Raw genomic sequence first — 57671 nt, forward strand, 5'->3', positions numbered from 1 at the left:
AGATAATTTATAAATTTGTACTTGAAAACTTTCTTCAATATCTTCATCTTCACTATATTTTTTTATCAAATCATTTAAGTCTTTTTCAAATGATTCATAGGATTTGCCAGAAATTTTAAAAGAAAATACCTTCTCTTCTAAATTTTTATTAAATATTTCACTATTAGGAATAAAAGCCTTGGCTACTGGCAAAAAATATTTTTGAGTGATGCCATTTATAAGTTCCGTATCAACAACTTCTATAATTTTATTTTGTTCAAGAATTTTTAAGTGGTAGTGAATTTTTGACCTGCTAACCCCAAGAGCATCTGATAAATCTTGAGCATTTTTTGGACTAGTTCCCAAAGTCATAATTATTTTAAGCCTTATAGGATCGCTTACAATATTAATTTCTTCCAGTGAATTTAAAATATGAACCTCTTTCAAAATACACCTCCATATCTTATTTTCTTTATTGTAACTTAAATTTACTATACCGTCAAATAATTTTGAACGTTAAATATTTATAATCAAAAAACTCTCAAAATTTAAAAATCCTGAGAGTGTATAATTAAAATCAAAGTGAATTTTTATTATTCTTTTTCTTTATATGTTTTTAAATTCATCAACACTTCTGTATGAGGTAAATATTTTATGGAAGCTGATACATTATCATAATCATTCCACTTCTCTTCTTCCTTGTCATAAGTTTTGGAATCTATTTCAAAAATTTTAATCTCGTTTTTATCATTATATCCAGAAATTCTATAAAATATTGAGTATTCATAATTCATATCTTCTTCAAAACTTACATAATTAATTTTTAAGGATTTAGGCGACTTTAAATATTTAAAATCTAAAATTGGAGCTTTCAATAAATAAAAAAATCCAATCCCAGATAGTATCGCACAAATCCACCATATAATAATATATTTTTTTCCTTCCTTAAAATAAAAAGCAAATGCTAAGATAAGAGTTATTACAATAACAATAAATAAACGAAAAACACAATCACAAATAAAACCCATAATTCCCTCTTGATAATACCCAAAAGCATGGCTTAGAATCAGATAGAAGGAAGTTATTGAAATTAGTGCAAAAACTAAAAGAACAAAATCAATAAAAACTTTCCATTTAAAAGAAATTTCAGCCCTATTTTCCATTTTCTCCTCCTATAGAATATAATTTCAAAATATTTTCAAATTTATATTAAAATTTTATTAATATTTTGTTAATTTTTTATTTTAATAAGAAAGTCAAGTCCATAATATTGTGCTAATAAATTTTACACAACATTATGGACTTGACATAAACTTAGACCTCTAAAAAAATATGTATATATTTATCTAAGTTAATTAATACTTACTAAAGTATTTTTTCTGCAAGTAAAATTGTTCCGCCTAATATTTCTACTTCTTTGATAAGCTTAAAGCCATTCTTTTTCCAAAAAGCTTTTGACTGAGGATTTCCCTTGTCAATACCTAGGCGAACTTTTGCTTTCCCTATTTTTTTAACATAAACTAGAACACTTTCATTAATTTCAGAGCCGATACCTTGACCTTGGTATAAAATATTTACCATAAAAAATCCAATAAAACAGGTTTCTTCGTCTGGATAGTCATCTAATATATCTAAAATAGCAACTAAAACTTCATCTTCGAAAAATCCTAAATAATATTTATTATCTTCATTTACTCCTTCAGGTTTTAGGTAAAGGTCGCTTAGAATTTGTTCTCTACTTATCTTTGCTTGACGTAATGATAATATAGCTTATTGCCTTGGCACAAACTGTATATGGTTTCAATATCATTTTCTGTAAGTTTTTCAACTTTATAAGTTTTACTCAAGTTTTTTATGGTTAACATTTTTGTCACCTTGAATTCTTCCTCTTTAAATATCAATTATCTTATTTTCTATTCCAACAAACTTTCCAAGTGGTTTGAGTGATCAGTATTGATAAATTTTAATATTTTAAGTAAGCGTCGTATGTGGGAATATATCCATAAGTATATTTCTTATGTTTTAAATTATCTCTAAATCTAAATTTACTTATAATATATAATTATCATTTGTATAAACAAAATAGCACAAATATAGTAGACGAAATTTATTTATTATTTTTGGTTTTGCTAATACATAGTCTTTTGAGTGTTCTTCAAATAAAACTTCTTTTTTCTTATTCAGTTTTTCTATTCGCATAATTTACCTCATATATAACAGGCAAGAAAATAACACTTATTTTCAACATCATACACAATTCTTGCTTCTCACATTTCTTGGGACAGATAAGATAATTTTAAGTAAACAAAAAAGACCTACTAAAGATTTCCTTTAATAGGTCTGAAATATAAAAATAGACTATTAACTTGTAATTAGGGATATGAAATAATTAATCGTTCCATTTTCAGTTAATATATATAGACCGAGTCCAATAAACACGACTGGTACAATTATTTTTTCGTACTTTTCTACAATCTCTCCGATAGCAGAGATTGAGGCGAGATTTTGAGATAATTTGCATAGAATCAAAATTCCTAACGCAAATATTACTAAACTTATACTAATCTCAATCAAACTCTTCCCTGTAAAATAGGGGATATAAATTCCTAAATTATCTCCACCCATTGCCACTGTTAAACTTGTAAATGCTAAGATTTTTGATCCATTTCCGGTAATTTTTCCCTTGATATCTTCTTCATCAATATCTTCATCCACAAAAATTGACCTTATACCAAGACCTAGTGGAATTAGACCAAGGAGTCCGATAATCCAATCTTGTGGAATAAAATTTAAAAAGTAAGCGGCAATAAGACTAACCAGTACAAGCAGTCCTGTACCTATATACTGTCCTGCATAAATTGATTTCAAACCTTTCTTGCCTTGAATGGCGAATAAAATAGTCAAAACAACTAAGTAGTCAATTGATGTAGAGACAAAAACTAATAAAGCGGATACTATTGTTTCCATTATTTCTCCTTTCAAAATGTTTAATTTTTTAGACAATCAAAAATTGACTGCAAATACATTGTGCCTTGGCAGTTGCCAATGGAGACATTTGAAGAAATAACTTCACAATTTTCCCACCTTTCCTTTTAATATTAGTTAAAGTATACTAAAATAGTCGGATTTTGTCAATTATGCTGATAGATATCAACACAAATTATGAAGACTAATAATTAACTTTCTATATGTTCGCATTCCTTACTTATAAAATCCGAATGCTTTAGTCACTAGGCACTATGCCATCAAATATAAGTTTTATAAATAATAATTAATTGAACTCACGTATATAAGTGAAATAGAAAATCGATAGATTTTTTAATTTCTATCGACAACTTTGTATTTCTTTTATATTTTTGAGAAACTCATTTTCCTGACTCTTTCATCTACACTCTCCTATCTAGGTATAATTAAAATATTTCCAATTTTTTAGTCAAATTAAATCTATTTATTAATTTGTAAAATCTATAATTTATTTTTCCCTATATGTTTGTAAAGTTTGAAAAAATTATCTCCATTTTTCAATTGATCCCAAGAAAATTGAATTATATTATCAGAATAATCATCGGTTATCGTTGTTAACCAAATTCCTTCTCTAGAGGCAACCATTGAATATTTGGTATTTAATATTTTCGCATATCCTCTTGCCTGGGTTTTAGATTTTTCTAATAACTTCTTTGTATATATCGAATATTTAGCTTCGACTATTAAATCTGCCTTTTGATGTCCCAATGATATTTCAGGATTTACTACAAAATCAGGTATTAATAAATGATTATTATTTCCAACTCTTATATACAATTGTTTTATATAATCTTCTTCTGTATACCCCAATTTTTTTAATAATGGAATTATAAGCTTCTTTTCTACATCCTTTTCGTTTGCAATTTCAGCATAATTATTATTTATTTCAAATTGAAATCTTTTCAGTGTAGAATTACTCAAATCAAGTATTCTATTATATGATGATGGACTTAGCTCTACCCCATTAATTCCTTGCATATTTTTTCTGACGATTGGAAGTTTAGAAAATATATCATCCTCCTTTAATTTTTTTAAAGGAATCCTATCTAGGTTTATTGGTCTAGATATATAAGTACACCTATAATAATAGAAGAACGGATCATTAAATCCTACTGAAACACTTCTCCATATCGAATCAATAGCGCTTACCGGCGATGTTAAATACATAACTATAGCGTCCCCTACCTCTGTATCAGGATTACATTGCCATGGTATTATAATGTCGTCTTCTTTTGATAAAAATATATCATCTTTAGAGCTTCCAATAAAATAGGCACTGTTCGTATCTGGTATATCATTAACAATAAATGAATTAATACCACCAATATATTTGGGAGCAAAGTCATATATAAATACATAGAGTTCGTATGGATTCATATTATAATTTATCCTAAAATCTTGGAATGTTTCGCAAATTGACATATAGTAAGCAAGTCTACCTATATAATCTTTTTTTGCAGGAATTTTAGGTAATTTTATGTCAAATTCATTAGATATAGTCTCTAGTACATTAAAATTACATTTAAAATAATAAGGGATAAATAACTCAGGTAGTTCTATTGAAAAATATGTAGTGTAGTATTCCATCCAATATGAAAAATGCTCAAAGGCTTCTTTTCCATTATTATTAAAATCTCTCAGAAAGGTTTGCTGAATATAATTTGATACTTCTTTAAAATCATAGCTTTCTGACATAAAAAATCTTATATATTCATTTAAATCTATGAAAAGTTTATCTAGCTGAAATTGTATATCTTTACTAATTACTTCACTTGGACAGTATTCTTTATGAAGTTTATATATAAAATCTTTGTAATTATCTGTATAGGTATTCTGTAGATTTTCCTTGAAAATTTTTATAGCTTCCTTGCCTGGTCCATTCAAATAAAGTTGCCATATATAGTTGTTAAACATTTTTATTACCTGTTAAAATTATTACTAATTTACTTTTTTTATATTTAATGAGACTGTTATATTAAAAACTAGTCTGTCATCCTATTATCTGTTGTTTAGAATTTTTTCTAAAATTGATTATAAATCAATTGTTCTTGCTGCCGTTTTTTTAACATACCCTCATACCATTTTGCCATAGGTCCAAAATTTGAATAAGTTAAATATCTAAACTTGAGCATGTCTTACCTCCTTTAGTATAGATATTGTTAATTTAATTATATCGATAGTCGATACTTGTCAATATAAATTATAATAGTTAATTTAAAACCACCTGCCTTCATCTATAAAGATAAGTTCCAGATGGTTTAACAAATTTAAAAACTAGATTTAATTACTTAGTATCTTTTCTCGTAATAATGGCTTACGAAAAATGTTATAACAGGATATGAAAAGACTCCAAAAGCTAAGATAATTGCTGGTAAAACTGCATTTATAGAAAAACAAATAACAGAAACTATACCCATGATAAGGATAAAAACAGGTGTGACTGCAGCATTCACCTTATCTCTAATTTTTTCATTTCTTTCATCATTAATACTTATCCTATACGAAGGATCTTTCTCCATCTTTTTGTTGTGCATTGTCATAACAAATGATATAGATATACTAACGCTAAAAATAAAAGGAAGTACTTTTTCTAAAATCTTATTATCTTTAACAATAAATAAGGCCAGCAAACTAATAAATGCAATCACATAACCCAAATACCATATTTTTTTATTTTTCATTATCATTTTCCTCCTCATAGATAAAAATATCCTCGATTGCCATTTCAAAATACCTTGCTATCTTAAAGGCTAAAATAATCGAAGGATTATACCTACCATTTTCTAGAGAACCTACTGTTTGCCTTGATACTTCAAGGATCTTTGCAAGTTCTTCCTGAGTAATCCCTCTTTCTTTACGAATTTCTTCCAACTTATTTTTCACATTTACCAACCTCCAACGACAAGCTAGCTTTACATTTATTATAATCACTTTTGTATTTTATGTCAAGTTCACTTTCCATTTTCCTGTAAAATAAAATCCGATGCCACACTGGTGGTCACATCGAATTTATAAAACTTATCTATTGCTTTCATCTCCATTTTAGTCATATCATCAATTATGAGTTTAGTCTTATATTTTTTATGGTACTAAAAAGACGATGGAGGTATAAACTCCTCGCCTTTAATATCCCTAAATTATAAGATGAGATTAAAATATAAATTTTAAACTTATATTCTTGGATTGCCACTGAATAGTAACTAAAATTTATCTTCTACTAGCTATCTTTAAATATCGATTCTAGATTCTTTTTTACAAGATTAATAAGTTGGTCAGTTAGTTTTTCTATATCTTCTCCTAATATTAGCCCATGGGAATATTTAAAATTGTCATTCCAAATGTAGTTAAAGGTTTTTGTATCTATTTTGCCAATTTTACCAATTTGAATTGCATATATTTCTACATCTGCTTGTATAAGTTTTTTTAAAATGTCTTTAGTCGCTCCAGGAAAAGTTGAAGCTCCATCTGTTATTATAAATATTATTTTATAGTTTTTCTTATTTTTGATTTGGAATTTTTGCTTAGGGCTTATATTATTATATATTTCTCTAAGACATGATGCATCGTCTGTTGTGCCGTAAGTTCCATCAATCTTAGTTATAGAAGATATGATTTTACTTGCTCCCAGGTTCTTAGTATCTTCAAAACTTTTTACTTTAAAGTGGTCTTTTCCAAAAAACCAAGTTTCTGTTAGTAGATCTATTTTTTGATTAGTTTTTTGAGCTTGTATTTGCAGGTACTCATTAAATTCATTTAAAGATAAGAGGGTTACTGCTAGAGTTTTTCTTGTAGCTTCTATTTTTTCTTTATTCATAGAGCCAGAATTATCTATTAAAAACGATATTTCTATATGCTCAGGCAGTAATTTATCTTGGGATTCTAAAAAATTTTTATCAAAGATTTTAAGATTTTTGTAATTTCCTTTTTTCTCAGCTTCAACAAATTCAGGATAGCTGTAGATAAGGTCATTAACATTTAGATTTCCTTTAGCTTGTCTATTTTTTTCTACACTTACTTCTTTTTTTGCTGAGCCGATTAGTTTTTTCCAGAAATCTTTCATTTCTTCTCTATGAGCTTTAGTTTTATTTGCATAATAATTAAATAAGTCTACTTCTTCTCTGTTTAGCCCATAATTTTCTACTATTAAATTTTTAGAGTCTTTTTTTGAAGAAGCTTTGCTACTTTCTTGATCTAATATTTCTTCTAGAGTCTTTTCTGCATCTTTTCTCGTAGATTCTAATTTATCCTTTACTTCTTCTTTTTGACTTTCTTTAAATAATTTTTCCCCATCATTACCGCTTTCTTTTGTTTGAATGGAGTCTATTTCTTCTAGCCAATATTTTTTAAAAGTTGGATAGATAAAAGCTTTGATTAGGGGGTCTCTGCTTCTTATTCCTTCTTCTATATCTATTTCTTTTAGTAATTCTCTTTTTAAAAATACATAAATAGGTTCAGAGAATATTTTTATATTAAAATTTCCATCAAGTAGATTAGTTTTACTTTTGTCATCCTTATATAAATCCCTCATTAAAAAACTTTTGGAAAATCTATGGTGAGATAAAGAAGAGGTTATTTTATCCCTATCATTTCTTGTCTTGATATATTCAATAATTTTTTTCTTTTCTTCTTGATCTCTATATATAGGACAGGTTTCTAGAACTCGGATATAAGCATAGTATTTATCCATTTGAAATAAGAAATCCAAGATTTCATTTTTTGCATATCTTCTGATAAAGTTTATTTTTATATTATTATCAGGTGAAATTTGATTTATTTTTTTATAGATATAATAACTTACTTCATCTATTTCTGCCTTCCAAGTTTTACTCCTAGCTAAGTAATAGGAGGAATTTTTCTTCCAATCCGGATAAAGAGCTAATTCATAATATATGTGCCATAAAATCTCATTGTTATCTAAGTTTAATTCTAAGAAAGTCGACAAGGGCAAGTATAAAATATTTTCTTTAGGTTTTAATACAAATTTTTCTAAGCTAGGAGAGGCAAGATATCTAAGACTTGGTTCTCTAGTAAATGTAGTTAGGGTCTTTTTATACCTTTCTAAAAATTTCTTAAGATTTTCTTCAGCTTCCTTTTTTAATTCTTCTTCATTTAGAGTATTTTCATCTATTCTAAACATAGGACCCCCTATTTTCATCAAGATTTATATTTCGGAGTTTTTCTATACAATCCAGTCTATCTACTTCTAAATTATAAAAATTGCCATCTATATCTATTAGCAAATAACTTGAAGGACTTAGACATATTATATTTACATAAACATTATTAGTTGGTCTAATCCCTTTACTTAAAATCCATTTTCCCATATTTTCTTCTAGTAAATAACAAGTAAAATCATCTGTTAATAAAATAGCACTTCCCCCTATGCTTGCTAGGTCATATATACTCGATAAAGAGCCTTGATTTTCCAAGCTAAAGCTGCTACTACTGTTATAATCATATAAAGAAAAAATCCCACTAGCACCTAGACAGGCGCAAATATTTTTCTCCTTATTTTCATTTTCTAGCATGCCTATATACCTAATTGGTTCATTTAAAAGATTTACTTTTTGATCTACAAGTAACAAATTATTTTCATAGTTTGCTATAATAAGATCTCCCTTAGTGCTTCCTAGGGCAAATTTATCGTTTGAAATTTTGGTCATCGAATTAATTTCGTACGCATAGCTTGATAAGTCTATATATTTTTTTACTTCTAAACTTAGCTTATTTGCATCAAATTCTAATACTACAAATTCACTCCTATTTATTTGGCACAAAAATTTATTTTCATCAATACTATGGATGTTTTCAAACCCAACTAGATCATTTTCAAGTTTAATAATTTCTAAATTATTGAGATTTTCAAAAACATCAGAATAATTCTTAGACCTAAGTACATAAATATCTCCTGTAACCGAAAAAACTATAATATTTCCTTTTTTTAGGCTAGCCATATAGGTTATTAATTTATTAATCTTATTAAGCGGCTTACTTAATTCTATCTTTTTCTTACCTTCTTCTAAAATTCTCATTAAATAAACTTTTTGATCAGCGCTTGCTACTATATATGTATTTTCTTCTATACACAAGTAGCTTTTGAGGTATGTATTAAGTTTATAGCCTCCTATAGTTTTAATAGGACTTTCTTCAAACTTTGTTTGATAAAGATAAGGTGCATATAGTCTGTAGTAGGGTAGTAGTTCTTTGAGCATTCTACTTTCTACTTCTTCTGATTCTATCAATTTTTCCTCAAAATTTTCATCAAGCTGACCTTCTTTAAGAGTTTGGTTTAAATCTTTCCTTAATTTTATTAAATTTTCCTCATATTTATCTGTATTTACTGAAAATTTCATTTTCTATTATTTTCCATATCCACCAAGTAATCTAAAAGGTATTTTGAGTGCTCTAGCTGATTTAATCTTTCATCAAGCTGCTGATATTCTTCTAGGGAAATTTTATTTTCTAGACTATTAGCTCTATCTAAAAAATCAGGTAATACTTTTCTTTCTGGTTGCGGTCCAAATATTATCTTGATTAGGTCTAAGTAGCTTAGAGTTTCAATCTCTCCTCGCCTATATTGGTAAGGTCTTGTCCTTATATCGTCATATTCTTGGGTTACTTTCCCCAGATTTTTATTTTTTATAGTCCAACCCTCAGATTCTTTGAAAAATCCAAATCTAATCGCTTGAGATAAAATATAGGCCTGATCTTTTGGGTTAGTTATAGAACTAATAAATCCATCCCATATGGCCATGGATAGATCTTTTTCTTCACCTAAATTCCAATTTTCTAGGATTCTCAAAATATTTCTTAGTGACAAGACTGATTCTTTAAGTTCAGGGGTGTCCTCAGATGAATTTTCTTCTCCATTTCTAAACCACTTACCCAAAAAAACTTCTTGGCTTAGCTTAGATAATTGGGCTAGCCTAAATATTTCTTCAAGACTTCTTGTTGGAGTCGGGAGGTGTAAATTACCATATTTATCAGCAAGTCTTACCAACATTATCCTAAAAAGTTCATTTTTATCTGGGTTTGTCTGATTTTTTAAGGATCCAATTGTATTTTGATTGACATAATTATATTCTAAGGTTAAAAAACGAGATTTAAAGGCAGGGTTCAATTCGTTTGTTCCTTCATAGCTGACATTGTCAGTTGACAAGTTACCTGTACCTATAAGTCCAAAACCTCTTTTTATTTTAACAGGGCCAACCCCTGTAATATAGGCATTAGTTCCAAATTTACTTTGTAAAATATCATTAAGTCCTACTAGATTTTGCATAGCAATTGTATTAAGCTCATCTATTATAACAGGCCTACCATTTTTTACAGCTAATAATATTTCTCTTTCAATTTTCTTAACTACTGTCCCATAGATAGTATTTCTAGCTATAAAGATTTCTGAAACACTATCCCATACCTTACTTTTTATTAATTCTTGTTTCTCTAAGGGTATATTTTCAAACTCTTGCTCGTGGGATTTTACCCAAGAAAAATACTGGTCTACAACTTCGTCTATTAATTCTAGATTACTTTCGTTTGCAGATGCCTTTTCTAAAGACAAAGTTTTTTCTACAAACATATCCTCGTAAGTTAAATTATATGAACCAGATATAAAATAGGGATATATTTTCTCAAGCTGGTTTTCATTGCCTTCCTTTAGTAAGTTTTTATAATAGCTTCTTTTATTTGTATTTAATTGCCTAAATTTTTCTATGGCTTCTTCTTCACTAGAATCTTGATTTTTTATAAACCATCTTTCCATCTCTACTTCTAGTTCTTCTTGGATAATATTTTCTAGTGTAAATTCAATAGCTGCTTCTCTTGCTATTTGAGTTTTACCACTACCCAGGTGACCAATAATATACACAGGGGTAGATTTTTTTAGTGATTCTATTATTCTCTTCTTAGCTTCAAGAACATAGGGTACTGCTACAAGTTTTTCGTTAGATCCAGTTTGGATATCCTCAATTAGCTGTCTATGGTAATAGTATTGCCAAGCATCTGGAGAATCTTTGATTATTTCTCCTAGTTTTTTGGTATAGGATTCTATCTTATCTACCCTATATCTTGTAGCTTCGTTACTTCCATATAAGTTAGAATTATAATTTTTTTGATTATTTTTTCTCTCTAGTTCTAAAAAAAACTTTTCATAACTTATTAAATTTTCTATATCATCTATTAGCTTTTTATATTTATCTTGCTCACTTTTTAAATAATTTTTGTATTTTTTTATTAGTTCGTTTTCTAGAATTAGATTTTTTTCTTGAGCCTCAACTTTTCGAAATCTTTTAAAAAATTCACCTTGCCCTTTTGACGTAGAACCTTTTCTACTCGCCTCATACCTTAAAACATCTTCATATATAGCTTGAATCTCTTCTAAGGTAGGTACACTTTCTTTATTCAAGTTGGCCATAATTGTTTGTCTCCTTATTAAAAATATTGGGACGATTATTATCGCCCCAAATTTTTATCTTAATAAATTATTAAATTATATTAAATTCTTTTAACATTTCTTCTATATCAGTTCCCTTGATAAGTTTTGCAACTTTCATTTTTTGTAGTGGACTAAGTGGAAGCTTAGGTTTTTTACCATCTGATAAGGCAACCATACCGTTTAGTAGGTATCTTAAATCATATCTTGAAGCATACACTTCTGGGACAGCTTTTTCTACACCACAAAGTACATAAACAGCTTCCATTGCAGTTCTACCTGAATATTCTGTAGTAAATACGGTATCTCTTCCTGGATCATCTAGTGTTTCTGCAAATTGTCCTAAAAAGGCAAAGTTAACTCCACCCTTTGGAACCACATAAGGTCTATCACCAGATTTTCTAGGCATAAATTGAGATGTTATATAAGGCATCATAACTGGTACCGCTGTACAAGTCTCAGCAAGGGCGTCAATTTCATTAACAGGAACACCAATATGGTATAACCATTCTTTTGTGATCTCCTTACCTGTACAATCCCTCATTTTCTTGTTGATGTAGTCACCTTCAACATCTGAGAATAATCCATAAACCCAAACACAAACATCATTTTCAGGTTGCTCTGGATATTGACCTTGTCTATTAATTGTCCAAGACATTAGCCAGCTTGAATCAACACAAGTTACAATACCACCTGTTACAGTTTTTCCACCATAAGGACTTCTTTTTGTGATTTTTTCAATATATTTTGGAACTGATTCATCGTGACAAGTTACTGTACAAGACTCCCAGTTACTTTTTTCTACATCTGAGCAAAATACTTCAGGGTTACCAAAATCATCTGATTTTTTGGCTATATTTTTCCACATTTCCCAGCAACCAGTTTGATCATCGCTAAGTTCTGCTGGTTTATTATCATCACCATAGCTTGAGTTTTCTGTCATAGAACCATTGGTTATAAATACAAGGTCATTTTCTGTAAGATCAATTGACTTATCATTTCCAATTTTATCTTCAGCGATAATTTTTGTTGCTACTTTTTTATTTTCTGAAATATCAAAGTCAACATCAACTACCTTGGTGTTATATTGGAATTTACATCCATGATCTTCAAGGTATCTAACCATAGGTTTTACAATTGAATTGTATTGGTCATATCTTGTAAACCTAAGAGCTGATAGGTTTATAAGACCTCCTACGTGGTGGATGAATCTGTTTAAGTATAGTTTCATTTCTAGGGCAGAATGCCAGTTTTCGAAGGCAAACATTGTTCTCCAAAGTGTCCAAAAGTCTGAATTTAAAAGTCCATCTGAGAAAATATCTTCGATAGCCTTATCTTCAAGCAATTCATCCTTGGTCATACAAAGTTCAGCAATTTCTTTAACTTCATCTTGAGTTAAATTAAATTTACCATCATCATAACGTTCACCTTGTTTATGGGTGATACGACAGTTGCTGTAATTTGGATCATCGTAGTTTGTATAGAAATAATCGTCTAAAACACTCATTTCTGGATTTTCTAGACTTGGAATTGAGCTCCAAATATCCCATAGACATTCAAAATGTGCACCAGTTTCTCTACCACCACGAGCAACATATCCTCTTGTATCCATGTATTCACCATCTAGAGATCCACCAGCTATGTCTAGTTGTTCTAAGAAAGTAATCTTATTACCTTCCATATGAGCATCTCTAATTAGAAAGCAAGCAGCAGTAAGTGAAGCAATACCTGTTCCTATTAAGTAAGCTGATTTTTCTTCGATTCCTTTAGGCTTTCTAGCCTTAACTAATCTTTGAAAATCTCCATTAGTAAGTTTTAATCTTTTATCATGAGTTTTAATTTCCATAACTTCTCCTTTAATAACTTAACATTATCATCTTATATGTCTATTAAATCATGAAAAGAGAAAGAATTCATCTACCAAAACTAGTTTTTTGTCCAAAGTTTACTCAATCTCTATACTTTGGGTAACCTTTTCTAGGTTTTCACTCCTTTTTAATGACAACAAAATATTTCCATCCATTAATTTCCCTATCCTATTAGTGACTAAAACAGGGTCGGTTTGCATATCAGTCGCTATCCATTGTATAAGTGAAGTACTTAGAGCACACTGATAAAAATAAGATATTAGATTAATATCAATTTCTTTTGCTCTAGTATCCTTAGATATGTGTTTGACATATTTCGTAATAACTTCACCTGCCATAGAATATACATATTTTTCTACATTCGCCTTATAGTCAGAAAAGTAAATATGTCTTATAGATCTTTTATTTTCCAGGATAAAGGTTGCTGCCGAGATAAAACTATCTTCCCATGATAGATTCTCATTAAATTCCTCAATCACTACATCAAGCTCTGACTCAAATATTTCTTTTATTAATTGTTCTAAATTTTCATAGTGGTAGTAAAAAGTTTTCCTTTCAATATCACACTTCTTGGCTAATTCAGTAACAGTTATCTTATTTAATGTTTTTTTATCTAAAAGATTCATAAATTCTTTTTTTATTAAATCTTCAGTATAGTTTTTGCTCATATAATTGCACCTTCTTAGTGGTTAGTTTTTCCTTAAAAGTAGGATTATAAATTCTATATTTTAAATTTTGGCGTCTAATCAATCTTTACTAGAAATTTTTAATTGTAAAGGCTAAAACTTAATCCTTTAATTGCTAGGAATATTGCTGATAATCTTGCTTATATCTATAAATTGATTCAAACTTCTAAAAACTTGAAAAATTGATGATCGTATGATAAAATCTTCGTGAGTTTCAGGAAGTTCCATCATATGAAAATGTTCTTGTAAAAATTCTATCCTTTTTTTGACCTTAACCATATCTCCATTATCGCTAAGGTTATTTGCAGTATCAATCATTAGATCAGATATCAATTTCCCATCGGCATATTCTTTAGGTATTGATTTTAAATCATCATGCATCTCCATCAAAAGATCCTTCTCTCTTTCCCTATGGCTAAGGCCTATCAGTAGATTCTTGCTATTTTCTATACGATTATCATTTTCAATAATGGCAAGATTAAGGGCTTTATTTATATCATCTTCAAGCTTTTTGATCTTTCCATCATAGATTTTAACATCTAAATTATTTACAAGAGTATCTCCAAAAAATATCAAGATATCCTTGATATCTCCATCAATATCCTCTATCCATTTTTTCAACTCATCCTGACTTTCTGGTGCATATAAGTTGGTTAACATGGCAAAGCCTGTTCCTATTAGGATAAGACCGAGTTCATTAAAGATAATTGATGAATTAATTTCTCCATAGCTTAAAAGATGAGTAACTACCACGCTTGAAGGACCCAGGCCTAGTTCAATTTTTAATAAGAAAGAAATAGGCACAAATAGGAGTAAGTATATGCTAAAAGCCCAAGTTTTGTAGGCAAAAATTTCAAATACGAAAATCCCTAAAACAAGGGCTATTGTAGCAGATAAGGTTCTTTTAAGTCCACCCTTTAATGTAGCTTTCCTAGTCTCAAATATATCAAGGATGGTAATAATTGCTGCTGAAGATGAGAATTTAAGTCCTAAGGCTTGGGCTACAAGTTAGGACAAAGTAGCTGCTATGGATGTTTTTATAGTTGTGCTAAGTAATGTTTTGTTCATACTGATTCCTAATTGTAAAACTTATTTTTACATCTTTATATATTTTAATTTATTCTTTGATTTACTGATCGTGGGTATTTCATATAATACTCAAATCTCAACCTAAGCAAAATATTTAAAGCATTAGTTTTTTTATAACAAGCTTGCGACCATATCGCCGTGCCTTTTTTCATCCTTCCTAACGCTTTCGATTTCTGGAAACTTTTTTGCTACTGGAGCATAGTTGTCAGCTGCCTTATACTCCCCCTTTACAATTTTTGGATACAATCTTTTTTTACCAATTAGCTTATAAAAGATCGGCATAAAGAAAGCCAAGGTTTTCTTTGGTTTTAAATTTTTCCTTGTAAGTTTATGAAAAACCGCAGCATGATGACCTTCCTCTGCTGCAAGCTTTCTAAAAGTAGCCGCATCATTTTTATCCTTAACTACATCAGCAAGGGCTTGGTACATCAAAACTACATCTAATTCTCCTTGTTGAGATTTTATTAATATTTTCATATCTTCTTTACTTATAGTCATATTCTCTCCCCTAGTTTTTTATTTTCATTTTATATTGTTAAAAAATTTGATTTATCTTCGCTCTATTTATTATATGAATTTTTAGATAAAATGACAATAAAAAACCCGACTTAAATACTTTATAACGTATGTCGGGTAATTTTACTAGTTACTGTTTTTTATTAAATGGGTAACTGATTCTACATGCATAGTCTCAGAAAACATATCGCACGCTTTTATTTTTTCTAATTTATATCCTTTATTTTGAAATCTATTTATATCTCTTGCGAGTGTTTGGGGATTACAGGATATGTAGACTATTTTTTTTATTTTTGTTTTTGCTATGGTTTTTATTATTTCTTTATCTAGTCCTGCCCTTGGTGGGTCTAGAACTATGGCATCTATTTTTTCTTTTTTTATGAAATTATCGTCTATGTAGTTCGCGTTTTTTGCTATAAATTTATAATCTTTTAGGCCATTTTCTTTTGCATTTTCTTTTGCATCTTTTATGGCATTTTTGTTTATTTCTATTCCTACAACATTGTCCCCATTTATAGCAATTGAGCTTGTTGCTGAGCCACAAAATAAATCCAATACTTTTTGATCTTCTCCTAAAAATTCTTTGGCTGTTTTGTATAATTTTTCTGTCATATAATCATTTACTTGGTAGAAATCGTTCATGGTAATTTTAAATTTTTTTCCTAAAAGATTGTAAATGAGATAATTTTTACCTGAAATATTTATTTTTTCTTTTTTATTTATTAGATTAATATTATAAGATGAATTTTTATAATTATTTTTTATATATGGGATTATTTTTTCGTCTTTTATTTTTATATTTAAAAGTATTTCTTGTTCATTTGCCCTTATTGTTATTTCTTCAAGGCTGTCTGGAAAATTTTTTGATATTTCTTTTGTTATATTTTCAATTTGTCCTAAATTTTCTCTAATTAAATCTTTTGCCAAAAGACAATCTTTTATTTCTACAAGATCATTTGAATATTTCTTGTTATAGGCAAGTTTTCCGTCTTTTGTTATTTGAAGTCTTATTTTATTTCTATAAGAAAATTCTTTACTTTCTAAAATTTCTAGATCTTCTAATTTTATTTTTGCAGATTTAAGTAAAGCATTTTTTATTAAATTTTTCTTTAATTCAATTTGACTTTTATAATTTATATCCATAATAGAACAACCACCACATTCATAAAAATATGGACATGGTGGTTTTCTGTAGTAGGGAGATTTCTTTAAAGTTTTTATTTTTTCTGCTTCAAAGAAATTCTTTTTTTCTTTATTTACTTTTATATTACAAATTTCTCCGTAGACTGCTTTTTCTACAAAGGCAGTTTTACTTTCTGTTCTTGCAACTCCCCTACCGTCTTGTAGGATATCAATTATTTTGATATCTTTTATTTCCATTATAATACCTTTGCTTCTCCCTTGTAGATTATTCCTCCAAGTGGATCAATTGTTATTATATCTCCATCTTCCAATAGGTTTGTAATATTTTTTACTCCGAGTATTGCAGGGATTCCAAAGTGAATTGCTACAACTGCAGTGTGACTTGTTAGTCCTCCGTTTTCTGCAATCACTCCTGAAGATCTTTCCATAAATTCGTTAATATCTTTGTCAGTGTATTTTGCAACAATTATATCTCCGTCTTCAAATTTTTCTTCAAGTTCTTCTTTTGTAGATCCAACAACAACTTTTCCTGATACAGATTTATTGCCAACACCTGTTCCGTTTGCAATTATATCTCCAATTACGTGAACTTTTATTAGGTTTGATGTTCCTGAAACTCCTAGTGGAATTCCTGCAGTTAAAACTGTAAGGTCACCTTCTTGAACATAATTTTCTTTTAAAGCACCAACTATCGCTCTTTCGATTAATTCGTCTGTTTCGTGAGCTGTTTCTACTATTATTGGATAAACTCCCCAAGTTACTGATAATCTTCTTGCAACTTTTTCATCAATTGTACAAGCAATTATATTTGTTCTTGGTCTAAATTTGGAAACTGCTTTTGCTGTATTTCCAGAAGCTGTACATGTTATTATTGCTTTTGCATTTAATTGGCTTGCAATTGTACATGTAGATTTTGAAATAGCATTTGTTGTTGTAATTTCTCTATCAATTTCAGTTTGATAAATATTTTCTTCAAAGTCATCAGAAAGTTCTGTAGTTATACAAATATCTCTCATAGTTTTTACTGCTTCTACTGGATATTTTCCTGCTGCAGTTTCTCCAGAAAGCATTACACAGTCTGTTCCGTCAATGATTGCATTTGCAACATCAGTTGTTTCTGCCCTTGTTGGTCTTGGATTTCTTTGCATTGAATCAAGCATTTGTGTAGCAGTAATTACTGGTTTTGCAGCTTTATTACACTTTCTTATTGCTTCTTTTTGTACAAGAGGAATAAGCTCAGTTCTAATTTCAACTCCCAAATCTCCTCTGGCTACCATAATTCCATCACTTGCTTCAATTATTTCATCAAGATTATCTACACCTTCTTGAGATTCGATTTTTGATAGAATTAAAATATCTTCTCCACCGTGATCTTCAAGAACTTTTCTTATATCATAGATATCTTCTTTTTTTCTAATAAATGATGCAGCAATCATATCGATGCCGTTTTCTATACCAAATTTTATATCATCAACATCTTTTGGAGTGATTGCTGGTAGGTTTGTAACTCTTCCTGGAAGATTTACTCCCTTGTGATCTGAGATAACACCATTGTTTTGCACTCTACAAACAATATCTGTTCCATCTTTGATTTCTACAACTTCAAGTTGAATTAAACCATCATCAACAGAAATAATTGATCCTTTTTCTACATCATTTGGCAAACCTGGATAAGATACAGATACAATATTTTTATTTCCAACTACATCTCTTGTAGTAATTGTAAAAATATCATCTGGTTTTAAGAAATATTCTTTTTCTTCAAATGTACCAATTCTTATTTCTGGTCCTTTTGTATCAAGCATTAATCCCAAAGGAACATTTAATTTTCTTCTTAATTTTTTGATTGTTTTGATTTTTTCAAGATGTTCTTCATGAGATCCATGAGAGAAATTTAATCTTGCAACATTCATTCCATTTTTTATTAATTGTTCCAAAACTTCTGGTGATTCAGAAGCTGGTCCTATTGTACATACAATTTTAGTTTTCTTTAAAATATCTGGTTTCATAACTTATCCATACCTTTCTTATTTAGACAATTTATTAGCTAATTCGTAAAATTCTTCGTTAAAATCGCCTTTTACTGAAACTGCTTCATCAATACTTACTTGGGTAATTTTTCCGTCTACATAACCCAAGGCTATATTTGTTTTTCCTTCATTCAATAATTCTGCGGCTTTTGCTCCCATAATTGAACCAAGTAGTCTATCAACTGCAGATGGAGATCCACCTCTTTGAACGTGGCCAAGAACTGTAACTTTTGTTTCAACACCACTTCTTTCTTCAACTTCTTTTGCCACAGTATATGGATTGCCAACACCTTCAGCCAAAACTATAAGGTGGTGTAACTTTCCTCTTTTTCTTCCGTGGTTTACTTTTTCTACAATTTCATCAATTGAAAATTTATGTTCTGGAACTATGATTGATTCTGCTCCTCCAGCAATTCCTGAATATAAAGCTAAATCTCCACAATTACGGCCCATAACTTCAATTACTACAGCTCTTCCGTGAGATGATGAAGTGTCTCTTAATTTTCCAATTGCATCTGTTACTGTTTCAATTGCTGTAAAAAATCCAATTGTAAAATCAGTATAGCCCATATCATTGTCTATTGTTCCTGGAATTCCTATAGTTTTGATTCCCAAATCACTAAGGGCTTTTGCTCCCTTGTATGATCCATCTCCACCAATTACTATAAGACCTTCAATTCCGTAGTCTTTAAGAATTTGAGCTCCTCTTTTTTGACCTTCTGGATTTTTAAATTCAGTAGATCTTGCAGTACCAAGAATGGTACCACCCTTGTGGATAATATCAGCAACAGATGAAACATTCATTTCATAAATATCACCTTTCATCAGGCCGTCATATCCATTTCTTATCCCTTTTACTCTCATTCCATTATTTAGGGCTGTTCTAACTGCAGCTCTAATCGCCGAATTCATTCCAGGTGCATCGCCACCACTAGTAAGTATACCTATTGTTTTCATAGTTGCTCCTTTAATTTAATTTAACATTATCTTTTCCAAGCTTCAACTTCAAGTAATTTATTATATCTGAATTTTGGTCAATCCACAAGTTTTTATCAAGCTTAACTGTCTTTTTTTTATCAGAAAAATAAATTACCACTGGTGTGCTACCGTGATTTTCTAATAAATCTTTTCGTATTTCATTATACCTTATATAATCCATTTTTATATATAAATTTTTAAAAGAATTTTCATCTATTTCTTTTATATTTGATACAATCAATTTCAATTCGTCGTCGCTAGACTGTAGATTTCCACTAACCATAACCAGTGTATCATTTTCCAAAAAATTTCTAAAATCATTGTAAATATTTGGAAAAATTATCATTTCTATTGATCCTGACATATCTTCCAATGAACAAAAAGCCATCAGAGTATTTTTTTTGGTCATGGTTTCAGATTTATTGGTAATAATTCCTGCCATTGTAACTTTTTTATTATCATACCTATCAAAATCAATTGGCCTTAATTCATTTAAAATTTCTGTAGTAAAATTCACATAATTTTTCAAATTACTTCCTATAGAATTTAGGGGGTGATCAGAAATATAAAAACCCAAAACTTCCTTTTCAAGTTTTAATTTTTGCTTATTTTTATATTCATTTACTGGAGGAAATTTTATATCATCTGAGTTTTCTTCTTTCTTTTGATCAAAGTCAAGCAAATTCATTTGACCCTTAAGATTAACTTTTTCATTTTCGTGAATTGCTTGTAGGGCTGTTTCATGAACTGCCATAAGTTCTGATCTTTTGTAGCCCATAGAATCAAAAACTCCAGCTTTGATTAATGATTCTAAAGCTTTTTTATTTAAGGCAGATGGATCATTTTCTTCAAGTCTTTGAAGAAAATCTTTGAAAGTTTTAAATTTCTTTTCTTTTCTTAAATTTACTATCAAATCTATTAAATTATCACCAACATTTTTAATGGCTGAAAGACCAAAAATTATTTTGTTTTTTTCTGATACAAATCTTCTTTCAGATTTATTTATATCTGGTGGGAGAATTTCTATTCCGAGTCTTCTTGCCTCTGAAATATAAAGATAAACTTTTGAAGAATCCCCCATAATTGATGTCAAAAGATTTGCCATATATTCTTCTTTAAAATAATATTTTAAAAATCCAGTTTGAATTGCAACCAAAGAATAAGCTGCTGAGTGGGATTTATTAAAGGCGTATTTGGCAAAAGAAATCATTTCATCATAGATTTTATTGGCATTTTTTTCTGAAATCCCATTGTTTACACAACCTAAAACTTCATAATTTCCATTTTCATCCTTTTTACCGTGAACAAAAATTTCCCTATTTGCCTCCATTACACTCATTTTCTTTTTGCTCATAGCGCGTCTTAAATTATCAGCTTCCCCAAGGGAAAATCCTGCTAATTGTTGAACTATTTGCATAACCTGCTCTTGGTAGACAATAATTCCATATGTTACTTCAAGAATTGGTTTTAAGGCCTCATCTATGTATTTAATATTTTCTGGATTTGTTTTATTTTTTATATAATTTGGAATTTGATCCATTGGTCCTGGCCTAAAAAGCGAGTTTGCTGCAACCAAATCATCGAATCGTGTAGGTTTTAAATTTTTGAGAAAATTTCTCATACCAGCAGATTCAAATTGAAATATCCCAACTGTTTCAGCCTTAGTAAATTGCCTTATTACTTTTGGATCATTTTCATCAATTTCTCCCAAATTAATTTCTATATTTTTATTATTTTTTACATCTCTTATGGTATCTTGAATCACTGTGAGGTTTCTTAGTCCCAAAAAATCCATTTTCAAAAGACCTAGCTCTTCAATTTCTATCATATTAAATTGGGTAACTATTTGGTCATTTGAAAGAGCAAGAGGAACAATGTCGGTTAAAATTTCCTTACTTATTACAACTCCTGCTGCATGAATTGATGTGTGTCTTGGCATATTTTCAATATTTCTTGCCGTATCAATCATTCTTTTTGTCTCTACATCATTTTGATATTCGTAGGCTAATTTTTCTGTTGATTCGAGTGCCTTATCGATTGTCATTCCAATTGCTTGGGGGATTAGTTTGGCAATTTTATCTACTTTTTTAAAAGAAATATCCATAACTCTTCCAACATCTCTTATGGCATTTCTTGCCTTCATTCTACCAAAAGTTACAATTTGTGAAACGTGGTCTTTTCCGTACAAATCATATACATATTCAACAACCCTGTCCCTGTTTTCATAGCAAAAATCTATATCAATATCGGGCATTGAAACTCTTTCAGGATTTAAAAATCTTTCGAAAAGTAGGTTATATTTTATGGGATCAATTTGTGTAATATCAAGGGCGTAAGAAATTATTGATCCTGCAGCAGAACCCCTTCCTGGTCCAACTGCTATGTCGTGATCTTTTGCGTACCTTACAAAATCCCAAACAATTAGGAAATAATCAACATAGTCCATATTATTTATTACAGAAATTTCCTTTTCTGCTCTTTTTTTTATATTTTCATCAAGATTTTTATATTTTTTTACAAGTCCTTCATTAACTAATTTTTTTAAATAATCTAAATTAGTCATATTTTTTGGAACTTTTGTAAAATATGGTAGGTGAAGCTTATGAAATTCCAATTTCACATTGCACATATCCGCAATTTTTTTGGTATTTTGGTAGGCTCTTGGAAAGTCTCTAAAAATTTCTTCCATAGTTTGTGGATCTTTTAGGTAAAATTCATCCCCTGGCATTTTCATCCTATTTTCATCTTCAAGCAATGATCCTGTTTGAATACATGATAAGACATCTTGGTAAAAGGCATCATTTTTTTCTACATAATGAACATCATTTGTACAAACGAGTTCTATATCCAAATCCTTGTGAATTTGTAATAAGGATTGGTTTACTTTTTTTTGCTCTTTTAGTCCATGATTTTGAACTTCTAAATAAAAATTTTCTTTGCCAAAAACAGCTAAATATTTTTTAGCTGCTTCATAGGCTTTTTCATTTTCATTTTCCAAAATTCTTTGGCTAATTTCTCCATTTAAACAAGCTGAAAGAGCAATTATATCGTCCTTGTATTTTTTTAATGTTTCAAAATCTATTCGAGGTTTATAATAATATCCTTCTATGTAGGCCTTTGAAACAATTTTTACAAGATTTTTATAGCCATTGTTATTTTTTGCCAAAAGTATTAAATGGTAATATCTTTTGTTTTGGGGAGTTTTTATTTTATGGTCATTTTCTGCAAGATAGATTTCACAACCTATAATTGGTTTTATATCATTATCGACACACTTTTTGTAAAATTCTATAACCCCATACATATTTCCGTGATCTGTAATGGCACAGGAATTCATGCCAAATTCTTTTAATTTCCCAATTAATTTGTCGATTTTTGTAAAACCGTCCAAAAGGGAATATTCTGTATGCAGGTGAAGGTGGGTAAAATTGCTTGTCATTTTTCCTCACTTTCTGAAAGCTTTATAAGTTTTTGAAGCCTATAATTAACTTTTGCTTTTGAAAGGACTGGCACCATCATTTTTCCCAATTCTTCAAGGGAAATATAGGGATAGGCAAGCCTGTTTTCTGCAATTTTTTGTAAGTCTTCAGGTAAATTGTCGAGTATTTTTTTCTCTTTTAATTTATTAATAGCATCAACTTGCCTCAAAGAAGCCTTAACAGTCCTATCAATATTTGCCTTGTCAAAATTTGTTTGCCTATTTATATCATTCCTAATTGATTTCATTGCTCTTACATTTTCAAGGTCAAAAAGAGACTTATTTGCCCCAATAATTGCCAAAAAATCTGAAATTTTATCCGAATCTTTTATATAAATACAGTATGAGTCATTTCTTAAATTTAATTTTGGATTTATAGAAAAATCTTCCATAATTTTCCCAATCAAAAGAGCTTCTTCTTTTTCTTGAAGATTTATTTCAAGATTATAACCACGGTATGGATCGTTTATAGAACCTTTTAGCAAAAATGCTAACTTCAAAATAATCTTTTTTTGCTCTCTACTTTTTAAATTCTCATAAAATTTATCAGTTTCATAAAGGCTAAATCTATCAGCAAGTTTTAGAATTTTATCTGAAACCCTCGCATCTTCAACCAAAACTACAAAAGACCTATCTTTTGAAAATTTTCTCTTATTTTGAATTTCCATGGCTGGGGAATATTTATATTTTTCCCTAATAATTTTATAAATATACCTAGCCTCTATATTTTCGCTTGCTTTAAATAAAATTTGGTAGGAATTTTTCACTATCCTAATAGAGCCTTGAAAATATAAATAGGCTAATAATTCCATATCTAGCTCTTTATTGTCAGGCTCTTTTTTTAATATTTCTTTTTTACATCTTTTTGAAAAAGACATTAAATCACTCTCTATTCAATCATTTTTTCTTTTAATTTCTCAATTGTTTTCTCATCAACTCCAGCATATTCCAAATATGACTCAAAAGTTTTATATTTTCTCTCTATATATTCCATAGCTTCTTTAATATTGTAGGGACTTGTTATCCTAAAAATAGCTTCTGATTCGTCTTGATCGTACCTATCAACATAACCCAAATTAGCCGATGAAATTTCATAATCCGCCATTATATCTGTCCTAAAAGATCCTGCAAGACCAAGTAAGATCATTGAAATTATACCAGTCCTATCCTTTCCTTCTTGGCAGTGGAATAAAACTTTTCCTTCCGCTTTTGCCATAATCTCAAAAACTTTTTTAATAGCAGGAAAATTATCAATTATAGAAATATAAGATTTTCCAATAGAATCTTTTCTCTCAATCAACCTTTGAATTTCTTCATATCTTAAAGCTCTTGGGGAAAGAGAAATTTGATAATATGAAAATTTTTCTTTTAAAACATTTATTTTTTCCCTATGATAAATAACCTCGTCATCTCGTCTTAAGTCAATTATTGTAGATACATTTAAATCATCCAATAATTTCAAATCTTTTTCAGTAGAATCATCAAGGTTTGCACTTCTTATAAAAAAATCCCAAGAAGTAATTTCACCATCAATGGTCGGATATCCTCCCAAGCTCCTTGCGTTTTTAATATTTTCAAAGGGTAAAATTTTTAAATACTTTATTTTTTCCATTTTTCCCTGTCCCTGTGCTTTCTAACAACTATATAGTCACTTCCCTTCAATCTTTCATAAATTTTTTCACACATATAAACTGACCTGTGTTGACCACCTGTGCAACCAAAACCTATTGAAATAGAATTTTTTCCTTCTTTTATAAAGTAAGGAATAAGTTTTAAAAGATTATCGTAAACTAAATTTTGAAAATCTTTAGCTATTTCAAAACTATCAAGATAAGCTTGAAGTTTTGGGTCTGTTCCATCTAAGTGTTTATATTCTTTGATATAAAAAGGATTAGGCAAAAATCTCAAATCAAAAACCACATCCGCATTTAGACTTATGCCGTTTTTATAACCAAAAGAAAACAAGTTAATAATAAAATTTTCCTTATTTTCAGAAAAATTTAATAGAACCTTTTTTAAATCCTTATTATTATATGAGCTTGTGTCAATAATAACGTCAGCCATATCCTTGATTTTTTTTAATTCTCTTTTTTCCTTGAAAAGTCCATCTTTTACATCACCAAAAGATCCCAAAGGATGAGGTCTTCTAAGCTCACTATATCTTTTTATTATTATATCATCTTGACTTGTTAGGTAAATTATTTTTGTATCTTGGTTAATTTTTTTTAAATTTTCAAGATTTTCAACCAAATTTTTATCGACTTCCATAGACCTAAAGTCCACAACACAGGCGAGCTTTTCAATAGGTTCATCTTGGTCTTTATTTAATTTTATAAAACTTTCCAAAAGCCTTGCAGGAACATTATCCATGGCATAATAATCAAGATCTTCAAAAATTCTTAAAGCTGTAGTTTTTCCAGATCCACTAAGACCTGTTATTATCTTTACCTTCATTATCTTTCTCCTATGATTTTAACTTCCCTTTCCAATTTAAATCCAGTTTTTTCAAAAACAATGCTTGAAACTTCTTCGATAAAATTAATCATTTCTTCACAGCTTGCATGGCCATTATTAATCAAAAATCCACAATGTTTTTCACTAACTTGGCAATCGCCTCTTTTGTATCCCCTAAGGCCACATTCATCAATTAATTTTGATGCGTAAGAACCCAGAGGTCTTTTAAAAGTAGAACCAGCAGATTTTTTATCTAGAGGTTGTTTGCTAACTCTTCTATTAGTAAAATCATCAAATTTTTCATAAATTTTTTCTTGATTATCTTTTTTTAGTTCAAAAATCGCCTCAGAAACAATTAAATCATCATCAAAAACTCTAGAATGTCTATAAGAAAAATCCATGTCCTTATTATCATATTCTAAAATTTCCCCGTCTTTAGAAATAAGCCTTACGCTTTTAATGATATCTTTCATTTCAACGCCATAAGCTCCAGCATTCATAGCCACAGCTCCACCAACGCTTCCTGGAATTCCTGAAACTTCTTCCATTCCAGTCAAAGAATTTTTAAAAGAAAATTTGCTAGCTTTTGACAAAAGAGATCCTGCGCTAACCTTCAATAAATTTCCATCAAGAGAAATTCTGTCGTAATTTTTAGATATAATTATAACACAGCCCCTAATTCCTTTGTCTGTTACCAAAATATTTGTCCCATTTCCAAGAATTGTACTTTCAATACCATTTTCCATATTAAATTTTAAAAGATCAACAAGTTGATATTCCTCTTTTACTTCAACCAAAACATCAGCTGATCCCCCAATGCCAAAATTAGTATAATTTTTTAATTTTTCATCAAATTTAATAATTCCAAAATCTTTATTTTCATACAATGCTCTATAATCCATAAAGCCTCCTTGTCTAACTTATTTACTTAAAATCTATTTTTATTATACTCTTATTTGATTTTTTGTCTGTTTTTCTATATAATAGCTAGTAGCGATTATATTTGTAAATTTAAAATAAATTTGATATAATAACTAAGATATTTCTAAGACATGGAGGTGTAAAGTATGGCAAGAGAATGTGATATCTGTGGAAAAGGTACAAAATTTGGTAACAAAGTTACTTTCTCACATAGAAGACTAAATAGAAACTTTAAACCAAACGTTCATAAATTAAGAGCTAAAGTTAATGGAAGCGTAAAAACAATTAACGTTTGTACTAAATGTATAAAAAGCGGTAAAGTAGAAAAAGCTTAAGAAGAATTTTATAGTGCTAATAGCACTATTTTTTCATTAAAAAAATCTCTTTTGAAATGATGATTTTCTAATTTCAAAAGAGATTTTTTTTATTATCTATTCATTTATTATTTTTTTATATTTTTCAATTTGCCCACAAATTGAATTTTCCTTATTTGAAAAAATATCAGATCCACTAACAACAAGATCAGCTCCAGCATCAATAACTTTTTTCAAATTATAATCTTTGATCCCACCATCAACTTCTACAAGGCAGGATAAGTTGTTCTCATCTATATATTTCCTAATAGTTTTAATTTTTTCAAGAGAATCTTCCATAAAAGATTGACCGCCAAAACCAGGCTCAACACTCATAACAAGGCACAAGTCAATTTTTTCAAGATATGGAATAATTTTATTAATGTCAGTTTTTGGTTTAAAACTAAGACCAACTTTTAAGCCACTTTCTTTTATTTTTTTAATAGTTTCATCAATATCCTTACAAGCTTCATAGTGAACTGTAATTATGTCAGATCCACTTTTTTTAAATTCATCAATATATCTTATTGGCTCATCAATCATCAGGTGAGTATCAAAAATAAAATCATTATCTTTTCGAATATTTTTAATTATAGGAAATCCAAAAGAAATATTTGGAACAAATTTCCCATCCATAATATCAAGATGAATATATTTAATCTTAGATTTTTTTAATTCGTCCAAATCTTTTTGTAAATTAGCAAAATTTGCTGATAAAAGTGATGGTGAAATTTCTACCATGTTTGTCTCCTTTTTTTAATTTCTTCAAATAGTTGCAAATAATTTTCATACCTTGTTTTTTCAATAAGACCATTTTGCAGGTCATCTTTAACCTTACACTTTGGTTCATTTATGTGGTTGCAATTATTAAATTTACAAGAATTATTATCAAATTCCCTAAAACAATATTTCAAATCTTTTTCATCTTCAATAAAATCAATATCAAAACTATCGAAGCCTGGTGTATCAAAAATATTGGTATTTTTTCCAAGATTAAAAATTTCTATATGCCTGGTTGTATTTTTTCCCCTTTTAGATTTTTCAGAAATAGATCCAATTTCTATATCATGGTCTACAAGGTTAGATAAGAATGTAGATTTTCCTACTCCAGATGAACCAGAAACAGCTGAAGTTTTGCCTTCAAGAATTTTTAAAATTTCATTTTCAGGAAAATCCTTATAATTATCAATAAAAATTAACTTGTAGCCAATTTTTTCATACATTTTTATAAAATCTATATCTTTTTGATCAGCTAGGTCTTTTTTTGAAACAATTATTACAACATCAATATTGATGTGTTCACACATAGCTAGGTACTTATCTATATTAAAAAGATTTAAGCTAGGATTTTTTATAGTTATAAAATATAAAATCTGATCAATGTTTGCTATATTTGGTCTTTTAATTTCATTTTTTCTATCTAAAATTTTTGTAATATAACCTTTAGAATTTTCTGTTTTATCAAATTCTACATTGTCCCCCACTAGGGGCTTTATATTTTTTTTTCTAAAAACTCCCCTAGCCTTGCACATAAAAGTATCACTTTCACTTAAAACGTAATAAATTTCTTTTTGTGATTTTATTATTTTTCCAATCATTTATTTACTTCGAATACTCCTTGTGACTTTTCATCTATTAAAATATTTACCTTAGTCCCAACAGCAGATTTAAAATCTAAATTTAAATTTCCATTTGCATCTAATTCATCTTTTGTGTGATTTTCGTTGTATAAAAGATCAGTTTGTTGATTATTTCCATCTAATTTATATACTTTAACATTAAATGAATTCTTATCAGATGGTCCTCTTACAGTAAATTTAACATTTACTTGTTTAGATTTATTATCTTTTCCATCATCTTCACTGTCATCATTCGGATCTTTTCCATTTGAAACTACAAAATCAATACTTGTTTTTTCAGCAACTTGGGTTCCTTGAGGAATAGATTGGCTTATAACAATGCCTTTGTCGTAATCATCTGAATATTTGTAGTCGATTTTATTTACAACTAAATTATTTTCTCTTGCAATGCTAATTGCATCTTCCTCATAATTTCCTACAAAATTAGGAACACTTACATTTTTAGTTTCTTCTTTTTTACCAAGGCTTACAGTAACATCAACTTCGCTTCCTGCTTGAACTTTTTCTTTTTTTCTAGGATCTTGATCAATAATTTTATCTTTAGCTACGCTATCGCTGTATTCAGTATTAGTTTTTCCTAAAGCTAAATCTAATTCTTTTAATTTCTCTTCAGCTTGCTCTAAAGTCATTCCTGAAAGATCTGGAACTTTGACTTTTCTTCCTTGACTTATTACTAAATTTACTGTTGAATTTTTTTTGACTTTTGTCTTTGGACTTGGATCTTGCTCCATTACCTTGCCATCTTCATAGTTATTGCTTTGGGCGTAGCGAGAAACATTTGCTTTTAAATGTTTTTCTTCTAATATTTTTACAGCTTCATCTTCTGATAAATTTAAAACAGTAGGAACTTGGACCATATTTGAATCGCTTGATTTTAAAAAGTAAAAAGTTCCAGCAAGCACTGCTAAAAATAATAAGGCGAAAGGCCAAATTTTTCTTTTTTTCTTTTTTTTCTTGGTCTCCTTATTTGAATCATCAGTTGGTGTTACATAAACCGCTTCTTGTTCAACTGGTTCTTCTTTTTTTATTTTATCTTTATTGATTTTTTTATTTTTATATTCTACAACTGGTATAAAAGTTGTTTTTTCAATTTCATCATCAACTTTTTGAATTTTAGCTGTATCATCTTTATTAAAATATCCAATATCATAGGAATCATCTTCCAAAGCCCTAATCAATTCATTAGCATTTTTAAATCTTTCTTGAGGATCTTTTTGAAGAAGTTTCATTATAATATCATTTAATCTTGGTGATAAATTCCCGTTTAATTTTATAGGACTTTCTGGCTCATCTTGTATATGCATTACCGCAATTCCAACAGAATTATCTGCATCAAATGGAACTTTACCAGTTGCCATTTCATACATAACAACTCCAAGAGAATATAAATCTGATTTTGCATCAACAAATTTCCCCTTAGCTTGCTCTGGAGAAATATAGTGAACAGTTCCCAAAATTGATGAGGTATAAGTTATAGTTGCATTGGTAGAAACTCTTGCTATACCAAAATCTGTAACTTTTAATAATCCATACTTATCCATCAAAATATTTTGAGGCTTGATATCTCTGTGAATAATATTTGATAAATGAGCTTGGTTTAGAGCTTGAGCAATTTGAATTGAATAATCAACTATATCGTGGTTTGATAAAATTTTTTCCCTATCAATTTTATCTTTTAAAGTTTCACCATCAACATATTCCATTACTATGTAATGAATTTTTTTGCCCTCAATTAAATCCTCACCAATATCATAAACACTTACTATGTTTACGTGAGTAAGTCTTGCAGCAGACATAGCCTCATTTGAAAATTTTTTTACAAATTCATCATCTTCTGCGTATTGATCTTTTAAAATTTTTATTGCAACATCTCTTTGAAGTAATCTATCGGTGGCCTTATAAACTTTGGCCATTCCTCCTACTCCAATTAGATCTAATAATTTATATCTATTACCTAAAATAATATTGTCCATATTTACCTCAAATCAAAATTGTAGTTACTGTAATATTGTCATGACCACCATTTTTTATAGCCAAATCAACAAGGCTTGATGAAATTTTGTCAGCCGTAGAATTATTTGCAATAATCGCTTCAATTTCTACATCACTTACCTCATTTGTCAAACCATCAGTAACCATTAGCAAAATATCACTTTCTTTCATATCCAATGACCTTGATTCTGGTTTAATTTTGCTTGTAACCCCAACAGCTCTTGTAATAGTTGACTTATTTGCAAAATTTTCTGCCTCATCTTCTGTAAGAGAGCCTGAATCTAAAAGATCATTTACCAAAGAGTGATCTCTTGTTATACGTTGTAACTTATTTTCTGAATATATGTAAGCACGAGAGTCTCCAATGTGAGTTATATGATATGATTTTTTATTATAATCAATGCAAACACAAACTGCAGTTGTTCCCATATTTGAATATTCTTCGTAAGATTTTGATAAAGAATAGATTTTATCATTTGCACTTTGCAAAGCTTCTTCTTGCAAATCAATAATAGACGAATACTCATCTATTTTTGAATTATTAATATATTCAATATAATATTTTGCAGCAAGCTTTGAAGCAAGTTCACCGCCGTTATATCCACCCATACCATCGGCTACAATAAAAAAGCTGTACTTATCTAATTCTAAATTTCCATAATAGTCTTGATTTTCGCTTCTTACCTTGCCGATATTTGAAATAGTACTAAATTTCATTTCTACCTCGCATAGTTATTTCTTAATTGACCACATGATGCGTCAATGTCAGATCCCATTGACCTTCTACTTGTTGCATTCAATCCCTTGTTGGTTAATTTTTTTTTGAAATTCTTCCATAATATTTGCCTTAGTTTTTGAATGTTTGAATTCTTCAATCGGATTTAAAGGAATCAAATTTATATGAATATTTTTACCTTTAAAAAGTTTAACTAATTGGTCAACATCCTCTTCTAAATTATTTACCCCATCTATAACAACATATTCATATGAAACTCTTCTTTTGGTTTTTTCTAAATAATAATCACATGCTTTAACAATTTCATTAATCTTATATTTTTTTTCGCTTGGCATATAAATCATTCTTTTTTTATCGAATGCATAATGTAAAGATACAGCTAAATTAATATCATAGCCCAAATCTGAAAGCTCATAAATTTTATCAACTAAACCTACAGTTGAAACAGTTATCGATCTGTGAGATAAATTTCTTCCCTTAGGATCTGTAATTATTTTAATAAATCTTTCAATATTTGAAAAATTATCTAAAGGCTCTCCAATTCCCATGACAACTATATTATTAATATCTGAGTTTTCTCTTTCCAAAAGATATATTTCTTCGATTATTTCTGATGCAGACAAAGATCTTTCAAGACCATTTTTTGTTGATGCACAAAATTTGCATCCCATTTTGCATCCAACTTGAGATGAAATACAAATTGTATTTCTATTATCATATTCCATAAAGACCGCTTCAATAATATTTCCATCATCAAGCTCTAATAGATATTTTTTTGTTTTATCTACTTTGGATTTAAATTCTTTTAAAATTTTAATTTTTGGAAAAGAAAATAACTGATCTAGTTTTTCTCTCATATCCTTTGACAAATCTGTCATTTTAGAAAAATCATTAATTTTATTTACATGAATTTGCCTAAAAACTTGCTTTGCCCTAAATTTTTGAAAACCTAAATCCAAAAATATTTTTTCTAATTCTTCAATTGTCTTATCATTTATTCTTTGTTTCATAATTATATCTTCTCAAATTTTGTAATGAAAAATCCATCAGTTTCATCTTCAAAACTATTAAACTCAATATATTTCTTTTCGTTAATTTTAATATTTTTAAGTCTTTTTTTCTTGGAAAGGTAGGTGAAATTATCTTTATTTTCAATATTTCCAATAGTACAAGTAGAAAATACCAAAGTGCCACCTTGCTTTAAATATAAAAATGCCCTATCCAAAATATTTTTTTGTAGCTTTGAAAGATTTTTCACATCTTCCATGGTTCTATTATATCTTATCTCAGGCTTTCTATCCATAACCCCAAGACCTGAACAAGGCAAGTCACACAAAATATAATCAAATTTTTCTTTGTAATCTTCTTTCAATAAAGTCGCATCGAAATTTGTAATTTCTATATTTTTAAGATTTAGCCTTTTAATATTTTCATTTATTTTTGAAAGTTTATTAAAAGAAATGTCATTTGCAATAATTTTTGATGAATTTTCACAAAGCTCTGCCAAAAACGAAGTTTTTGTTCCTGGAGCAGCGCATATATCCAAAATATTTGAATTTTTTTTAGGATTTAAAATCTCACAAACTTTTATAGATCCTTCTGATTGGATTGTGAAAAGTCCTTTTTTAAATTCATCTGTACTTGCCAGACCTTTTGGATTTTTAACAATCAAACTTAAATCTGAAATTTTAGAATCTTCTAAAATATATCCACGATCTTTCAAAAGTTTTTTCAAATTTGCCTTATCAATTTTTGTCTTATTAATTCTAATAGATAAATTTCTTTCTTTATTCAAGGATTTTAAAAAATTCTCTGTATAAGCCTTTCCATAAGAGTCGTTCAAATATTTTATTATCCACAAAGGCATGGAATATTTTATCGACCTGTATTCATCTTCATTTTTAATATTTATTTTTGCTAAATTTTCTTCATCTCTAATAAATGATCTTAAAATTGCATTTACAAAAGATTTTGACCTAAAAGATACTCTTTTTGTTAGGTTTACTAACTCATTTACAATAGCATAATTTTTCCTATCTAAAAAATGTATATTATAAAGACCTATTAATAAAATGATTTTAACATTTTTATCTAATTTATTTAATTTTATTTTTGATAGTTTTTTCAAAATATATTCAAGATAAAGCTTATTTTCCAAAACTCCATAAATATTTTTTGTTATATAAGAAATATCCTCAACATTTTTACTTATTTCATTAATAATATCTGTAGATTTTTCGTTTTTATATAAAATTTTATAGAGTCCATCTAGTATTAATTTAAAATCTTCCATCTTAATCTAAATAAATTCCCTCTTCAAAATTATTTCCAAGTAAAAATGATTTGGTATCCATGGCTTTTTTGCCTGGAAATTGAATTTTTTCTATCCTTATTCCACCATTTTTACATCCAATAATAATTTTATCGTCCTTATTTGCTTTGTAGACATAAGAAATTCTTGGATTTTCAATTTCTACAGGACTTGCCTTTAAAATTTTCACATTTTGTTCTTTGTAAGAAAAATAAGCCTTTGGAAATTCTACGAAAGCGCGTATTTTATTTATAATTTCTTCTTTTGTTTGTTTAAAGTCAATTTTTCCCATTTCTTTTGTGATTTTTTTTGTAAAAGTCGCTTTCTCATCATCTTGTTTTATTCTTTTTTCTATTAAAGCATCGTAATTTAAAATAGATTCAAGAATAGTTTGACCACCAAGTATTGATAATTTTTCACTTAAAGATGTAAAATCATCATCCTCATTTATTTCTATTTCTTTTTGACTTAAAATATCACCAGAATCCATGCCTTTTTCAATCAACATAGCTGACGCATGGGTTTTCTCGTCTCCATTTAATAAAGTATATTGAACAGGACTAGGTCCCCTATATTTTGGTAAAGAAGAAGGATGTAGGTTTATAATTTTATTTTCATAAGCTTTAAGTAAATTTTCTTTTATCAATTGACCAAAGGCTACCACAACAATATAATCTATATTTTTTTCTTTTAATAAAGATAAAAATTCATCAGTATTTACACTATCTGGTGTAATAACTTCTATATTATTATCAAGTGCATATTGTTTTACAACAGTTGGTCTAAATTTATTTCTATTTCTTTTTTTATCTTTCCCACTTACAACTAAACTTAGGTTTATATTTTCATTTTTATTAAGAATATCCAAAGTTTCTAGTGAAAACTTTGGACTTCCCATAAAACATATATTTATTTTTTTAGTCAAATTTAACTTCCTCTTCGTAATTATCTATAAATAAAACTCCATTTAGATGATCAATTTCATGACAAAGTGCAACAGCCTTTAGTCCTTCTGCTTCAATTTCTTTTTCATCTCCATTTTCATCCAAATATTTTACAACAACATGAGCTGGTCTTTTAACATTTGCATTAAAATTTGGAACTGAAAGGCATCCCTCAACTCCAATTTGCTCTCCATCTTTTTCAATAATTTCAGGATTTACAAGTTTTATTAGACCATCTTCGTCCCTAATATCTACAACTATAACTCTTTTTAAAAGTCCGACTTGTGGTGCTGCAAGGCCAACTCCATCTGCCTTATACATTGTTTCTGCCATATCATTAAGTAAAATTTTAATTCTATCATTAACTTCTTTTACTTCTTTTGAAGTTTTTCTTAAAATTGGATCGCCAACTTGTCTTATATTTCTAATTGCCATTATATCTCCTTTTATTTATTTTCTTCAAAATCTATTGAATAGATTTTTGATATTCCTCCATCCCCAATGGTAACACCATGAATTTTTTCAGCTAATTGCATGGTTGTTTGCCTGTGAGTTATCATTATAAATTGAGTTTTGTCCGACAAGGATTTTAAATAATCTATATACCTTTTTATATTTGATTCATCCATAGCTGCATCAATTTCATCAAGTAGAGAAAATGGAGCAGGATTTGTTTCAAATATTGCAAATAGCAAAGCTACTGCAGTTAATGATTTTTCTCCTCCAGAAAGTAGACTTAAATTCTTTGTACTTTTTCCTGGAGGGCAAGCTGAAATTTCTATTCCAGCATCTAATAAATCATTAGAATCTAGACTTAACTTTGCCTTTCCTCCCATAAATAATTCCTTGAATATTCTTTGGAATTTTTCATCAATTATATTGAAATTTTTGATAAATTCATCTTTCATTTCATCTTCAAGTTTTTTTATCATTTTTTCAATATCTTTTTTGGCCTCTTCAAGGTCGATTTTTTGCTTATCCAAAAATTCAAATTCTTTAAAAGCTTTATCAAAGTCTTCTTTTGAATTTTCATCAAAAAATCCTACCTGACTTAATTTTTTTTGCAAAGAAAATAGGTCATCTTTTTTAATGTTTTGGTCTATATCTTTATAATCATTTTCTTTAAGTTTATCTAAAGGCTTTGAAATAAAAGGTCTTATTTCATCTTCCAAATTTTTCAAATCCTTACTCATAGCTTCAAGCTTATAATTAAACTTAACTATTTTCATAGAATATTCATTTAGGTCATTTTCAATGCTTTTGGATTTTGATAAAAGTTCATGGTTAGATTTTTTCTTTTCATCAATCGATTTTGATATTTCTATTTTTTTATCTTCATCAATTTTTAATTGATTCTTTAAATCTTCAACCTTTTTTTCACAAAAGCTTATTTTCTTATCTAAATTCTCTATACTATCATATAGAGATTTTTTCATCTTTTGATTAAACTTAATATTTTCCTTTAAATTTAAAAGGCTATTTTGGTCTTCACCAATTCTATTTTCCAAAATATTTAAATCTCTTGTATTTATTTCAATATTATTTTTATTTTTAAATATTTCATTTGAAATTTCATTTACTAATTTTTTATTTTCATCAGCCTTATTATCGAGAATATTTTTCTCACTTCTAACATTTGAAAGTTTTAACTTTATCTTTTCTATATCATTAAAACTTTCTTCTTCATTGGATTCTTTTAATGATTCATTTAGCTCATCAATTCTTTGAATAAGACTTTGTTTTTGGTAATTTTTTCTATCAAAAATATTACTTGAGTCCAATAATTTTTCTTTTGTTTTATTTAAAGTATCTTCTTCATTTTCTTTTTGTATTTCTTTATCTTTTAAGTTTTCACTTAATTTATTATATGAATCTAATAAGACATTTCTTTCATTTCTAAGCTTATTGATTCTAGTTTTTATTTCATTTACTTTTTTATTTCTATTTAGGATATTAATATTTGACTTTCTTGATTTATTTACCCCAGCGACCATTGAGCCCCAAGTATTTATTAAGTCAAGATTTAAAGAAATAATCCTGTATCCTTTGATCTTATTTGACAAAGAAACCGCATCATCAATATTTTTTACAACAACAGTATTTGAAAGAAAGTGATTTACTATATTTTCAAGTTTTGGGTCAAAGCTTACCAAATCATAAGCCATAGCTATAACTTCTTTTTCATTAACAACCGGCTTTTTATTTTGCCTTATTGAATCCAAAGGTAGGAAAGTTATTCTTCCAAGTTTATTTTTATTTACAAAATTAATAATCTCTCTAGTATCTTTTTTTGACCAAGTTACTATATTTTGAAGACCTTGACCAATAAGATTTTCAATTATTTCTTCATATCCGCTTTTTACAGTAATAAGATTTGCCAAGGTGTCTACATATAATTTTTCAATTTCAGTATTTTTTGTTTTTTTCAAAAAATCAGAAACAGAATAAAAGTATCCTTCGTTTCTTTCCATCAAGGATTTTTGGATTTTATAATTAGAAATTTCTTCCTTGCATGAAATATTATTTTGACTAATAGATTTTTCCAATTTTTCTTTTTTACTAGCCAAATTATCAAGTTCATTTTTTATTTCTGATAAGATCTTGTTCTTTTCATCAATGATTTTTTTCAAATTATTATTTTCTTCTTGAATTTTTGATAAATCTTCATTTAAGTTTGAAAGTTCATCTTTTAAGCTTGTAATCTTTTCATTTATGATTCTATTATTTTCAGACCTATGTTTCTCAAGAACCATTCTTGTTTTTTGATCAATATCATAATCATAAATTATCTTATTTAATTTTTTATCTTCATCTTCAAGATTTTTGATTTCTTTTTCAATATCTTGTAATAAATTATTTTTTTCTTCCTTATTGTTTTCAAGCTCTATATTCTTTTTATCTAAATTTTTAATTATAGTTTTTGTTTCATCAAACTTATTTTTTTGATTCTTTAGAGAAGCTTCATAACTTTTTATCTTTTCATCAAAAGTTTTAAAGTCTTTTTCATTTCTTTCAAGATCTTTTTGATTGTAAAGAAGCTTTTGCTTATCTAAATTTATTTTATTAATGCTTTTATCAATATTTTTTTCATTGTTTATTATATTTTGGCTAAGATTTTCGTATTCTTTTTCAAGATCTCTTATATTTTCTGCTATGGGGAGCAAAGATTCATTAATCTTGTCAAATTCTCTTGTTTTTTCTTCTTGACTAGATTTTAAAACTTTAATTTTTTCTAATAAATCCTTATTTTTTTCATTTAAGGATTTTGATTTATTAAAATAATATAAATAAGCTTTTTCATCTAATAAATTTTCAATTTGCTGATATTTATCAAAATTTTTCGCTTCAATTTCTAGCCTATTTTTATCCTTATTCTTATATTCCCATTCTCTTTGAATTATTTCTAAATCTTCATCAACCTTATTTAATTTTTTCTGAGATTCTTCTCTTCTGTACTTGTGAGTTGCAATTCCACTTGCTTCTTCAAAAATATTTCTACGTTCTTGGTTTGAAGAATTTAAAATCTCATCAATTCTTCCTTGGCCAATTACAGAATATCCTTCTTTACCAATACCAGTATCCAAAAATAATTCTTTTATATCTTTTAGCCTTACTCTTTTTCCATTTAACCTATACTCGTTGTCACCGTTTCTAAAAATTCTTCTAGAAATTTTAACAAGGTCATAGTCACTAGATAAGGACCTGTCCTTATTGTCAAATGAAAGATTTACCTCTGCCATATTCATAGGCTTTTTTTCGCCAGCTCCTTGAAATATAACATCATCCATCTTTTTTCCTCTCAAAGATTTGACTGACTGCTCTCCCAAAACCCATTTTATGGCATCAGCAATATTTGACTTACCAGATCCATTTGGCCCAACTACAGCAGTTATTTGATTATCAAATTTTATTTTTGTTTTATTAGCAAAGGATTTAAATCCTTTAAGTTCTACACTTTCTAATCTAATATAAATCACCACCGTATGTTTTTTCTACAAAATTTTTGATAAATTCATCAATATTATAGGAAATTTTTTCATCTTTATATTCTATAAATTTTTCATCAGAATTTTTAAAATTTATAATAAGTCCATAATTTTCGTAAAAATAATCCTTATTAGATTTTTTATTCCCAGCAATTATAGAAATTAATCTATTTGGAACATGAATTTTAATTTTTTCTTTTAAATCATATTTTTCTAACAAATCTTCTAAATAAATTTTGTGGATATTTGTCTCTACTAATTGCCTAATTGAAGAATGGAATGGTCCGGCAACCACATCTTCTTTATCATTAATATTTTCAGTTGGTTGAAGACCAATTCTTATTACAGGAATATTTTTATAAGCATAAATCATATAAAGCCTAGATGATAAATCTATCGCCTCATCCAATGTGAGTGGCTTATATAAATTATTATTATATAATTTTTCAAGCTTAGTATCTTTTATTACCAAGGTCGGATAAATTCTTACCATATCTGGTTTCATTTTTATTGACTCAAGTCCAGTTTGGATTGATTTTTCAAAAGAATCTTTGTAAAGACCTGGCATAATTTGATGACCTAATTTAAAACCATAATCTTTAATTAATTTACTTGCCTTAAGAGAATCTTTTTTGCTGTGGCCTCTTTCATTAGCCTCTAGAACTTTATCATCCAAAGATTGGATTCCAAGCTCTATTACATAAACCTCATAATCTTTTAATATATTAAGAATAGAATTATTTATATAATCAGGCCTTGTAGATAATCTGATTCTATCAATAATTCCCTTCTTTTTATAGGACAAAGCTATTTCAAGATAAGAAATCATTACTTTTGTGTCAAGACCTGTAAATGATCCACCAAAAAACGCTATTTCTTTAGGATTTTCATTTTTTGGAAAATAGGACAAGTATTGATTAATTTGCTTTATTGTATTTTCTTTATTAATATTATCTTTAAAATTTGTAATCTTCACTTGATTGCAAAAAGCACAATCGTGAGGACAACCCAAAAATGGTATAAAGATAGGTATAATATATTCTTTCTTACTCATTTGTTAAATTCTTATAGGCAATTCTTGCTGCCATTTGTTCTGCTTCTTTTTTATTTTTTCCCTTGCCTGTGCTAAGTTTTTTATTTTTGGCAAAAACTTCCATATAAAATGTTTTATTATGCTCTGGACCTTCTTCTTTTAAAAGTTTATATTTTAAAATAGTTTTATTGGTTTTATTGAAATATTCTTGTAATTTTGTCTTATAATCAATAAAAAGTAGGTCATTTTCAAGAAGATTTTTTACAGTTTCATAGTAATTTTTCATCAAAAAATCTTTTAGAAAATCATAACCTGCATCAAGATAGATTGCTGCACAAAAAGCTTCAAAAGTATCAGCTTTTACAGATTTTTTCTCTCTACCATTATGGCTAATCTCACCTTTTCCAAATAATAAATAAGATGATAAATTAAATTTCTCACTTGCCTTTGAAAATGAAGAAGTACAAACTATTCTTGATCTTATTTTTGTAAGTTTTCCTTCTGGATAAGTCTTGTGATTTTTGTAAAGTTCTTCACTAACAATCAAATCCAAAATACTATCTCCCAAAAATTCCAATCTTTCGTTTGATGTTCTTTTCTTATCCTTAATTTCATTTATATAAGAAGAATGAGTAAGGGCTATGTCTAAAAGATTTTTATTTTTAAAACTATAGCCAATACTCTCTTCTAATTTAGAAATTTCTTCTAATCTTTCTTTTGTTGGATTCATTAGTTTTTGCTTTCTATTAAAGATACAAGATCAGAAAATTTTTCGATTTCATCTAATTCATCATCAGAAAATTCAATGTCATATTTATCTTCAATTGCCATAATAAAATCAAGCATATCGATTGAATCTATGTCATAAGCTGTAATTTCTTTTTCAAAATCTATTTCATCTTCGTTGATATCTAAATTTTCTTTTACTAATTCAATTAGTTCATCTCTAATCATTTTAATTCTCCTTTTATTTTTTCTATTGTATTTGTATTTATATAATCTATGAGACCCAAAATTGCTGAGCTAAAGGCCTTACTATTTGAATTTCCATGTGCCTTGTAAACATATTGATTTACTCCCAAAAGCGGTGCTCCACCAATATTATCTGAATTATATTTTGATAAATTATTTTTTAAAGAATTTTTTATTAAAGCACCACCTATTTTTGTTGAAAAAGATTTGTAAATAGCATCTTTTAATTCTTTACTAAAAAGACTAATAATTCCTTCTGCAGTTTTTATAGCAATATTTCCATCAAATCCGTCTGCTATTACTATATTAGTTTTTCCAGTAAATAAATCTCTAGCTTCAATATTTCCTACAAAATTTACAGAAGATTCTTTTAATAATTTGTAGGTTTCTTTTGTTAATTTATTTCCCTTGTGCTCTTCAATTCCTACATTTAAAAGTGATACTGTAGGATTTTTTATATGAAGAACATTTTCAGAAAAAACGCTGCCCATAATGGCAAATTCTTTTAAAAATTCTGCCTTGCAATCCATATTTGCACCAGTATCTAACAATAAGGTTTGATTTTCATAAGTTGGAAGACTTGTTGCTATACATGCTCTTTTTATTCCTTTAATTCTTCCAGAAATGAATAGTCCACTTGCAAGAATTGCTCCAGTTGATCCCGATGAAACTAAACCATGATAGCCTTCTTCATTTAATTTATTAAAAGCTTTTACTAAACTTGATTCTTTTTTTCTTCTTATAGCCTTTACTGGATCTTCATTATTTTCAATTTTTTCTTTTGCATCAATTATTTCGTAAGATTCAATTCTTCCATCAATAATTTTTTCAATTTTCTCTTTATCTCCAGAAAAAATCGGAAGAAAATCTTTTTCTTTTAAAGCCTCTATTGACCCTTCAATTGGGACTTTTATTCCATCATCTGCTCCATAAGTATCTATTATTATCTTCATAATTTCCCCTTATTTTGGATATTAAAAAAAGATAGTGTTACCACTATCTTAATTTAACTCAAGAACTTCTTTGCCTTTATGATAACCACAGCTTGGACAAACTCTATGTGGTAACATTGGTTCATGACAATTTGGACACTCTACATAATTTGATTTATTTAATCTGTAAGCTGAAGCTCTTCTTTTATTTTTTCTTGTTTTTGATGTTCTTCTCTTAGGTACTGCCATTCTAACACCTCCTAGTTATGAGTTTTAGCAATCTTAAACATTATATAAGTAAATAATAAACTTGTCAAGCTATACTAGTTTTTTAGTGTCTCTTGCAATCATCAACTCCTCATTAGTTGCAATTACAAAAACTTTTACTTTTGAATCATCTGTTGAGATTAAATGACAACCGCCACGAACATTATTTTTTTCAGGATCAATTTTTATTCCAAATTGTTCGAAGCCTTTCATTATATCAGCTCTCATTGTTGCAGAATTTTCTCCGATTCCACCAGTAAATACAATTGCATCAGTTCTTCCGATTTCTGCCATATATCCAGCAACATATCTTTTTGCTCTATTGGCAAACATTTTTAAAGCAATATCTGCTCTTTCATTTCCATCGTTTGCAGCATTTTCAAGATCTCTAAAGTCTGATGATACTCCAGAAACTCCAAGAACTCCTGATTCTTTGTTTAATACATTATCCATTTTTTTTGTATCATAACCATATTCATTCATCAAAAATGTTACAACTGTTGGATCTAAATCTCCACTTCTTGTTCCCATTACAAGTCCTTCAAGTGGTGTAAGTCCCATTGTTGTATCGAATGATTTTCCTTCTTTGATTGCACAAATTGAAGATCCATTTCCTAAATGGCATGAAATCATATTTAATTCATTTTGATTTTTTTCTAAAACTTTTGCAGTTTTTTGTGTTATGAAATCATGACTTGTTCCATGAAATCCATATTTTCTTATAGCTTGTTCTTCGTAGTATTTATAATCTATTCCATAAAGATAAGTTTCTTTTGGCATTGATTGATGGAAAGCTGTATCAAAAACTGCTACGTTTTTTACATTTGGTAGAAGTTTTTCACATGCTTCAAGTCCCATCATATTTGCTGGGTTGTGTAATGGTGCGAATTTTGAATATTCCTTAACTGCTTTTTTAACTTCTTCATCTATTACAACTGATTTTGTTATTTTTTCTCCACCGTGTACAAATCTGTGGCCAACTGCATCAATTTCAGATAGATCTGAAATAACTCCATTTTCTTTGTCAGTTATTGCATCAAATACATGCTTAACTGCTTCAGTGTGGTCTTTCATATCTTCTTCAATTATATATTCGTCGTCGCCTTTTTCTTGTTTAAGTCTTGATCCATCAATTCCTATTCTTTCTACAAGACCCTTTACTAAAACTTCTTCATTGTCCATATCAAATAGCTGATATTTTAAAGATGAAGATCCACAGTTGATAACTAATATTTTCATTTATTCCTCCATTAAAATACTTTTTTTGATTTAATTTCAATATATTTTGGATTTTCTATATCATTAATATAATCAAATGATCTTTCTTTTTTGTAAAAATAATTCACCTTATCATGGTAATCATTTTTTGATATTATTTGCCCATTAATTATAAGTTTGCAATTATTTTTTGAAATAATATCGCCCTTTATAATAAGTAGACCATCCAAAACCAAATCTTTTTCTAAAATCAAATCTTTTCCAATTACTACTATACCACTAATTTTTCTTGCTGTCTTAGTTTTATTTGGAAAATTTTTATCAGATTTTGAAAAATTACTGGGATTTTCTTTTTTTGAAATATCATTAGAATTATTTTTATCTTTAGATTTTTTTATAGTTAAATTTTTATAAGTTTTTATAAAAATATTGTCATAATCTTTATCTATTTCAAAATTTTCATATTCTTCTAAATTTTTTTCTTTAAATTTTAAATTTTTAAAAAATTCTTCAAAATCTTTTCTTAAAATTATTTTCGATTCTTTTTTTAAAGAGTATTTTTCTTTTAAATTAAATGATACATCAAGATTTGCCTTTGAATCTCCAATTATTTTTGTTTTATTCATTGAAAAAGAATTTTCCCTTATTTTTATGATTTTTACAGATTCTTTCTTATCAAAAAAATCAAAATAATAATCACGTGGCAAATTGTCATCTATTTTGTTAATTTCTTCTGACTTTAAAATCAAATTATTCTCATCATCAAAAACTACATTATAAATAGATTCTAGATAATATATAGCTTTTTTTCTATCATATAAGTTTTTATTTGAATCATTATTGTTTTTTCCTTGCTCATAAATAAAAGTGAGGCTTATTGATAAAAGAGTTAGTATTATTAAAACATAAATTGATAAAAATCCTCTTTTTTTCATTCAAGCCTCCTGATATAGGTTTTATATTTTGAATTTCCTTCATTTTCGTAGAAATTAATTTCAATAGAAAATGAATCTTCTCCTTTGTTATAAGAAATTTTTGAACTTTTGCAATATCCAATTGGAATTTTTGTCTCTTTTTCACTTGCAGAATTTATATTATTAATGTAGGCATATAAATTCTTCCCATTTTGCTTAAACCTATAAGTAGATTTGTTTTTTCCATCTTTTATTAGAATTTTAAAATCATTGTCATCTTTGTAATCAATGATTTCATCTGCCCTTCTGATTACATTTTCTATATATAAAATACAATTTGTTGAATTTTTATAATCAATCTCTTCATCATAAGTTTTTTTGCTAATTAAAAAATTTGTACTCACTATATTATTTATTAAAAGAACTAGAAGAGAAGATATAGCAAGGGCACAAAGTAATTCTATTAAAGTGAATCCTCTCTTTTTCATTTTTTAACCACCACATCTAAAACATAATTACTAGATTTAACTTCTATATATTTTAAATTTTCATTATAAGATGTAACTTTTGTATGTATGTCAAATCCATCTTCAATATCTTCATAATCGCCAATTTCTCTTTTTTTAGATTTTTCTAAAACTTCCTGCATATCAAAAAGAATTTTTGAATTGTTTTTTATTTTTAGAGAATTTTTATAAACTGAAAAAAGTGATGGAAGAAGGAAAATAGCAATTAAGCTTATCAAAAAAAGACCGATTATGGTTTCAATTAGGGTAAATCCTTTGTTTTTATTCATTTCTAATCCTTCCAGCTATCGGCGATACAATTATTGAATATTCATTATTTTTAGAAGTAAAATAAATTTTACCTGATCCCTTTACACTTCCTGTAGGCCTAAACACTAAAATATTATCGATATTTGCTCTAATATGTTTAAAGAAAATTTCTTTAGCAAATTTATTATCGTCTTCTCTGCTTATCTTATAAGAATATTTTGAAATTTCTATCTCATAGGAAAAACCTGTGACCAAAGATTTTTCTCTACAATAATTTATATCAGCTTGTAAATTTTCAATTTCTTTTCTTTCTTGAAGTTTTGGAATTACACCTGATTTTATTAGAATTATGCTAGAAATCAAAGAAATTATAGCAAGACATATTATTAATTCAATTAAGGTAAAGGCTCTTTTTTTCATAATCACCTCATAATAAAGCTATGATATAGGCTAGGAAAATATATATGCAAAATGGAATTTTGATTTTACTTGACCTTTTTTTAATGGCAATAATTATAGCAAAAATCCCACCAAGCCATATTGATCCTAAAATCAAATATATGATTTTTTCATTTTTCAAAAATAAAAATAAGGCTAAATAGAAAAAATAATCTCCATCTCCTATATTTTTTCTTGATATATAATAAATAAAAATATAGATTAAAGTAAAAATCCCTATTATTTTTATAAATTCTATTTCAATTTTTAGATAAATAATTCTATATATAAGCCCTAAAAATCCAAGTATATAGATATAAATCATATAAATATCCATACTTTTAAGATCTATCATGGCTATAACAAATGAAATTAATAAGGATAAAAATATAAATATTCCTTCGATAAAATTCCTATCATTCATTGCAAATATAAATAAAAGACCCCCTATTATTTCGTAAAAAATATATGAAAGAGGAATCTTTTCATTACAAAACCTGCACCTTCCTTTTAAATTTATAAAAGAAATAATTGGTATCAGGTCTCTTTTTAAAATTTTTTTCTGACAATTTGTACAGTGACTTGGAGGAAATGCAATATTTTCTCCCCTTAAACTTCTTTCACACAACAAATGAGCAAAAGATCCAAAAATCGTTCCTAAGAAAAAATAAAAAATAAAAATCATTTGTATTCCATTGTATCCGGTTCTACTGTAATTGTAGAATTTTGAGGGTTAATTATTACTTTGTAAGATTTTCCTTTTAATTCATCTACACCTTTTGGAATTTCAGGCCATTTTTCTACATAATTAAGTGAGCCTTCATTTTCTTTGCCCTCCCATGTAACTGTAGAATCATTTGAATTTAATTCATTTAATTTTACGCTTGCAGCAGTTTTTAGCATGGAGACATTAGCATTATGGGCAGTAATTGCTGCTTGTTTTTTTGTTTGTTTATATTTTGGTATTGCAATAGCTGCAAGCATAGCAATAATCGCAATTACAATAATTAATTCTATTAAGGTAAATCCACTTTTTTTATTTCTTTTTATCATCAACCCCTCCTTAAAAATTAATTGTATTAACTGTATCAAACATTGGTATAGCTACAGAAAAAACTACAAAACCTACAAGAAAAGCCATAAAAATAATCAAAAATGGCTCAAAAAGACTTGAAATTCTTTTTAGCCTATAAATATATTCATTCGCATAATAAGATGAGGCTTTTTCCAAGGCTTTTGCCATATCTCCACTATCTTCGCCAACTTTTATCATGGCAATAAAAAGTTTTGTAAAAACATTTTCCTTTTCCATTGAACATGATAAATTATTTCCGAGTTTTAAACTATTTTCAACATTCGATAAAATTTCTTTTAAATATAAATTTTTGAATGATTTTTTTATAATATTCATACTTTCAACAATATCAACATCGCCAATTCTTAGTATATATAAAAGCGAGCTTATTTGATATTCTATATTTAATAGCCTGAATTTTCTAAAAATATAGCTTTCAAAGAAAAATTTATCAATTTTATACTTGTACTCATCTTTTTGTCTTAATATGTAAAAAATAATTATTGCAAATAAAAATCCAAGCAAAATATTTATTCCATTTTTATTGAAAAAATTACCTAAAGTTAGAAGAATCTTTGTTGATAGTGGCAAGTTCTTAGAACTGTCATCAAAAACTTCTATAAAAGTTGGCATGACTTTGGTTAAAATTGTTATTACAACTCCAATTGTAACAAATAATAAAATTATTGGATAAATCAAGGCTTCTGTGATTTTATTTTTGTTTTTACTTTCTTCGGTCATATAAATTGACAACTCATCAAGTATTTTCGAAAGATTTCCACTTACATCTCCACTTTTGATGAAAGATGTTATGATTGGCCCAAAAGATTTCTCTTCTTTATAAAATGCCTCATAGGCCTCGTCTCCATTTTTTAAGCTTAAAGATACATTGACCAAAGCCTTGTTAAGTTTTTTATCAAGTCTTTGGTCAATTATAATTTTTAAACTGTCGTATAAGGATACAGATGAGTCGGTAAGTAAGCTTAGTTGCTTTAAAAACAAGGATAAAATATTTGAATTTATCCTAACTTTTCCTATATCCTTATTTAAAATAGCTTTTAGCTTATCAAATTTTATTTTATTCAATTAAACTTCAAGTAATTCTTTGTTTTTATTTTCAGCAGTTTTTTCAATTTTATCTATATATTTTTTTGTGATTTTTTGTACATCTTCTTCAATTGAAAATAAATCATCCTCAGTTAAATCTGCTGTTTTTTCAGCTTTTTTTGCCTTGTCAAGAATTTCTCTTCTTATATTTCTAATTTGAATTTTGCTCTCTTCACCATATTCAGAAACTTGTTTTGTTAATTGTTTTCTTCTTTCTTCTGTCAAAGCTGGGAATGGAAGTCTTATAACTTCACCATCGTTTTGTGGATTAATTCCAATATCTGATTTATTAATAGCTTTTTCAATCTCTTTTATATTTGATTTATCCCAAGGTTTTATAACCAAAAGTCTTGGTTCTGGTGTAGATATGGTTGCAGCTTGATTAATTGGTGTTTGACTTCCATAATATGAAAATGTAAGTCCATCTAATACAGAATCATTTGCTCTTCCTGCTCTTATCTTAGAAATTCTAATTTCAAATGATTCACAAGCTTTTTTCATCAAAGCTTCTGTATCTTTAATAATATTATCGTACATCAAAATTCTCCTTTACAATTGTTCCTATTTCTTTTCCTTCAACTATTTTAACTAAATTTTCAGGATTATCGATTCCAAAAGCAAGTATTGGCATATCGTTATCCATACATAAACTTGTCGCAGTAGAATCCATAATCTTTAATCTTTTTTGTAAAATTTCACTATAGGTTAATTTTTCATATTTTACGGCATCATCAAATTGATTTGGATCTTTGTCATAAATTCCATCAGTTCCTTTTTTTCCTAATAAAATCATGTCCGCATCAATTTCTAAGGCCCTAAGAGATGCTGTTGTGTCAGTTGAGAAATATGGAAGGCCTGTTCCTGCTGCAAAAATTACAATTCTTCCTTTTTCAAGATGTCTTACAGCTCTTCTTCTAATGTAAGGCTCAGCAACTTCTTGCATATTAATTGCAGTCATAAGTCTTGTTTCAAGTCCCATTTTTTCTAGAGTATCTTGAACTCTAAGACCATTCATAACAGTTCCAAGCATACCAATTGTATCACTTGTTGCACGCTCAATGTGTTGGCCACTTCTTCCCCTCCAGAAATTTCCACCGCCAACAACTATGGCAATTTCAAGTCCCTTATCTCTTGCTTTTTTTATATTTTCGCAAATAAGATCAATGGTATCATCATCAAAACCAAATCCCTTATCTTTTGCAAGTGCTTCTCCACTTAATTTTAAAACTACTCTTTTTATATCTCGCAAAACTTTTCCTCCTATTAGTAAAATTATATACTATTTTTAAATATTGATAAAGTTCCAGCTAATTAAAATTCGTTAAATAGTTTACTATAAATATAGATACCCAAATCTAGACAATTGAATCCAAATTAAAATTTCTATTTTTTTATTAATTATTACTTGATTTATTAAAAAATAAAAATTTATCTAATATCAAATTTATAATAGAAAAGCCTATGGCAAAGCCTACAAGGATAAAGATATTTTTTAAAAATATTTCTTTTGTAAAATTATTTGCTATCATATTATTATTTGCAACATAATAAAAACTTGGAAATATTTTTCCTAATAAAAGAGCATTCTTACTTAAGATTTCTTGTGGAACAAAAACTCCTGTTAAAAATGATGAGCCAAGAGAAAAAATATTCATCACAGCCATCATGATATTACTGTTATTTATTAATTTAGAAATAAAAAGAGCAAGGCAAACTGTTGATAGGGCAAAAATCAAAGAATTTATCATCAAATACATGATTCTGCTTGTTAAGTCTATTTTTCTATTTAAAATAAAAAAAGCTAGCATATAAAGAATCCACGAAAAAATTGCAAATGAAATATTTGCCAAAAGTATTTGAAAATTCATTTTCGTCTTTGTCATTGGAGATATTAAATTTCTTTGTTTAATGTTTTTATTTTTATATGTTAGGCTTACTAGTGATACAACCAAAATTATTTGACTTAGAAATACGTAGGATAAAAAGTTAAAGAAAAATAAAGTACTTTCTGATAATACTGGACCTTTATCTTTTCTTAAGGAAATTTTTACTTTCTTTTGAAAATCTTTTTTCGTATTTTTAATTGCATCTTTTGTAGTAAAACCCGCTTTTTCATAGGTTGAAATTTGGTCTAGATATAAATTTGTGGATTCTTTTACATATTGATAATATTTAGAATTTTGACTCTTTTTTATCTCAACTTTTCTTTCCTTGTCAAAATTTTTCGGAATTTTTATATAGGCTGTTACTATTTCATAAAATAAATTATCATCGATATTTTTTCCTTTAAGATCTACTATCTTATTTTCATTTTCCATATAAGTCATGAAAGATTTTGATAAATCACTCTTTGATAAATCTTCTATATAAATTTTTGCCTTTTCTTTTTTATAAACATTGGTATTACTTGTAGTAGAATTTGAAAAAATAAGTAAGGACATGAAAATTATTGTATATAAGGCTATAGCCTTAGTATGGCCTCTTATTATTTTGAAATAATTTTTAAATACTGTCATATTGCCTACCCCTTGTTAACAAATAAGAAATTAATCCAAATAGCAAAGTTAAAAATAATAAATATTTAATATTTTCCCAATACCTATCCAAATTATCATAATAGTAAAGGCTATAAATCCCGTCATTAATTAAAGATGCTGGATTAAGTTTATTAATTATAGGATAATTTTCTTGAACAATTATCTTCATATCTGAATTCATCATTCCAGCAAAATATGAAAATACCATACTTATAGCTATTCCTATCCCATTTTTTACTTCTATGCTTGCCTTGTTTGATAAGGCAATTAAAGATCCAAATAAAATTCCAAATAAGCTAGCAAGTCCAATAAGAAAAATTAATGGAACAAGCTTATTGGAAAAATCTATTTTATAAATTTTATTAAAAAAGAGCATGGTGAATAAAACTATAGAAAAATTTATTATAAAGCCTGCTAAAATTGAAGCTGTAAGGCTTACAGATTTTTTTATAGGAGCTATGGCATTTCTTTTTGCAAGACTAGTTAGGTTTGCTTCATACCTATAAATAATTAAAAGCCCAAAACTAAAACCATACAAGGCCTGCATACCTATAAGAGCGTAGAAAAAAGTATTAATAATATTAATGTTTTTCTTTGACTTATCTTTTATATGATTTGAACTTTCAGTTAAAACTTTTGGATTAAAAGTAGGATTTTTTCTAAAAATTTTTTCTACCATCATCTCTTTTCTTAGATAAGCATTCATTATGCTTTCTACAATCGATTCATATAAACCAGATTTTTTAAATTCTACTTTGTCATAATCTTTTATGTAGGCAGTAATTTTATCATCTTCCATCTTTTTTTCATCATATATTTTAAAGATTTTTTCTTTTTCAAGTGTTTTTAAAAAATCATCAAAATATTTATCACTCCTCAAATCCTCTTTCACACTAACATTAATAGGCTCAAATTTCATTGAATTTTTTATATTTCCAAGAGCAATATTAAAGAAAAATCCCAAGATAAGAGGAAAGATTAAAGACCAAAAAATAAGAGTCCTATCTCTAATTAAAACTTTAAAAGTATTTTTAAAACTGTGTAAAAACATACTAATCCCTCAATTCTTTTCCTGTTAGTTCGAGAAATACATCATTTAAACTAGGCCTACTAGAGCTTAGGTGGTCGTATTTTGTTTCAGATGAATTTAAGATATCGACAAGATCTAGGATATTTGAATCTTTTGAAAAACTTAATTTGCAATTTCTTCCCTTTATAGAAAAATCAATCAAAGAGTCCATAGATTTTATTTTTTCTATTAAATCATTTGACAATTCATCAGATTCAAAAGAAATTTTTTCCTTTAAATTAATGGTATCTTTTAAACTTTCGGCATCGCCTTTAGCAATTATTTTTCCCTTATCAAGAATAACAATATAATCACAAAGACTTTCAACCTCATCCATATAATGAGAGGTGTAGATGATGCTTGCTCCTTCTTTATTTAATTTTTTTATTCCTTCCAAAATATTATTTCTAGATTGGGGATCGACTGCAACAGTAGGCTCATCAAAAATAATCAGATCAGGCTTATGAGAAATTCCACAAGCTATATTCAGCCTTCTTAATAATCCACCAGATAGTTGTTTAGGCTTAAATTTAACAAAATCACCAAGACCAACAAGATCTATTGTTTTTTCTACGAGACTTTTTCTTCTATTTTTATCTTTTATGTATAAAGCGCAAAAATAATCTATATTTTCATAAACACTTAGCTCATCATAAACACCAACATCTTGAAAAACCACACCAATTTTTTCTTTAATATCAAAAGAATCAGGAGTCATTTCCTTGCCAAAAATTTTAATAGAGCCCCCATTATTATTAAGCAAAGAAAGAATACAAGAAATTGTTGTGGATTTTCCAGATCCATTTGGACCCAAAAGCCCCAAAATTTCACCCTTATACAAATCCAAATTCAAATTATCAACAGCAAGAAAATTTTTATATTTTTTAACCAAAGACCTAACTTCAATAACTTTATCAACCATAATCTTCTCCTTTTACTAATTCTAGCATAGCTTAAGTAAGAAAAGTATTATAGAAAAGTAAAGAATTTGTAAAATTGAGCACAAAAAAAGACGTTGTTTCCAACGTCTAAATTATTTGGTGCGGGATAAAGGAGTTGAACCTTCACGAGAAAATCTCACTAGATCCTAAGTCTAGCGCGTCTGCCAATTCCGCCAATCCCGCAAATGGGGTGAGTAGAGAGATTCGAACTCTCGATCTCCTGGGCCACAACCAGGTGTCTTAACCAACTGGACCATACCCACCGAATAAATAACTTACTATATAAGTATACATCCAATCGAATCACTTGTCAAATAAACTTTAAATTATTCAAAATAATTTTTACATTTATCATGGCCTACTACTTTCGACTTAAATATATTACCACGAATATTATTTTTTTGCAAATATTTTTTTAAATTCGCTTAGTTTTACAAAAATTTCTTCTTATAGTAAAATACAGGTAAGAAAGATAGATTTAGAGGTGATTTAATGAAAAAGAAATCAAAAAGCAAAATAATTTTAAAAGTTTTTGCTGTTGTTGTTGCTCTTTCAATGATTATTCCTATAATCATGAATGCTGTTGAATCCTTATGATTGTAGAAAAAATAGAATATTCGGACAAATATAATTTAGTAAAGTTAACTATATCAAGAGAGATTTTTTATCTTTCTTATGATTTTTTTGTTGATTTGAACTTAGCTTGTGATGATGATTTGGATTTTGAAACTTACAAAAAAATTTTAAAGGAAAATGACTTTAATAGGTGCAAAAACGAAGCCTTAAAGCAAATTTCTTATAGGTCTCGTACTTCTTTTGATTTAAAAAATAAATTAAAAGAGAAAAAATATAGCGAGGATGCTATTAATAAGGTAATCCAATTTTTAGAAGATTATGATTTAATTGATGATAAGCTTTATGTAAAATCTTTTGTAAACGATAAATCAAAAATTAATAATTGGTCCAAGGGTAAAATTAGATACAAATTAAAAGCAAAACACATTGATGACAGTTTAATTGAAACTTATTTAAATGAAATTTCAGACAATGAAGAATATGAAAAAGCCTATGAGGCAGGTCTTCATAAAAAAGAAAGTGTTGATGATAAAAACAAGGTCTATAGATTTTTGGCTTCCAGAGGATTTTCTTACGATATTATAAGAGATGTTTTGAGTGATTTGTTCAAATGAAAAAAGCCTTCGTTTATATATTAAGATGCTCTGACGGCACTCTATACACAGGCTGGACAAATGATTTGAATAATAGAATAGAAAAACACAATAAGGGCCTTGGTGCAAAATACACAAGAGCAAGAAGACCTTGCAAGATGGTTTTTTTTACTGAAGTTTCAGATAAAAAAAGAGCAATGCAAATTGAATATAGGATAAAAAGATTAAAGAAAAAGTACAAGGAAAATATAGTAAGTAATTTTGATAGAAAAAAATTAGAGCTTATCACTAAATAAGCTCTTTTTCTTTTAGTTTTTTTCTAAGCCTTTCGCCCCTTCTTTTTATTGAAAGTTCAAATAGACCCATTTTGGTAAATCCGTAAATTGTATAAGTTTTAAAAAATTTTTTTAAACTTGCCTCAATTTTTTCTACTAATTTTTCATTTTTTGTCGATTTTAAAAAATCAATTATTACCATTCCGCCAATATTTCTTAAATTTAAATTGTAGAATATAAAGTCAATCAAATCTTCATTTACCTTATAATAAAAATCATTCTTATCCATAGTTGATTTTCTCTTTGATGAATTCACATCTACAAGGCACAAAGTTTCTAAATCATTTATGATGATCGATAAATCATCCCTATAAATTTTATTTTCACTTATGGATTTAAAAGCATCAGAAATTATTTTATTATTTCTAATGTCAATCTCCTTAACTTCTAAATTTTTATTTTCTTCAATATATAAGTCCAGTTCATTATAAGTTTTTAGCAATTTTGGAGATGGGATAAAATTTTCTTCATTAATTAATGAATTTTTCAAATCAATTAATTTATCATAATTTTGCCTATTCTTAAATCTTCCTTTTTTTAATTTTGGAAACCCCTTGTTTTTAAACCTATAAAGACAATAATCTTCATTTTCTATTCTAAAATTTGCACTTGCTCTTGCCAATTTATCATCAAATTCTTCTTTAATAATTTGACAAATTAGGCTATCTCCAATTTTAAATTTTTTATTAGATTTTAAAAAAGCCTTCTTATCATCATCGTACAATAAAAAATACGCATTTATTGAATCAATTTTTCCAACAACTTTTGCCCTATAAATATTGAACAAGTAAGGTGAATAAAATTTTAATTCAAAAAGCTTATCGTCGATAATTTTTCCAAAGGCTTTTTCTTTTTTGTCTACAAATATAAATGATCTCATTGGGCTAATTTCTTCTTTAATTTTTCAAAAAATCCAATTTTTTGAATTTCTTCACTTTTATCATCTAAAATATTTGAAATAATCTTATCAGAGGAAGAATCTTTTTCTTTTAAACCTACAAATTTAGAAGATTTTCCCAAAATTTCATCTCTATAATCCCTTATATCAAAATATTTGTCATAAGAATTAATAAAGAAAAAATCAGCTTTTATTTCTTCTTTTATTTGATTTTCATTAATAATTTGAATTTCTTTTTTATTATCAATTAAAGATTCATCAAGGCCATCAATAATTAAATAGTCGTAAGTATTTAATTTTTCTAATAATTTAGAAATATGATCTTTTTTTATATCAAATTTTGAATTAAGAAGAGGTGGGATTGCAAAATCTATATTTTGGCAAGCTCTTACTATAATTTTATCAAGATAAATAAGGCCAGGGAAATAATCACATATGTCATATGTGATCATTCCTCCCATATCAAATAAATCTTCTATATTTTTATTTTCTTTTCTAGTAAAAGAAAGTAGCAAAACGGATTTATTTTCTGACAATTTTTTTGAAAATTCTTTTATAAAATCTAAATCACTCTCAATATTTGAATTTATTAAAAATACTTCCATTTTACTCTCCCCCTGCATTTTCTTGATTATTATTTTCTGCATTTTTGCCAACAACTAAAGTTTGATCTTCTGGATTTATTTTAATATCAAAATATTTGCTAACAATATCTCTAACTACCGGACCACAATTTATTGAAGTTCCAGCTTGGACCATAAATACAGTTACAGCAATTTCTGGATCATCATAAGGTGCAAAAGCAATCATCCAAGCATACGAATCGAAAGGCGTACCATCTGGATTTTTACCCTCAACTTCAGCTGTACCCGTTTTTTCACCTACTTCAATTGGTAAATCTTTAAAAAATTTGAAAGCTTGTGCTGCTTGTAAAGCACCATATTTTATATCTTCAAAATGCTTAGGATCTTTAACTTCAATTTTTGATCTTTCTACTTGGTTTTTAAATAAAACATCTTTGGAATTGTGATTTGTCACCTTATCTATTAAAGTATATTTATTTAGATATCCGCCGTTTGAAAGAGTTGAAATAACCCTATTCATTTGAAGTGGTGTATAAGAATTTTGTCCTTGACCTATTACAATATTCAGCATATCTGTAATATCCCATTCAGCTTGGTTTAAAAATGTATATTTTATATTATCAGAAAGGCCAGCTCTTTCTCCTTCTAAAATTTCTTCAGGCTTATATCCCATTTTATCTAACATTTTAATAAGATCATCCCTACTAATAGATTTTGGTCTATCAGCTAATTTCACAATTTCTTCTATATCTTTATTAAAATCAGTCTTAGATTTTTTGGTTTTTTCCTTTAAATATTTATTTAGATTTTCTTCCAAATATTTTTTTAATAAAGTTTTTGTAACTTCTAATTTCTTTTCAGTAGATGGAATATTTCCACTAGATTCACTCGGTATATTTATTTCAATTCCTGTTGTTTCATCAAGTCCCAAAAGAGCTGCAGTTTTTCTAATATCATTAAGCTCTAATTTTACACCAACACTTTTCCCATTGTATGGATTTTCTCCCAAAGCTAAAGTAAAGAAATAATAGTTACAAGAAACTTTCAAAGCATCATATAAGGTTTCTTCTCCATGTTTTATTCCATACTCTGTCCAAGCTAAGCATGAAAATCTTCTATTTCCAATATCCATAAATCCATTACAATAGTTTAATCTTTTTGGGTCTAAACCTTTTTCTAAGGCTGCAAGAGAAGTAACAAGCTTAAATGTTGAACCAGGCATAGCGGCTGTTTGACTTGCCATATTTAACATAGGCCTTGGAGCTAGTACACTTGCATTATCTGGAGCTTGTAAACTCTCCCAATCAGTTTCCGAAATTCCTGTAGAAAATAAATTTGGATCATAATTTGGATAGGAAGCTGATGCTAAAACTTCTCCTGTTTTTACATTACTTACAACCACAGCACCACTAGTTGCATGCCTACTCGCTACTGGTGGATAATAATTTCCGTATTTAGATTCATGAACACTTCCTGTTCTAATTGCTTTGAGCATAGCAACTAATGATCTCTCAGCTTCTTTTTGCAAATTTGCATCGATAGTCAAATAAACATCATTTCCTGGTTCAGATGGGGTTTTTGATAAAGTTTCAATTCTATTACCTGACGAATCAACTGTAACTATACTTTTCCCATTTTTTCCCCTTAGAGTATCTTGATAAGATTCTTCAATACCGGTTTTTCCAACAATTTCATCTCTTAAGTATGAATCTTTATTTACATATCTTTCAACTTCCTCATCAGTCGCAATTGGTCCCATATAACCTAGAACGTGACTTGCTAGGTTTCTATTTGGATATGATCTAATTGGAATTGTTGCAACACTAATTCCTTTAGATTTTTCAATATTTTCTTCAATTCTTAAAACTGTGGCCTCATCCAAATTATAAACCAAATTAATAGGTCTAAATCCAAAAGATCCTTGCCTATTGATTAAATTATCAATTGTCAAAATTCCACATGCTTCGTAATCATTATCATTTTTTATATTTGATATTGACTTAATATAAGAAAGAATTTCCTTAGCATTTTTCTTTTTTAGGCTCTTAACAATCTTATCCCTACTTTGACTTCTGTCCATACTCGCATAGTATTCAAAAAAATCTTTTTTCCCTACATTAAAAGTATAATCCCACTTACTAGGCTTATCTTCAGAAATATCTATTGAAGGATATATATTATTTGAAGCTGTAGCGTTTTGCGCCAAATATTTTAATCTTTTATCTAAAATTACACCCTTTAATAAATTGTGTTTATCAGCAAGGTTTGCTAGCTCTTCTGCTGGATCTCCTGCTTGGGGGTTTTTAAATTCAACATTTACTGAATAGATATTTTTTTTATCTTTTTTTTCAGTTTTTACTTCAGTTTTAAAATTAGCATAAATCCCTTTATTTTCTAATTTTTCTATCAAAATATCAGCAGGGATTAAATATGATCGATCATCTTCGTTTAAACTTGCTGATTTCAAAAATTCTTTTATTGAAGATTTTTTTACTATTTGATAAAAATCATCACTTGCCTTAGTATCTAGTTTAATTTCTGGATATCCATTATTTAGGCTCGCTTTTTTTTGAATAAATTTCTCATCAGCAGTCAAGCTATAATCTTTTAAAATTATATTAGATTGTAAATTTTTCTCTTTTATAACTTTGTATGTTAAAAATCTTGCTTGATTGTTTTCTAATATATTTTTAATAACTGACTTATCTTCATTTATTGCGCTTACAACAACATCAACTGGTTTTTCATTTGTAGTATGGCCTATTGATTTTAGCTTATCATTGGCCTTATCTTTGTAGACTACTTTGAGTTCATTATTTTTTTGACTAACTAGAACTGGAATATCAA

The 57671-nt window shown here is 27.9% G+C and carries 55 protein-coding genes, 2 tRNA genes and 2 pseudogenes (2 of these 59 only partly in view); 3 read left to right on the top strand and 56 right to left on the bottom strand.

Annotated features, from left to right (window positions below; all coding sequences use genetic code 11):
- From BN2087_RS07245 to murB, 24 genes and pseudogenes are all read right to left on the bottom strand, one after another.
- Positions 1–426: the 5' portion of an ArsR/SmtB family transcription factor gene (locus BN2087_RS07245; protein WP_049691157.1), read on the bottom strand. Its footprint begins 3 nt before the window's first position; 426 of the gene's 429 nt are visible here — the first part of the coding sequence; its start codon is at positions 424–426; its stop codon lies off the left edge, out of view.
- A 146-nt stretch (positions 427–572) separates the two neighbouring features.
- Entirely contained in the window at positions 573–1142 is a 570-nt protein-coding gene (locus tag BN2087_RS07250; RefSeq protein ID WP_049691158.1) for a hypothetical protein, read from the bottom strand.
- 202 nt (positions 1143–1344) lie between these two features.
- Positions 1345–1746 (bottom strand): GNAT family N-acetyltransferase, encoded by a 402-nt coding sequence (locus BN2087_RS09485; RefSeq protein WP_342399226.1) that lies wholly within the window; start codon positions 1744–1746, stop codon positions 1345–1347.
- The gene (locus BN2087_RS09525; protein ID WP_280641599.1) at positions 1719–1844 is read right to left on the bottom strand and encodes a hypothetical protein; all 126 of its coding nucleotides are present in this window, start codon (positions 1842–1844) and stop codon (positions 1719–1721) included. The genes BN2087_RS09485 and BN2087_RS09525 overlap by 28 nt, the downstream gene beginning before the upstream one ends.
- 496 nt (positions 1845–2340) lie before the next feature.
- Positions 2341–2946, bottom strand: a complete 606-nt coding sequence (locus BN2087_RS07260) for a CadD family cadmium resistance transporter (protein WP_049691159.1) — start codon at positions 2944–2946, stop codon at positions 2341–2343.
- A gap of 498 nt (positions 2947–3444) precedes the next feature.
- Positions 3445–4917 (bottom strand): hypothetical protein, encoded by a 1473-nt coding sequence (locus BN2087_RS07265; protein WP_049691160.1) that lies wholly within the window; start codon positions 4915–4917, stop codon positions 3445–3447.
- Between the two features lie 374 nt (positions 4918–5291).
- Positions 5292–5684, bottom strand: a complete 393-nt coding sequence (locus BN2087_RS07270; protein ID WP_049691443.1) for a DUF2178 domain-containing protein — start codon at positions 5682–5684, stop codon at positions 5292–5294.
- A complete protein-coding gene (locus BN2087_RS07275; protein WP_049691161.1) occupies positions 5674–5886 on the bottom strand; it encodes a helix-turn-helix transcriptional regulator in 213 nt (70 codons plus the stop codon). The genes BN2087_RS07270 and BN2087_RS07275 overlap by 11 nt, the downstream gene beginning before the upstream one ends.
- A gap of 334 nt (positions 5887–6220) precedes the next feature.
- Positions 6221–8140: a vWA domain-containing protein gene (locus BN2087_RS07280; protein ID WP_049691162.1), complete on the bottom strand. Its 1920-nt coding sequence runs from the start codon at positions 8138–8140 to the stop codon at positions 6221–6223.
- Positions 8133–9356: a hypothetical protein gene (locus BN2087_RS07285; protein ID WP_049691163.1), complete on the bottom strand. Its 1224-nt coding sequence runs from the start codon at positions 9354–9356 to the stop codon at positions 8133–8135. Before BN2087_RS07285 ends, BN2087_RS07280 begins: the two co-directional genes overlap by 8 nt.
- Complete coding sequence (locus tag BN2087_RS07290) at positions 9353–11416, bottom strand: P-loop NTPase family protein (protein ID WP_245190868.1); 2064 nt, start codon at positions 11414–11416, stop codon at positions 9353–9355. Before BN2087_RS07290 ends, BN2087_RS07285 begins: the two co-directional genes overlap by 4 nt.
- Before the next feature lie 70 nt (positions 11417–11486).
- On the bottom strand, positions 11487–13280 hold the full coding sequence (locus BN2087_RS07295; RefSeq protein ID WP_049691165.1) for an oleate hydratase: 1794 nt from the start codon (positions 13278–13280) through the stop codon (positions 11487–11489).
- A 99-nt stretch (positions 13281–13379) separates the two neighbouring features.
- Positions 13380–13970, bottom strand: coding sequence for a TetR/AcrR family transcriptional regulator (locus BN2087_RS07300; protein WP_049691166.1), 591 nt, complete (start codon positions 13968–13970; stop codon positions 13380–13382).
- A 126-nt stretch (positions 13971–14096) separates the two neighbouring features.
- Positions 14097–14648 carry a hypothetical protein gene (locus BN2087_RS07305; protein WP_280641602.1) on the bottom strand — a complete coding sequence of 184 codons (552 nt, stop codon included), beginning with the start codon at positions 14646–14648 and terminating at the stop codon, positions 14097–14099.
- A pseudogene (locus BN2087_RS09530) lies at positions 14643–14981 on the bottom strand (aromatic acid exporter family protein); the annotation flags it as partial. The pseudogene BN2087_RS09530 and the gene BN2087_RS07305, both read right to left, overlap by 6 nt.
- Before the next feature lie 207 nt (positions 14982–15188).
- On the bottom strand, positions 15189–15575 hold the full coding sequence (locus tag BN2087_RS07310) for a ferritin family protein (protein ID WP_049691167.1): 387 nt from the start codon (positions 15573–15575) through the stop codon (positions 15189–15191).
- 144 nt (positions 15576–15719) lie between these two features.
- Entirely contained in the window at positions 15720–16973 is a 1254-nt protein-coding gene (gene rlmD / locus BN2087_RS07315; RefSeq protein WP_049691168.1) for a 23S rRNA (uracil(1939)-C(5))-methyltransferase RlmD, read from the bottom strand.
- Positions 16973–18745, bottom strand: coding sequence for a pyruvate kinase (gene pyk / locus BN2087_RS07320; protein WP_049691169.1), 1773 nt, complete (start codon positions 18743–18745; stop codon positions 16973–16975). Before pyk ends, rlmD begins: the two co-directional genes overlap by 1 nt.
- An 18-nt stretch (positions 18746–18763) precedes the next feature.
- Entirely contained in the window at positions 18764–19723 is a 960-nt protein-coding gene (pfkA, locus tag BN2087_RS07325; RefSeq protein WP_049691170.1) for a 6-phosphofructokinase, read from the bottom strand.
- 10 nt (positions 19724–19733) lie between these two features.
- A complete protein-coding gene (locus BN2087_RS07330) occupies positions 19734–23183 on the bottom strand; it encodes a DNA polymerase III subunit alpha (RefSeq protein ID WP_049691171.1) in 3450 nt (1149 codons plus the stop codon).
- On the bottom strand, positions 23180–24100 hold the full coding sequence (whiA, locus tag BN2087_RS07335; RefSeq protein ID WP_049691172.1) for a DNA-binding protein WhiA: 921 nt from the start codon (positions 24098–24100) through the stop codon (positions 23180–23182). The genes BN2087_RS07330 and whiA overlap by 4 nt, the downstream gene beginning before the upstream one ends.
- An 11-nt stretch (positions 24101–24111) precedes the next feature.
- Positions 24112–24834: a tyrosine-protein phosphatase gene (locus tag BN2087_RS07340; protein ID WP_049691173.1), complete on the bottom strand. Its 723-nt coding sequence runs from the start codon at positions 24832–24834 to the stop codon at positions 24112–24114.
- Positions 24822–25676, bottom strand: coding sequence for an RNase adapter RapZ (rapZ, locus tag BN2087_RS07345; RefSeq protein WP_049691174.1), 855 nt, complete (start codon positions 25674–25676; stop codon positions 24822–24824). The genes BN2087_RS07340 and rapZ overlap by 13 nt, the downstream gene beginning before the upstream one ends.
- The gene (murB, locus tag BN2087_RS07350) at positions 25676–26578 is read right to left on the bottom strand and encodes a UDP-N-acetylmuramate dehydrogenase (protein ID WP_049691175.1); all 903 of its coding nucleotides are present in this window, start codon (positions 26576–26578) and stop codon (positions 25676–25678) included. The genes rapZ and murB overlap by 1 nt, the downstream gene beginning before the upstream one ends.
- 165 nt (positions 26579–26743) lie before the next feature.
- Between murB and rpmB the strand changes: the two genes are divergently transcribed.
- Entirely contained in the window at positions 26744–26932 is a 189-nt protein-coding gene (gene rpmB / locus BN2087_RS07355) for a 50S ribosomal protein L28 (protein ID WP_004838566.1), read from the top strand.
- A gap of 96 nt (positions 26933–27028) precedes the next feature.
- Here rpmB and rpe read toward each other — a convergent pair whose 3' ends face one another.
- From rpe to BN2087_RS07505, 29 genes and pseudogenes are all read right to left on the bottom strand, one after another.
- Positions 27029–27691: a ribulose-phosphate 3-epimerase gene (gene rpe, locus BN2087_RS07360; protein WP_049691176.1), complete on the bottom strand. Its 663-nt coding sequence runs from the start codon at positions 27689–27691 to the stop codon at positions 27029–27031.
- Complete coding sequence (gene rsgA, locus BN2087_RS07365; protein WP_049691177.1) at positions 27685–28548, bottom strand: ribosome small subunit-dependent GTPase A; 864 nt, start codon at positions 28546–28548, stop codon at positions 27685–27687. The genes rpe and rsgA overlap by 7 nt, the downstream gene beginning before the upstream one ends.
- Positions 28545–30563 (bottom strand): Stk1 family PASTA domain-containing Ser/Thr kinase, encoded by a 2019-nt coding sequence (gene pknB / locus BN2087_RS07370; protein ID WP_049691178.1) that lies wholly within the window; start codon positions 30561–30563, stop codon positions 28545–28547. The genes rsgA and pknB overlap by 4 nt, the downstream gene beginning before the upstream one ends.
- A gap of 7 nt (positions 30564–30570) precedes the next feature.
- The gene (locus BN2087_RS07375) at positions 30571–31299 is read right to left on the bottom strand and encodes a Stp1/IreP family PP2C-type Ser/Thr phosphatase (RefSeq protein ID WP_049691179.1); all 729 of its coding nucleotides are present in this window, start codon (positions 31297–31299) and stop codon (positions 30571–30573) included.
- Between the two features lie 2 nt (positions 31300–31301).
- Positions 31302–32328 (bottom strand): annotated as a pseudogene (gene rlmN, locus BN2087_RS07380) (dual-specificity RNA methyltransferase RlmN).
- Positions 32329–32330: 2 nt separating this feature from the next.
- Entirely contained in the window at positions 32331–33611 is a 1281-nt protein-coding gene (rsmB, locus tag BN2087_RS07385) for a 16S rRNA (cytosine(967)-C(5))-methyltransferase RsmB (protein ID WP_049691180.1), read from the bottom strand.
- A 1-nt stretch (position 33612) separates the two neighbouring features.
- The gene (gene fmt, locus BN2087_RS07390; protein WP_049691444.1) at positions 33613–34527 is read right to left on the bottom strand and encodes a methionyl-tRNA formyltransferase; all 915 of its coding nucleotides are present in this window, start codon (positions 34525–34527) and stop codon (positions 33613–33615) included.
- 19 nt (positions 34528–34546) lie between these two features.
- The gene (gene def / locus BN2087_RS07395; protein ID WP_049691181.1) at positions 34547–35008 is read right to left on the bottom strand and encodes a peptide deformylase; all 462 of its coding nucleotides are present in this window, start codon (positions 35006–35008) and stop codon (positions 34547–34549) included.
- Between the two features lie 11 nt (positions 35009–35019).
- Positions 35020–38541: a chromosome segregation protein SMC gene (smc, locus tag BN2087_RS09145; RefSeq protein ID WP_425339116.1), complete on the bottom strand. Its 3522-nt coding sequence runs from the start codon at positions 38539–38541 to the stop codon at positions 35020–35022.
- Positions 38537–39613 (bottom strand): elongator complex protein 3, encoded by a 1077-nt coding sequence (locus BN2087_RS07410; RefSeq protein WP_049691182.1) that lies wholly within the window; start codon positions 39611–39613, stop codon positions 38537–38539. Before BN2087_RS07410 ends, smc begins: the two co-directional genes overlap by 5 nt.
- Positions 39606–40322, bottom strand: a complete 717-nt coding sequence (gene rnc / locus BN2087_RS07415) for a ribonuclease III (RefSeq protein WP_049691183.1) — start codon at positions 40320–40322, stop codon at positions 39606–39608. Before rnc ends, BN2087_RS07410 begins: the two co-directional genes overlap by 8 nt.
- The gene (locus tag BN2087_RS07420; protein ID WP_049691184.1) at positions 40322–40546 is read right to left on the bottom strand and encodes an acyl carrier protein; all 225 of its coding nucleotides are present in this window, start codon (positions 40544–40546) and stop codon (positions 40322–40324) included. The genes rnc and BN2087_RS07420 overlap by 1 nt, the downstream gene beginning before the upstream one ends.
- Positions 40543–41517, bottom strand: a complete 975-nt coding sequence (gene plsX, locus BN2087_RS07425; protein ID WP_049691185.1) for a phosphate acyltransferase PlsX — start codon at positions 41515–41517, stop codon at positions 40543–40545. Before plsX ends, BN2087_RS07420 begins: the two co-directional genes overlap by 4 nt.
- A 48-nt stretch (positions 41518–41565) precedes the next feature.
- Positions 41566–41745 (bottom strand): 50S ribosomal protein L32, encoded by a 180-nt coding sequence (gene rpmF, locus BN2087_RS07430; RefSeq protein ID WP_049691186.1) that lies wholly within the window; start codon positions 41743–41745, stop codon positions 41566–41568.
- A gap of 69 nt (positions 41746–41814) precedes the next feature.
- The gene (locus tag BN2087_RS07435; RefSeq protein WP_049691187.1) at positions 41815–43002 is read right to left on the bottom strand and encodes an acetate/propionate family kinase; all 1188 of its coding nucleotides are present in this window, start codon (positions 43000–43002) and stop codon (positions 41815–41817) included.
- 11 nt (positions 43003–43013) lie between these two features.
- The gene (locus BN2087_RS07440) at positions 43014–43916 is read right to left on the bottom strand and encodes a hypothetical protein (protein WP_049691188.1); all 903 of its coding nucleotides are present in this window, start codon (positions 43914–43916) and stop codon (positions 43014–43016) included.
- Positions 43913–44383 (bottom strand): prepilin-type N-terminal cleavage/methylation domain-containing protein, encoded by a 471-nt coding sequence (locus BN2087_RS07445; protein ID WP_049691189.1) that lies wholly within the window; start codon positions 44381–44383, stop codon positions 43913–43915. Before BN2087_RS07445 ends, BN2087_RS07440 begins: the two co-directional genes overlap by 4 nt.
- Positions 44380–44691: a competence type IV pilus minor pilin ComGE gene (gene comGE / locus BN2087_RS07450; RefSeq protein WP_049691190.1), complete on the bottom strand. Its 312-nt coding sequence runs from the start codon at positions 44689–44691 to the stop codon at positions 44380–44382. The genes BN2087_RS07445 and comGE overlap by 4 nt, the downstream gene beginning before the upstream one ends.
- Entirely contained in the window at positions 44684–45091 is a 408-nt protein-coding gene (locus BN2087_RS07455) for a prepilin-type N-terminal cleavage/methylation domain-containing protein (protein WP_049691191.1), read from the bottom strand. Before BN2087_RS07455 ends, comGE begins: the two co-directional genes overlap by 8 nt.
- Positions 45092–45098: 7 nt before the next feature.
- A complete protein-coding gene (locus BN2087_RS07460) occupies positions 45099–45794 on the bottom strand; it encodes a prepilin peptidase (protein WP_049691192.1) in 696 nt (231 codons plus the stop codon).
- Complete coding sequence (locus tag BN2087_RS07465; RefSeq protein WP_049691193.1) at positions 45791–46162, bottom strand: prepilin-type N-terminal cleavage/methylation domain-containing protein; 372 nt, start codon at positions 46160–46162, stop codon at positions 45791–45793. Before BN2087_RS07465 ends, BN2087_RS07460 begins: the two co-directional genes overlap by 4 nt.
- 10 nt (positions 46163–46172) lie before the next feature.
- Positions 46173–47270, bottom strand: a complete 1098-nt coding sequence (locus tag BN2087_RS07470; protein ID WP_049691194.1) for a type II secretion system F family protein — start codon at positions 47268–47270, stop codon at positions 46173–46175.
- Positions 47271–47828: a ribosome recycling factor gene (gene frr / locus BN2087_RS07475; RefSeq protein ID WP_049691195.1), complete on the bottom strand. Its 558-nt coding sequence runs from the start codon at positions 47826–47828 to the stop codon at positions 47271–47273.
- Positions 47818–48540 (bottom strand): UMP kinase, encoded by a 723-nt coding sequence (gene pyrH / locus BN2087_RS07480; protein ID WP_049691196.1) that lies wholly within the window; start codon positions 48538–48540, stop codon positions 47818–47820. The genes frr and pyrH overlap by 11 nt, the downstream gene beginning before the upstream one ends.
- A 145-nt stretch (positions 48541–48685) precedes the next feature.
- A complete protein-coding gene (locus BN2087_RS07485) occupies positions 48686–49807 on the bottom strand; it encodes an ABC transporter permease (RefSeq protein WP_049691197.1) in 1122 nt (373 codons plus the stop codon).
- Entirely contained in the window at positions 49794–50879 is a 1086-nt protein-coding gene (locus BN2087_RS07490; protein WP_049691198.1) for an ABC transporter permease, read from the bottom strand. Before BN2087_RS07490 ends, BN2087_RS07485 begins: the two co-directional genes overlap by 14 nt.
- 1 nt (position 50880) lies before the next feature.
- Complete coding sequence (locus BN2087_RS07495) at positions 50881–51819, bottom strand: ABC transporter ATP-binding protein (protein WP_049691199.1); 939 nt, start codon at positions 51817–51819, stop codon at positions 50881–50883.
- 116 nt (positions 51820–51935) lie between these two features.
- Positions 51936–52021 (bottom strand) — tRNA-Leu (locus BN2087_RS07500).
- 3 nt (positions 52022–52024) lie between these two features.
- Positions 52025–52101: transfer RNA gene (locus BN2087_RS07505), tRNA-His, on the bottom strand.
- 330 nt (positions 52102–52431) lie between these two features.
- On the opposite strand from BN2087_RS07505, the gene BN2087_RS07510 reads away from it, so the two are divergent.
- Both BN2087_RS07510 and BN2087_RS07515 read left to right on the top strand, forming a co-directional pair.
- The gene (locus tag BN2087_RS07510) at positions 52432–53028 is read left to right on the top strand and encodes a regulatory protein RecX (protein WP_049691200.1); all 597 of its coding nucleotides are present in this window, start codon (positions 52432–52434) and stop codon (positions 53026–53028) included.
- Entirely contained in the window at positions 53025–53303 is a 279-nt protein-coding gene (locus BN2087_RS07515) for a GIY-YIG nuclease family protein (RefSeq protein ID WP_049691201.1), read from the top strand. Before BN2087_RS07510 ends, BN2087_RS07515 begins: the two co-directional genes overlap by 4 nt.
- On the opposite strand, the gene BN2087_RS07520 is transcribed toward BN2087_RS07515, so the two are convergent.
- The 3 genes in view from BN2087_RS07520 to BN2087_RS07530 are tightly spaced (at most 1 nt apart) and all read right to left on the bottom strand, a layout consistent with a single transcriptional unit that may run on beyond the window.
- Positions 53296–54222, bottom strand: coding sequence for a ribonuclease E/G (locus BN2087_RS07520; RefSeq protein ID WP_049691202.1), 927 nt, complete (start codon positions 54220–54222; stop codon positions 53296–53298). The two genes, BN2087_RS07515 and BN2087_RS07520, sit on opposite strands and share 8 nt — an antisense overlap.
- Entirely contained in the window at positions 54219–54845 is a 627-nt protein-coding gene (locus BN2087_RS07525; protein WP_049691203.1) for a P-loop NTPase family protein, read from the bottom strand. Before BN2087_RS07525 ends, BN2087_RS07520 begins: the two co-directional genes overlap by 4 nt.
- A gap of 1 nt (position 54846) precedes the next feature.
- On the bottom strand, positions 54847–57671 hold the 3' portion of the coding sequence (locus BN2087_RS07530) for a penicillin-binding transpeptidase domain-containing protein (protein ID WP_049691204.1). 535 nt of this gene lie beyond the right edge of the window; the window shows 2825 of its 3360 coding nt (coding positions 536–3360); its start codon lies off the right edge, out of view; the stop codon is at positions 54847–54849.

The organism is Anaerococcus jeddahensis (assembly GCF_001182725.1).
Classification (GTDB): domain Bacteria; phylum Bacillota; class Clostridia; order Tissierellales; family Peptoniphilaceae; genus Anaerococcus; species Anaerococcus jeddahensis.

Excerpts from the sequence above, each read along its gene's own strand:
- BN2087_RS07305 (WP_280641602.1), bottom strand. The coding sequence starts at position 14,648 with ATGTTAACCAACTTATATGCACCAGAAAGTCAGGATGAGTTGAAAAAA.
- BN2087_RS07520 (WP_049691202.1), bottom strand. The coding sequence starts at position 54,222 with ATGAGATCATTTATATTTGTAGACAAAAAAGAAAAAGCCTTTGGAAAA.
- BN2087_RS07410 (WP_049691182.1), bottom strand. The coding sequence starts at position 39,613 with ATGAGTAAGAAAGAATATATTATACCTATCTTTATACCATTTTTGGGT.
- rapZ (WP_049691174.1), bottom strand. The coding sequence starts at position 25,676 with ATGAAGGTAAAGATAATAACAGGTCTTAGTGGATCTGGAAAAACTACA.
- def (WP_049691181.1), bottom strand. The coding sequence starts at position 35,008 with ATGGCAATTAGAAATATAAGACAAGTTGGCGATCCAATTTTAAGAAAA.
- BN2087_RS07310 (WP_049691167.1), bottom strand. The coding sequence starts at position 15,575 with ATGACTATAAGTAAAGAAGATATGAAAATATTAATAAAATCTCAACAA.
- whiA (WP_049691172.1), bottom strand. The coding sequence starts at position 24,100 with ATGTCTTTTTCAAAAAGATGTAAAAAAGAAATATTAAAAAAAGAGCCT.
- BN2087_RS07465 (WP_049691193.1), bottom strand. The coding sequence starts at position 46,162 with ATGATAAAAAGAAATAAAAAAAGTGGATTTACCTTAATAGAATTAATT.
- rsmB (WP_049691180.1), bottom strand. The coding sequence starts at position 33,611 with ATGGAAGATTTTAAATTAATACTAGATGGACTCTATAAAATTTTATAT.
- BN2087_RS07265 (WP_049691160.1), bottom strand. The coding sequence starts at position 4,917 with ATGTTTAACAACTATATATGGCAACTTTATTTGAATGGACCAGGCAAG.
- BN2087_RS07270 (WP_049691443.1), bottom strand. The coding sequence starts at position 5,684 with ATGAAAAATAAAAAAATATGGTATTTGGGTTATGTGATTGCATTTATT.
- BN2087_RS07250 (WP_049691158.1), bottom strand. The coding sequence starts at position 1,142 with ATGGAAAATAGGGCTGAAATTTCTTTTAAATGGAAAGTTTTTATTGAT.
- BN2087_RS07525 (WP_049691203.1), bottom strand. The coding sequence starts at position 54,845 with ATGGAAGTATTTTTAATAAATTCAAATATTGAGAGTGATTTAGATTTT.
- BN2087_RS07260 (WP_049691159.1), bottom strand. The coding sequence starts at position 2,946 with ATGGAAACAATAGTATCCGCTTTATTAGTTTTTGTCTCTACATCAATT.
- rlmD (WP_049691168.1), bottom strand. The coding sequence starts at position 16,973 with ATGGAAATAAAAGATATCAAAATAATTGATATCCTACAAGACGGTAGG.
- frr (WP_049691195.1), bottom strand. The coding sequence starts at position 47,828 with ATGTACGATAATATTATTAAAGATACAGAAGCTTTGATGAAAAAAGCT.
- pknB (WP_049691178.1), bottom strand. The coding sequence starts at position 30,563 with ATGGACAATATTATTTTAGGTAATAGATATAAATTATTAGATCTAATT.
- BN2087_RS07295 (WP_049691165.1), bottom strand. The coding sequence starts at position 13,280 with ATGGAAATTAAAACTCATGATAAAAGATTAAAACTTACTAATGGAGAT.
- BN2087_RS07460 (WP_049691192.1), bottom strand. The coding sequence starts at position 45,794 with ATGATTTTTATTTTTTATTTTTTCTTAGGAACGATTTTTGGATCTTTT.
- BN2087_RS07300 (WP_049691166.1), bottom strand. The coding sequence starts at position 13,970 with ATGAGCAAAAACTATACTGAAGATTTAATAAAAAAAGAATTTATGAAT.
- rnc (WP_049691183.1), bottom strand. The coding sequence starts at position 40,322 with ATGAATCCAACAAAAGAAAGATTAGAAGAAATTTCTAAATTAGAAGAG.
- rpmF (WP_049691186.1), bottom strand. The coding sequence starts at position 41,745 with ATGGCAGTACCTAAGAGAAGAACATCAAAAACAAGAAAAAATAAAAGA.
- BN2087_RS07290 (WP_245190868.1), bottom strand. The coding sequence starts at position 11,416 with ATGGCCAACTTGAATAAAGAAAGTGTACCTACCTTAGAAGAGATTCAA.
- BN2087_RS07435 (WP_049691187.1), bottom strand. The coding sequence starts at position 43,002 with ATGAAAATATTAGTTATCAACTGTGGATCTTCATCTTTAAAATATCAG.
- BN2087_RS07440 (WP_049691188.1), bottom strand. The coding sequence starts at position 43,916 with ATGAAAAAAAGAGGATTTTTATCAATTTATGTTTTAATAATACTAACT.
- pfkA (WP_049691170.1), bottom strand. The coding sequence starts at position 19,723 with ATGAAAACAATAGGTATACTTACTAGTGGTGGCGATGCACCTGGAATG.
- BN2087_RS07340 (WP_049691173.1), bottom strand. The coding sequence starts at position 24,834 with ATGGAAAAAATAAAGTATTTAAAAATTTTACCCTTTGAAAATATTAAA.
- BN2087_RS07485 (WP_049691197.1), bottom strand. The coding sequence starts at position 49,807 with ATGACAGTATTTAAAAATTATTTCAAAATAATAAGAGGCCATACTAAG.
- BN2087_RS07495 (WP_049691199.1), bottom strand. The coding sequence starts at position 51,819 with ATGGTTGATAAAGTTATTGAAGTTAGGTCTTTGGTTAAAAAATATAAA.
- BN2087_RS07280 (WP_049691162.1), bottom strand. The coding sequence starts at position 8,140 with ATGTTTAGAATAGATGAAAATACTCTAAATGAAGAAGAATTAAAAAAG.
- fmt (WP_049691444.1), bottom strand. The coding sequence starts at position 34,527 with ATGGGAAGTCCAAAGTTTTCACTAGAAACTTTGGATATTCTTAATAAA.
- BN2087_RS07330 (WP_049691171.1), bottom strand. The coding sequence starts at position 23,183 with ATGACAAGCAATTTTACCCACCTTCACCTGCATACAGAATATTCCCTT.
- rpe (WP_049691176.1), bottom strand. The coding sequence starts at position 27,691 with ATGGTAGAAATTTCACCATCACTTTTATCAGCAAATTTTGCTAATTTA.
- BN2087_RS07445 (WP_049691189.1), bottom strand. The coding sequence starts at position 44,383 with ATGAAAAAGAGAGGATTCACTTTAATAGAATTACTTTGTGCCCTTGCT.
- rsgA (WP_049691177.1), bottom strand. The coding sequence starts at position 28,548 with ATGATTGGAAAAATAATAAAATCACAAAAAGAAATTTATTACGTTTTA.
- BN2087_RS07490 (WP_049691198.1), bottom strand. The coding sequence starts at position 50,879 with ATGTTTTTACACAGTTTTAAAAATACTTTTAAAGTTTTAATTAGAGAT.
- rpmB (WP_004838566.1), top strand. The coding sequence starts at position 26,744 with ATGGCAAGAGAATGTGATATCTGTGGAAAAGGTACAAAATTTGGTAAC.
- murB (WP_049691175.1), bottom strand. The coding sequence starts at position 26,578 with ATGGATTATAGAGCATTGTATGAAAATAAAGATTTTGGAATTATTAAA.
- BN2087_RS09525 (WP_280641599.1), bottom strand. The coding sequence starts at position 1,844 with ATGTTAACCATAAAAAACTTGAGTAAAACTTATAAAGTTGAAAAACTT.
- BN2087_RS07420 (WP_049691184.1), bottom strand. The coding sequence starts at position 40,546 with ATGATTAGAGATGAACTAATTGAATTAGTAAAAGAAAATTTAGATATC.
- plsX (WP_049691185.1), bottom strand. The coding sequence starts at position 41,517 with ATGAAGATAATAATAGATACTTATGGAGCAGATGATGGAATAAAAGTC.
- BN2087_RS07510 (WP_049691200.1), top strand. The coding sequence starts at position 52,432 with ATGATTGTAGAAAAAATAGAATATTCGGACAAATATAATTTAGTAAAG.
- BN2087_RS07455 (WP_049691191.1), bottom strand. The coding sequence starts at position 45,091 with ATGAAAAAAAGAGCCTTTACCTTAATTGAATTAATAATATGTCTTGCT.
- comGE (WP_049691190.1), bottom strand. The coding sequence starts at position 44,691 with ATGAATAAAAACAAAGGATTTACCCTAATTGAAACCATAATCGGTCTT.
- BN2087_RS07375 (WP_049691179.1), bottom strand. The coding sequence starts at position 31,299 with ATGAAATTTAGTACTATTTCAAATATCGGCAAGGTAAGAAGCGAAAAT.
- BN2087_RS07285 (WP_049691163.1), bottom strand. The coding sequence starts at position 9,356 with ATGAAATTTTCAGTAAATACAGATAAATATGAGGAAAATTTAATAAAA.
- pyk (WP_049691169.1), bottom strand. The coding sequence starts at position 18,745 with ATGAAACCAGATATTTTAAAGAAAACTAAAATTGTATGTACAATAGGA.
- BN2087_RS07515 (WP_049691201.1), top strand. The coding sequence starts at position 53,025 with ATGAAAAAAGCCTTCGTTTATATATTAAGATGCTCTGACGGCACTCTA.